Origin of the sequence: Phenylobacterium sp. SCN 70-31, assembly GCF_001724605.1 — a bacterium.
In the GTDB taxonomy this organism is placed as follows: Bacteria; Pseudomonadota; Alphaproteobacteria; order Caulobacterales; family Caulobacteraceae; genus Phenylobacterium.
Map to the genome: position 1 here is coordinate 1 of NZ_MEEX01000010.1, position 57,671 is coordinate 57,671.

Here is a 57,671-nt window from a genome sequence, read left to right on the forward strand (position 1 = left end):
TGATCTGCTCTTCCGTGAACCTTGATCGCTTCATTCGTCCGTCCTTTGGTCGGGCGGACTCTAGCTATTCCTGGCTGAGTTTCAGGGGGTCACGTCAGTGGAGCTGTCGTGGATCCATCTCAGTCACGCCAAGCTGGTCGGCGACTACAATCCAGGTGGCGGCAGACGTGGGCCTGCGCCTGACCTACCGATATGGGCTCGACCGCCAGCTACCGCTTTTCAGGCGGGAACTTGATGCCGAAGGGCTTCAGGATGAGCACGATATAGACGAGCACGGCCAGGACGATCAGGAACGAGATCAGCCCCTGCCCCTCGTTGCCGAACCAGTTGGCCACCGCGCACCCTACCGACGGCGGCAGATAGTGCAGGATCGTGTCCTGCGGCTCCCCCGGCTGCACCGAGCGATGCAGGAACAATACGACCAGGGCGCCGAAGATCGCCACGGTGATCCAATCGTAGACCGTCTCCACCAGCCCCCTCCGAGAAATCGTGTTCACTAACTAGCAGTCTGCCGCCGCTGTGCAATTGTCGGTCAGCCGATGAGTCCGGTCAAACGGACACAGCCCGTGGTGCAAGTCACATGCCGCTCCGCTCCGCCCGAGGGATATCACGCCTGCTTCCGCTCTTGGCCGCGATGGCCACCCTGGGGCTGGCCGCGGGCTGCGGGACAGGCTCGTTGGACGCCGCGGCGGCCGATGATCGGCCGGGAAAGATCGCCACCCTGCCGGATGGCCGGAGCCTCAACTTTCGATGCAGCGGCCGCGGCTCGCCCACCGTGATTCTCGAATCGGGATTCGGCGCGGGCGCCGGCGGGTGGGCCAAGGTTCAGCCCCTGGTCGCCAGGACCACCCATGTCTGCGCCTACGACCGGGCAGGTTACGGCTTCAGCAGCCCCGGCCCGGAGCCCCGGGACGGGGCGGCGATCGCCCGCGACCTCGACGCCGGTCTGGACGCCGCCGGCATAGACGGTCCCTACGTGCTGGTCGGCCACTCTGCAGGCGCCCTCTACGCGCGGCTCTTCGCGGCGCGACGCCCCCAGGAGACGAAGGGACTGGTCCTTGCCGACCCCACCGTCGAGCGACTTGCCCCTCCTGGGCGCGACGGCCTGACAGGCATCCGGAACCGACTCCAGCGCTGCCTGAACGCAGCCGAGGCGTCTCAGCAGCCTGGAAGCACCGACGTCACATGGGGCGACTGCCAGAGGGGCGGCGCACGCGCCGCGGAAGTCGCGCGAGTTCCCCAGACGTGGCGCAACCGGCTCTCCGAGCTGGACGCCATCTTCGCCTCGACCTCGGCTCAGGCGGCCCGGACGCGGTACGTCCTGGCCGAGGTCCCCACCTACGTCATCACCGCGTCCGATACGGCCGCGACCGCCCCTCAGGTCGGCTACGACAAGCCCCGCTCCCTATGGGAGCTGCAACACATGCAACTGGCGTCGAACGCCCGCTTCGGCTGGCAACGCACGGTGTTCTCGTCGCATCTGGTGCAGAACGACCGGCCCGACGTCATCGCCGACGCCGTGATCGCGATGGTGGAAGCAGCCCGCGCGGGAAAGCCGCCCGAGCCTCTGGCGCCCAGCGAAACGGACACGCCCGAGGATCCCGCGTTCGGAGAACCTGGCTTCGGCGAGCCCGCAACCGGAGGGCCCGCCCCTAACGGGCCGCCAGTTCCCTGAGGCGCGCGGCCTCCAGCGACGTCACGCACTTGGGCGCCGCCCAGGCCTGGCCGCGGGCGACGGCGTCCCGCGCCGTGACGAACTCGGTCCGGCCGAACTCACGAGCGAAGCCCCGGCGCGTCTCGGGTGTGGTGTCGCAGATGTAGACGGTGCGGGCCGACGCCGTACGCGCCGCCGCGTCGGTGGCCTTGGCGTCCGCCGAGGGGGCCTTTCCGGCCGCCGCCGCGCCCATCGAGAAGGCCGAGACCGCAAGGGCGCAGATCATGAGCCGCATCGCTTGTTCCTCCTTCGGCGGCTCCATGCCGCTCTTCAGAAGGGGAACGTTAGTGCGCCGGCGGCCCTGGCGAAAGCTCCGTGACGATTCTGCGACACTTCCGGATCACTCGTAGTATCCGGCCAGACGTCGAACGAGGACGGCCCGGCGCACGGGCGCCGGGCCGGTTGTTTCCGGGAAGGGACGACGCCTCAAAGTCGCGCGGAAAGGCTGATCGAAAGGCTGCGGCCCAGCTCGTAGTTGTTGAGGCGGATGATGTCGCCGCCGCGCTTCTGGAACTCGTCGAACTCCTCTCCCAGAAGGTTGCGAGCCTCGACGCCGGCCGAGAACGACTGACCCCAGAGTTCGAACTTGTGGCGGAAGGTGAAATCCAACATCACGCCCGGCTTCTGCTCGAAGTCGGGCGCACCCGCCTGACCGCGCGCGGTGCTCCGCTTGCTGGCGTAGTTGGCCAGCAGCGTCGCCTGGGTCATGCCGTCCAGGGTCTCGAAGCCGAGTTGCAGATTGCCCAGATGCTTCGATTGCCCCTGGAGCCGCGTGCCATCGATGACGAAGTTCCGCGCCGGAGCCGCTAGGCCCAGGTTGGTTCGCGGGAACACCACGTCGTCCGCCCCCACCTTCACCTCGGACTTGGTGTAGGTGTAGTTGGCCGCAACCAGCCAGCGGACATTGTCGACCCAGCCCTGGCCCGTCTCGAACTCGAAGAACTTCTTGAATTCGGCTTCTGCGCCGTAGACCACGGCGCGAGGCGCATTCAGGAAACTCTGCTGCAGGCCCGAGCCCGACTCGTTCACCACCGACTCGATGGGCCGGTCGATATCCTTGTAGAACAGACCGGCGGTGGCGTACTGCCCGCGATCGAAGTACCGCTCGTAGCGCGCGTCGAGATTGATGATCTCGCTGTCGAACAGGAACGGGTTGCCGATGAAGGTCCGGTCGCTCTCGGGATCCAGATAGAGCTGCGGCGCCTGCTCGCGGAACTGAGGCCGGGCGATCGTCTTGGACGCCCCGAAGCGAAGCTGCTGGTCCTCGGCGAAGTTCCACGTGACCGTGGCGGCTGGCAGCCAGTAGTCGTTCTTGAGGCTGCGCCCTTCCAGCGGAGTGGGCGAGAACAGGTCGATCGCCTGGACGTCCTGGGTTCCGGTCTCGAAGCGCACGCCAAGCGTGGCGCGGACGGCGGGCGCGATCTCACCCTCGCCCTGGATGTAGGCGCCGTGCGTGACCAGGCTGGCCGCGTAGGCCGCCGCACCGTCCGAGCCGGTGACTTCGCGCAGGATCAGGCCGTTGGGGCCGATGTTGAAGTCCGAGTAGAGGAAATCCACCCGCTGGCGCTGGAAGTTCAGGTCGGGCGTGAAGTTCATCGTGAAGCGGAAGACCCGCGAGTCCGAGATCCGCTCGTTGTCGTACCAGGCGTAGCCGCCCGAGAGCGTCAGGTCGGCGATCCAGGGATTCTCGAGCCGGTAGCGGACGTCGATCCCGGCGCCCGACGTCTTGTCCTCGAGTTCGCTGAACCGGATGAAGTTCGCATCGAGCTGCGGATTGTGCAGATATTCGCCCCCTACGAGGCGGTAGCGCAGCGACCGCTCATAGGGCACGTCGCGCTCGGTGCGAGCGTACGAGCCCCGCCACAGAATCTCCAGGTCGCCGAACGTGTGGCGGCCGGTGAGCTGCGTGTCGATCAGCTCACGCTGATACCAGGCGGTGGAGTCGTCCCGGATCGTATTGCTGGCCCGAGCGCTGTCGCCGGTGACCGAACGGGTCTCCTTGGTGACATTGCGGACGTAGAGGTTGGTCCACTTGAAACTGTGGTTGTCCAGCTCGAGGGCCACCTGAGTCAGCCCGTTGAGGACGATGTCGTTCTGGGTGGAGTTCGAGAACAGGTCTTCCTGGACCGACAGGCCGTCCAGGTTGACCACGCCCTCCTGTTGGGTCGCGCGGCGGGTGGACCAGCCATTGTCGTATCCGAAGATACCGACAACGCCGAGCCGTCCCCAATCGAAGTTCCAGGCCGTGCCGGCCGAGACATCGAAGCTGCCGTTGACCGGCACGTTGTCGGTCGACTGCAGCAGGTTGATGTTGGCGTTCTGGAAGCTGCGGCCCATGGCCGTCAGGGCGGTCGAATCGAAGTTCGACGAGTCGATCCGCTTCCCGGTCTCGATCCCACGCCGGATCAGCAGCGGAAGTTCGCGCGTGCCGTCGTCGACGCCGAACGAGTCGCTGTCGCCGCCGCCGAAATAGGTCAGGCCCCGCTTCAGCGTCGTCGAGGTGTTCATCCCCAGACTGACGCCCATGGCCACGAACGGCTGGTCGGGAACGCCCACCGTGTTCAGGTCGATCAGGCCACCGCCGAACTCGCCCGGGTAGTTGACCGAATACGTCTTCTGGACCGTGACCCCCGCCAGGATGTTCGAGGGGAACAGATCCAGCGGAACCACCCGCTGGAGCGGCTCGGGACTGGGCAGCGGAGAACCGTTCAGAAGGGCCGAGGAGTAACGTTCGCCCAGACCGCGCACATACACGAACCGGCCGCTGACCAGGCTCAGGCCGGCGAGACGCGTCAGCGCCGCCGCCGCCGTGTCGTCGCCCTGGCGCACCAGATCCTCGGCCGTGACGATCGAGGCCACCTCGGAGGTCTCGCGCATCACTTCGGGGATGTACTTGCCGCGGACCACCACCTCGTCGACTTCGGTCCCGGTGTCCTGGCCCCAGGCGAGGGCGGGCGCCATGAGCGCCGTCGTGCACAGCAGAAGCCCGGCGAGCGGGCGCTTGAAATGGGTCATGTGAGGATGGCCTCTGAGGTTCGACATCGCGCGAAGGCGGCGGGACCCAAAGGTCCCGCCTCGCCGGCTCAGCAGCTGCTTCCGGCCGACAGGCCGCAGGTCCAGCCCTGCCACCAGGTGTCGCTCGCGTCGCGAACGGCGCCGATGTAGGTCACGTTGTCGAAGAAGGCGTAGATCGCCTGCGGATTGGTCGCCACGCGGCCCATCTCGTTCGATCCGTTCACGAAGCCGGAGAGCGTCGAGGTGTGGGTCGACGAGTTGTTGGCGCCGGCGTTGAACAGGGTCGCCACCTGGGCCGCGGTGACGTTGGTGTCCTCGCGGAAGGCGATGGCGCAGGCGAACACGACCGAGTCCCAGCGCGGCGCAGCCGCGACAGTCGAGGTGTCGTCCACGTCCAGGCAGGCCGTGGTCGGGTTCGTGGAGACGTGGATGCCGTTGATGAAGCGGCCGCCCGTGCCCGTGTTCAGGATCTGGACGTCGCCGGCGCCCGTCCGGGTGGAGCCGATGGCCGTGTAGTTGGCGATCTTCGGCTGGGAGTTCAGCGACGCCTGGACGCCGGCCGAGCTCATCTCGAAGGCGCGGTCGCCCCCGTTCGCCCGCTGACGGACGATCAGGTACTGGATGCCGCCGCGCCAGCCTTCGTCGGTGTCGATGCTGTCGTCGTCGGCGCCGGTGATGACGACGCGCTTGGCGTTCACCGTGCCGCCGAAGAACTCGATCCCGTCGTCCGAGGAATTGTGGACCTGGACGTACTCGACCGTGGTGCCCGAGCCCACGCCGTTGAAGGTGATGCCGTTCAGTTCACGGTTGGGCTGCACCTCGAAGCCAGGGTAGCGGACCTGGATGTAGCGCAGGCGACCCGAGTTGTCGGTGGGGCTGTTGCCGCCGTAGAGCGACACGCCGCCTTCGAAGGTGGCCACGCAGTTGATGTTCGGAGGCGTCGTGCCGGCGGGGCAGCTCGCGATCGGCGCGCGGCCCGAGATCACGATGCCGCCCCACTGGCCGATGAGGTCGGCGCCCGAGGCGCCATCGATGTTCGAGCGGCTGGTGAAGATGATCGGGTTGGTCGCCGTGCCCTCGGCGAAGATCTGGGAGCCCCGAACGATGTTGAGATAGTCCAGGCCGCCCGAGCCGAAGAGCCGGACGCCGGGCTCGATGGTCAGGATTCCCTGCTGCGCGCCGGCGATGGGATTGTTCGGATCCGCCCCGCGATCCTGGCCCACATCGGTCCGGCCGCTGATCGCGTACACCGTGCCCGCGCGATTGGGGACCACCAGATTGCCCAGGATAAGGGTCGGAAGCTGGCAGGCGCGAAGCGTGCCGTTGGCCACGAGGCCCACATTGGAGAAGCCCGTCGGGCAGTCCGCGGCCGGCTGACCGGGCTGGGGCGTGCCGCCGCCGTTGCCAGGGGGCGTCGTGCCGCCACCGCTGGGCGGGAAAGCGCCTTCGCCGGGCGAGGCGACGTTGTCCGCCCCCCCGCAGCCCGCCAGCGCGAGCGCGCTCAGGGAGCCGACGAGGATGAGTTTGAGCTTGACGCCGGTCATGTTGATCTCCCGCAGGACGCTTGTGCGTGCAGGCGGGCGCTCCGTCCGAAGCCATCCCCCGGAGCCGTCTCCCCGCCGTCGGGGGCGTTCTTAGGGACCGGCGGTGACAGCGCGCGGACAGGACCGTGACACTTTGACTTCGCTTTCGTGGCGTCATCGTTGCGCCGCCGACGCGGGCCGGCGACGCCGCGACGCAATTCCACCGTGCTCGAGATGCGTACTGGCCCCGCCGAGGGCCGATGGGCTAACGTCGAGGCTCGGGATCGGGGCGGAAGATGGCGCTCAACGCTATGCAGTTCGGTGTTCTGGGATCGGCCGTCGCCCTGGCTTTGGCCTCCGCGTCAGGCGCCACGGCCCAGGTTCTGGAGATCGGCGAGGATGGCGCGGTGACCACATACGCCGGCCCGCAGGTGCACACCTCGTCCGGCGTCACGCCGATTCTCCCGCCCGAGCCCACGCCCCTCTTTCGGGCCCCGCCTGAAGAGGTCATCCGGCTTATTCGCGAATCCTCAGTGCGCCACGCCGTGCCGGCCGAGATCGTCGAGGCGGTGGCCTGGCAGGAGTCGCGTTTCAATCATGCGGCGGTTTCGTCAAAAGGCGCGCGCGGTGTCATGCAACTGTTACCAACAACCGCTAGCGACCTCGGCGTGGACCCCTCGGACCTGAAAGGCAACATCGACGGCGGCGCAGCCTACCTCGCCCAGCAGATCCGACGGTTCGGAGACCTGAGGCTGGCGCTCGCGGCCTACAATGCGGGACCCGGAGCGGTCGAACGGCATGGCGGCGTCCCGCCCTACGCCGAAACCCAAACCTATGTGCGCGCGATCCTCTCGCGCCTCGGGGCCGCCGCGGCTCTGGGCGCCCGCGCGGAGTGAGACGGATGAAGAGATTTCTAGTCCCCACGGTCCTTCTGGCGCTCGCCGCCGGGCCGGCGCACGCCCAGGCCCAGGCCGATCCGGCCGGCTCGTCACCCCTGCTGGCGGCGCTGAACTGGGTCCAGGGCACCCTCCTCGGCAATCTCGCCACGACCGCAGCGGTCATCGCCGTGGCGATCATCGGCTATCTCATGCTGGTGGGCCGCTTCGACTGGCGGCGCGGTGTCATCACCCTGGTCGGCATCTTCATCATCTTCGGCGCGGTCACCATCGTGGCCGGCATCCGGTCGCTGGCCGGGGGGCTCTGACCATGAGCCGGCTGGCCTCCGATCCCGTCTTCGCGGCGCTCACGCGGCCCCAGATGATCGGCGGCGTCACCTATCCCTACATGGTCCTCAACCTGGTCATCACGGCCGAGGCGTTCCTGGTCACCCGATCGTTCTGGGCGCTTCTGATAGCGGCCGTGATCCATGCGGTCGGTTATGTGGGATCGCTGCGCGAGCCGCGCTTCTTCGATCTCTGGGTCACCCGGCTCTCCACCTGCCCGCGGGTGAAGAACTTCGGCTTCTGGCGCGGGAACTCGTACCGCCCATGAGCGACACCTTCCTCAACACCGCCGCCGCCAGGATCCTGGCCCCGCGCGAGGCCGCGGTCGGCGATCGGCTGCCCTATCTCGCCCACGCCGACGACATGACGCTGCGCACCAAGGACGGCGTGCTGGTCCAGACGCTGCATCTGGCGGGCTTCCCCTTCGAGACCGCCCCAGACGAAGAACTCAACTATCGCAAGGCCGTCCGCGAGACGGTGCTGCGCGGCGCCGCCAGCTCGCGGCTGGCGCTCTGGCATCATGTCGTGCGCCGCCGTGTCACGCCGAGCTTTCCTCCGCCCCCGGAAGAACCCTTCTGCGCCACCCTGGACCAGCGGTGGCGCGACCAGCTCGCCAGCCGCCGCCTGTACGTCAACGACATCTTCCTGACCCTCGTGCTGCGCCCGACCCAGGGTTCGGCCGGTCTCCTCGAACGGCTGATGAAGGGCCCCCGCGCCCGCGACGGCGAGATCGCCCGCGACCTGCGAGAGCTGCACGCCACGCGCGAAGCCTTCGCTGCGGCCCTGGCCCCCTACGGCGCACGCACGCTCGCCCGCTACGATGGCCCTGGCGGCGCCCAGCGTTCCGAGCCCGCCGAGTTCCTCGGCCTGATCCTGAACGGCGAGCTTCGGCCGATGCTCGCGCCCGGCGGCGACTTCGCCCAGGCGTTGGGGACCCGTCGGCTGAGCTTCGGCCTCGACGCCATGGAGTTCGGCCCCGGCGCGTCCGAACCGTCGTTCGGCGCGATGGTGTCGGTGAAGGACTATCCGGCCCGCACCGCGCCAGGACTGCTGGATGGCGTCCTGCGCCTGCCGATGGAGATGGTGCTCACCGAGAGCTTCTCGTTCGTGGATCGTCAGGCGGCGCTGGATCGCATGGGCCTGGCGCTGCGCCGCCTCAAGGCGGCCGAGGACGACGCCTACAGCCTGCGCGGCGAGCTGGCCCAGGCCCGCGACGACGTGGGGGCCGGTCGTGCGGCCTATGGCGAGCATCACCTGACCATCCTGGCCAAGGCCGACAACCTGGACGAGCTGGACGCCGGCGTGGCCGACGTGCAGTCGGCCCTGGCCGAGACGGGCGCTGTCGCCGTGCGCGAGGACGTGAACCTCGAACCCGCCTTCTGGGCCCAGTTCCCCGGCAACTTCCGCTTCATTTCGCGCAAGGCGCTGATCTCGGCTGGAAATTTCGCGGGCCTGGCCAGCTTCCACAATCATCCCACCGGCCAGGCCGAGGGCGTCCACTGGGGGGGCGCCATCGCGGTGCTGGAGACCACGGCCTTCGGCCCCTACCACTTCAATTTCCACAACGGCGACCTCGGCAACTTCACGGTCATCGGTCCCTCCGGATCGGGAAAGACCGTGTTGCTGACCTTCCTCCTGGCCCAGGCCGAGCGTCTGAAGCCGAAGATTGCCTATTTCGACAAGGACCGGGGCGCCGAGCCCTTCATCCGCGCGATCGGCGGCCGATACGACGTGCTGTCGCCGGGAGAACCCACCGGCTTCAATCCGCTCGCGCTTCCCGATACGCCCGGCAACCGGGCTTTCCTCGCCGAATGGGTCGCCCAGCTTCTCACCTCCGAAGGCGAGACGCTGGACAGCGAGGACCGGCTCATGATCGCCGACGCGATCGACGCCAATTTCGCCCAGCCGGCCAGCCATCGCCGCCTCCGTTACCTGCGCGAACTGTTCCGCGGCGCGCGCCGGCCCCACGCCGGCGACCTCTCGGCGCGTCTCGCCGCCTGGTGCGATGGCGGCGACCACGCCTGGCTGTTCGACAACGAAGCCGACCTGCTGGACGTCGAAACCCGCATCCTGGGCTTCGACATGACCAAGCTGCTGGATTCCCCCACGATCCGCGTGCCGGCCATGATGTACCTGTTCCACCGGCTGGAGCAGCGGCTGGACGGCGACCCGGCTCTGATCGTCGTCGACGAGGGCTGGAAGGTACTCGACGATCCGGTCTTCGTCCGCCGGATCAAGGACTGGGAAAAGACCATCCGGAAGCGCAACGGAGTGGTCGGCTTCTGCACCCAGAGCGCCTCCGACGCGCTCGACAGCCGGATCGCCTCGGCGATCATCGAGCAGGCCGCCACACAGATTTTCTTCCCCAACGCCCGCGCCAAGGCGGCCGACTACGTGGACGGCTTCGGACTGACCGAGCACGAGTTCGAGCTGGTGCGATCCCTGCCCGACACGTCGCGCTGCTTCCTCATCAAGCGTGGCGACCACAGCGTCGTCGCCCGCCTGGACCTCACCGGCCTGTCCGGAGAACTGGCCGTGCTGGCGGGCACCGAGCGCGCCGTGCGCCGCCTCGACGCCCTGCGCGGCGAGGTGGGCGACGCCCCGGACGCCTGGCTGCCGCGCTTCATGGCCGCCGGCGAGCCCCGCGCGGGTCGGAACGCGGCATGAGCACCGCCTGCGCCGCCATGATCGACGATGGCGTGATCCGGGGCGTGCTCGCCACGGTGGAATGCCAGACCCGCGTCTACGCCGAGGGCGGCTACACGGCCCTGACCACCGGCTCGTCCGTCTTCCAGGGCGCCGTGACGGCCATCCTGACGATCTATGTGGCCCTGATCGGCTACCGGATGCTCTTCGCCCAGGGTTCGGCCCGGCTCTCGGACGCCCCCGGGATCGCATTGAAGGTGGGCCTGATCCTGGCGCTGGTGACGAGTTGGTCGACCTTCCAGTCGCTGGTGTTCGACCTAGCCGACCGCGCGCCGACCGAGATCGCGGCCATCGTCTCGGCCCCCTTCACCGAGGGCGGCGCCTCCCTGGCTTCACGTCCCGTCGACGGACTTCAGGCCGCCTACGACGAGTTCAGCGAGACCGGCGCAGCCTACGGCCAGCTCGCCGGACCGAACGCCAAGGGCTACTCCAGCCCGCAGGCCGCCGCCGCCGAGACGACCGCCGCGGCGTCGGGCGTCCTGTTCCTGGCCAGCGCAGGCGTCATCTCGGCCGCCACCCTGGCCATCGGAGTCCTGACGGCGATCGGTCCGCTCTTCATCGTCCTGGCGCTGATCCCGGCCACCCGGGGCCTGTTCGTGGGGTGGGTGCGCGCCCTGGCCGCCGCGGCGCTCACCCCGCTGGTCGCCTGGCTCCTGATCGTCCTGATGCTCTCGGTCATCGAGCCCTGGATCGTGACCCTGGCCGAACAGCGCATGGCCCAGCGCCTCAACGCCCAGACCGCCATGAGCGCCGCGGCGCTGGTCTTCGTCTTCGCCGCGGGCCAGGCCGCCCTGGTGGTCGGGGCCTGCGTCATGGCCTTCGCCTTCCGCCTGCCCTCCCCGCGCGTCGACCGCGGCCGGGCCGGCGCGGTCACCGCCGCCGCCGCCAGCGGGCCGGCCTCCGCGCCCCTCCCCTCGCGCGCCGAGCGGCTGGCCCTCGACCTCCAGCGCGATCAGGCCCAGGCCGCCGCTCGCAGCCGGGTGGCGGCCGTGGCCGCCGCCACTCACCCCACATCCTCGAGACAGGTATCCGTGACCCTCGACGACACGCGCCGCCTGGGCGACGCCTATCGCCGCAACAGCTTCACCGCCCGCCGCGCCGGAGTGGCCCGATGAGCCGTGTATTCTCCTTCGGCGGGCTGGCCGTCGCCCTGGCGCTCGCCGCCACGCCGGCCCTGGCCGTCGTTCCGCGCCCCGGTCCCGGCGACCCACGGATCCATGTGGTGGACTACGACCCCGAAGCGGTGGTCGAACTGCGCGTGGCCCTCGGCTACCAGCTCTCCGTCGAGTTCGACCCGGCCGAGCGGATCGAGAACGTGGCCATCGGCGACTCCCTTGGCTGGCAGGTGACACCGAACCGCCGGGCGAATCTTCTGTTTCTCAAGCCCATGTCGCAGCGTCCGGCCACCAACATGACGGTGGTCACCAACCTGCGCCGCTACAACTTCGAACTCGGCCTGCGCCCGCGCGCCACCGCAAAGACCGCGCCGTTCAGCGTGCGGTTCCTGTATCCGCCGCCGGTGATGGCGGTGATCGCGCCCCCGCCCCCACCGCCGCCTCCGGTCGAGCGCAACAGCGCCTACTCCTACGACGGCTCGTCGAAGACCTTGCCGGTCAAGGTCTTCGACGACGGTCTCGACACCTACTTCAGCTTCCGCGCGAGCGAGGACCTGCCGGCGATCTACGCGCTCGATCCCGACGGTGGGGAGGCGGTGGTCAACACCCGCCAGCGCGACGGCTACGTCGTGGTCGATCGTATCGCCCGCGGCTTCGTCCTGCGCCGCGGCAGCGAGGTGACCCGCATCTACAACGACGGCTTCCGCATCGAAGAGGCCAGCGCGCTGAGGCAGCGCAAGAAGGATCCGTGGTGGCGCCGATGAAACGCGAGGCGGGCAAGAAACGCGGCGTAGGACGCCCGGTGACCGAAGGCCCGGCGAGCGCCGTCTTCGAACGCAGCGTGTCCGCGCGTCCTCGCGTCCAGGCGCCGGATTCGCCGTGGACCGTCTGGGCTGGCGTCGGCGGCGCGGCCGTTCTGGGCCTGATGGTCTTCAACGGCCTCTCCAGCAGCCGCGAGGCCCAAGCCCAGACCCCGCCCCCGGCCGCCGAAGCGGCGCCGGTGGCGCAGCCGGCCCCCGCCGTCATCCCGCCCGCCCCCGTCGCTGCGCCGCCCCCCCCGGTGAGCGCACCAATGGCTCCACCCGTCGATCCGGAGACGGCCCACTGGCGCGCCCCCACCATGGTCGTCGACTTCAGCGCCGCGCCGGACGCGCAGTCCGCCGCGCAAGCGGCCCAGGCCACGGCGGCCGGCCAGGCGCCAGGATCGCCAGTGGGCGCGACCGGCGTCGATGGCCGCCAGTCGGCCGACGAACGCTTTTCCGTCCGCATGACGGGCAGCCTGGGCGACACCGCGCGCGCCAGCCAGATGCGCGACCTGGGTCGCACCGTCCCCCAGGGCACGGTCATCGCCGCCGTGCTGGAGACGGCGATCAACTCCGACCTGCCCGGCTCGGTTCGGGGCGTCGTCAGCCGCGATGTGCGCAGCTTCGACGGCAGCCGGGTGCTGATACCCCGCGGCTCCAAGCTGGTGGGCCAGTACAAGAGCGCCGCCGCCCAGGGTCAGACCCGCGCCTTCGTGGTGTGGGAGCGGATCATCAGCCCCACGGGCGTCACCATCGACATCGGCTCGCCCGCGGCCGACCGCCTGGGCCGAGGCGGCCTCGAGGGCGATGTGGACCGCCATTTCTTCCAACGCTTCGGCGCCGCCATCCTGCTCACGGTTCTCCAGGCCGGCACGACGGCGCTGGCCTCCGAGGGCAGCGGCTCCACCGTGATCATCGGCAACCCGGCCCAGGTCAGCAATGTAGGTGCGACCGCCCTCCAGTCGCAGGTGAACATCCCGGACACCATCAAGGTGCCCCAGGGCGTGCCCGTACAGGTGTTCGTGGCCCGCGACCTCGACTTCGGCGGCGTGGTCCGGTGAGGTCGCGATGAGCGCGAACGTCTACCTCAGCGCCTATCTCGCGCCGCTCTCGCCCTGGCTCTCGCGGCCAGACGTCACCGACGTGCTGATCAACCGGCCGGGCGAGGTCTGGGTCGAGACCACCGACGGGGCGATCACCCGCGAACCGGCCGACGAACTGACCGAGACCGCGCTTCTGCGCCTGGCCCGCCAGATCGCCGCCGCAAGCCATCAGGGGGTCAATCGCGAGCAGCCCCTGCTGTCGGCCACCCTGCCCGACGGCGCCCGTGTGCAGGTGGTGGCGCCGCCCGCCACCCGCGGCGGCCTGGCGCTGGCCGTCCGCAAGCACCTGATCTCCGACCTGTCGGTCACCGACCTGGCGCGCGACGGCCTCTTCGAGACCACCGCCCGCAGCGACCCGGCCCGCACGGCCCACGCCGACGCCGAACTGGAGGCGATGCTGGCCACCGGCGACATGGCCGCCTTCCTCAAGGCCGCCGTCCGCCGCCGCAAGACCATCGTCATCTCGGGTGGCACGGGCAGCGGCAAGACCACCCTCCTGAACGCCCTGGTGAAGGAGATCGACCGCAGCGAACGGCTGGTGGTGATCGAGGACGCGCCAGAGGTGCGGCTGGACCATCCCAACAGCGTGGGCCTGGTGGCCGTGCGCGGCGAGCTGGGCGAGGCTCGCGTCGACGCCGACACGCTGCTGGCGGCGTCGCTCCGCCTGCGGCCCGACCGCATCCTGCTGGGCGAACTGCGCGGCAAGGAGGCCTTCGCCTTCCTGCGGGCGGTCAACAGCGGCCACCCCGGCTCGCTCACAACCATCCACGCCGACAGCCCCGCCGGGGCGCTGGACCAGATCGCGCTCCTGGCCCTGACCTCGGGCGTCGATCTGGGCTGGGAAAAGGTGCAGACCTACGTGAGCCGGGTGATCGACGTCGTCGTCCAGCTCGACCGCCTCGACGGCGCCCGCAGGGTGAGCGAGGTCCTGTTCCAGCCGCGCCGCTGACCCCGGCCGGGACGGCGGCTGCAACAGGCAGGGGTCAAGCCCTGCGGCAGGCCGCCGCACCCCCGTCAGGCGAACGCCGGGAAAAAGGAACGACTTCTCAACCAGCCTGACAGTACGTGGAACGCATGACGTCCAAGCCCGCCCCGAACTACATGGAGCGTCGCGCCGAACCGCGTGTGTCGGTCAGCGCACCCGGCCGCGTCATGCATGGCGAAAAGATGGGCCTCTGGGCCGACTGCATCATCAAGGACCTCAGCCCCTCGGGCGCCAAGGTCGAGTTGTCGCATTTCTATCGCCTGCCGCCGCGCTTCATCCTCCTGCACTTCCAGGAGAACGTGGCCTACGAAGTGGTCCTGAAATGGCGCCGCGGCGACCTGGCCGGCATGGCCTTCGAACGCCGCCACGACCTGGCCGCCACCGACGACCCCCGCCTCACCCCCGTCGTCGAAGCCTGGCGCGCGCTCCAGCCAGGGCTGGCGAAGCGGGGGTGATCCACTCGGTTTTACTGGACTCCCATGCTCGCTTTGAGGGGCTGGAAAGGAGTGTCGCATGAGCGGTTCGCGCCGGTTGATTCCGGAGACGTTCAAGCGCGACGACCCGCGCAGAGACTTATCCCAATATAGTGAAGGTTCCACAATTCCCGCACTATACTAGGTCCCAGGGTACATTAGATCGCGACCGCTTCAGCATGAAGCGTAACCGCTGTTGACGAAGTAGTTGGCGCACTCGGTCGGTGTGAAGTGGTCGAGGAGTGTCCGATGCGTCGCCATGTGGCTTCGACGGTGCGCTCGGCGGCGTTGCGCAGGAGGGGCTTCAGCTTGGCGAAGACCTGTTCGATGGGGTTCAGGTCGGGGCTGTGGCGCGGCAGGAAGATGAGGTGGGCGCCGGCGCGCCGGATGGCCTTGCCCTTGTGGCTGCCGAGGTTGCCCATGACCACCACGTCGCCGGGCGACAGCGTGGGAACGAGCACTTGCTCGACGTGGCAGCGGCCTGAATCGCCCTCAAGGTCAGGTCCGGCTGCTCAGCGATCCGCGCCAGCAGCCACTCCCGCTCGCCCGCCAGCACCAGCGGCCGATGACCGCCCATCGGCCGCGCTGCAGGACTGCCTTCCCTCCGCAGTCGCTGCGACCAGCGCACCGCCGTCGTCCCCCCGAACCGCTCCGCCGCCTCACGGTACGTCCCCCCGCCACCACGAAGCGCGCCACGCGATCCCGTAGATCAAGCGAATAGGGGCGACCCATGCGAGCTAGCCTCCCATCCAGCCCACATCTTGGATCATGATCCAACAAATCCCGGAATCCCGATTCAGCTAAGCGGGGTCATGCTCTAGATCAGCCGAAGCCGAATTTAGAGCGACCTGAGCCGGTCCACTTTCTCGGGGGAGGATCACCGACTCAGTTCCTGTTTTCAGGAGCAGATGAAGCCGGTTGCTGTTGAGGACGCCCCAGAGCGCTTGCCAGCTTCGACAACCGACCATCGACTACGCGGACGACGCGCCCTCGTAGCGCGGCAGTCGGTTTCTCCACGTACTGTGATGAAAAATAGGCACAGATCGTTGTGAGAACAATCGTGCAGGCGATATTCGCGGCAGGGCTGTTCGTGATCTCATGATAATATAGGAGTTGCTGAATTGGAAAAGCATACAGAAATATCCCGTAAGATAGATCTGGACTTCCAATTTTCTTAAATTGGAGAAATCTAGTGACAGATTTCAGAGTTTTTGATTTGGCATAAGAAATTGAAATGAGAAGATAACCAAAGGCATAATATACAATATCATATACTTCGGTAAAATATCCCACAAATCCGGCCACAAGAACCGCCAAAACACCGACCCAGATCCCCACCAGGAGCTTCTCAGTGTAGAGAGCAAGCGTAGTTCCGAAGAAAAACAGGCTACAAAGCTTGATCCGGCCAGCTAAAACCTCGTTTGAAGCGCTCTCGGTCAGCACGATCAAGGCCACAACAAGGGCCACTGTCATCATCGCAACCAGCGCACGCCTGCGGACGAGACCGACGTAGGCCACGAGGGCCAGGGCGGCGTAGCAGAATACCTCCCAGCGCAGACTCCATATTGACCCGTTGACAGCAGTGTTGGCCAACCCAGCGAATACGCCGTCTATCTGATAGGTGACAAAGGCGATCGACATGTTCTCGATCAGATATCTCGCCGCCGACATCCAAGTGCCTTGGCTTCCCGAGGAAGCCAGCCACACCACCAGGGGCACCGTGACAAAGAGCATCACCCACAGCGCCGGCACGATTCTCAGAACACGAGCAGCGACATAGTCCGTCATAGTCCTGCTCGACAGCAGACTCTTCGCCACTAGGAAGCCGCTGACCACGAAGAAGCCGTTCACCCCGAGGGAGTTGTAGAGCCTGCCGAAACTCGCGCTGCCCGCCTCCAGCGCCACACCTCCCAACACGAACGCGTGGCCAAAAATCACCCGCGCGGCGAGGAGAAGGCGGACCGTGTAGAAATTGTTGTCGCGATCCGCCGCATCTATTGGGCTAAGGCCAAGGACTCGCGCCCATCTCGGCACAGTGCTCGAAGATGAAATGGGCTGGGCTTCCTGAACTTCCACTATACCCTCCCGGCCGGTCGAACTACCTCAGCGCACAGCCGCCGATCTTCATCGCTTCCGCATCAGCACTGCCACTACCCCAACGGCGCGCCAGAAGGAATACGCCGCCGTACACGTGAAGGACGCGTTAGTCCGCTTCCAAGTTGCTCCCCGGACCGACCGCGAGCTCGCCGCCCGCAGAGGTAATTTGGGTAGTTGCCGACCTATTCCCTCCCGGCCCATCGCCTTGGGAAGCCTGGCACGGAAAACCCAACTCAGATCGATCCGCCTTTTCCGAGGAGCGAAACAGCTAGGTCGCCGGGACGCCCGCCGCTCATAGAATGAAGTCAGCGCTCGTCAGCGTACCCACGCCGATCAGTTTGATGCTGAAGTCAGCCACGCCATCGCCGTCGATATCCCCTTGGACGATCGCATCCGCGCCGTCTCGCGAGTATCTTAGCTCCCCTGCGGCGCCGCCGAACGCCCGCTCGCCTATGAATGTGAAGGCTTCGTTGGCGCTGGTGTTGCTGTTTGCATCAATCGAATGGAGACGAATCTTGTCGCCTTGAGCGGTCGAGAAGTCGAGGATGGTATCGACACCGCCGGTGAAGGGATAGTCAGCGGCGAAGTTGAAAGTGTCGGCGCCCGCGCCACCTTCCAGGACGTCATCGCCCTGCCCCCCGTTGAAGAGGTCGTCACCCTCACCGCCGATCAGCGTATCGTTGCCATTTCGACCGGTCAGTGTGTCGGCGCCACGGCCGCCGACGACAACGCTGTCCTTACCCCAGGCGCCATTCACCTTGAGGTTCTCCAGCGTATCCAGCGGGATCGCCTGGAGTCCCCCCGCAGCCTTCGCATCTGCGGTCGTCGGCGTCGCGGTCACAGGCTCCTTGGCTAGCGCCTTCACGCCGATGAAGTCGGTTGACTGCAGATGGGTGACCCCCATCAGCTTGATGCTGAAATCGGCGACGCCATCGCCATTGACATCCCCTTCAACGATCGCATTGCCGTCAGAAACCGAGTAGCGAAGCTGTCCGGCGACCTTGGTGAATGCGCCCCCCCCGATGAAGTCGAAGGAATCGTTGGCCGTCGTATTGATGTTCGCGTCCAGCGAGTGGAGCCGGATCTTGTCGCCTTCGGCGCGCGAGAAATCGGCGATAATGTCGAAGCCGCCCGACGTGGCGTAGTCCGCGCCGAAGTTGAAGGTGTCGGCGCCGGCTCCGCCCTGGAGCACGTCGTGGCCGCCCCCGCCACTGAGCATGTCATTGCCGTCACCGCCATAGAGCGTGTCGTTGCCGTTTCGCCCCGTCAGCGTATCCGCGCCGCGCCCGCCGACGACGAGACTGTCCACGTCCCACGTGCCGTTCAGCTTCAGCGGAGTATCTGTATTCACCGACTCGTAGTGGCCCTTCGACACGATCCGCGTCGCCAGATCCAGCGGCGTCCACCCCCCCACGACTTCCTGAATATATGCGCGGGCTTCCGACGCACCGAGCCCCAGGATATGATCGACATCAGTGTCAACGTAATATCCGGGATTATACTCACTGTTCTTTTGGACAATTATGTTATCTATCTGAGATATATTCTTTACTTCACTTCCAATGGACACGAAGGCGGTTATATTTCCGGAAACTACATTTCCGCTCGACTCTTTAGCGAACACAATTCCAGGTCCGGATTTTGAATTTCCCGACGTCTGAACAAGCGTGTTATCGGAGATGCTTGAGTTGAAGACATTTTCCAGGCGGATTCCCTGGTGATTTCCATTGGCAATCAGATTGTTGGAGATATCGACGTTTTCGAATCCAAGGCGATTGTTGTTGTCATCGAGATATATGCCCAGCAGGGCCGTCCCATCACCTTGTTGTATGACATTATTAGTGATCGTAATGTTCTTGCTTTGGCCGACTGCGGTCGATGTCCAGATGTGAATGTAGTCGCCATGATCCACGCTCCCCCAGCGGAAGGGCGTGGAGTTCGACAGCTTGTTGCCGTCGATAACGATGTCGTTCAACCCTCCGCCCACGATCGGGCTGGTGCGAAGGTCGTGAATCTCGTTGTCGAGGATGCTGATCTTGCTCGCCTTCGCGAGAACGATCCCTTTGTGGAACTGGTGAATCTCGACGTTCGAGATCGTCACCTCGCTGGAATTCTCAATCGTGACGCCGCGCGCGGCGGGCAGGCCGATGACGTTGCCCGTGCTGTCCAGCTTCTCTGCATCGGCCGCGACGCCGTTCACTGCGGGACCGCCCTTGAACTCGCCTCCGACAAATGAAATCCGGCTGGAGCCCGTAATATCGACCGCCGAGGAGAACGAGAGCGTGCTGGCCGTGGGCGTGAAGTTGACCTTGATGTCGGAAAATTCGATCCCGGCGCTCTTGTATATAGCTATTGAGCCGAAAACAGGGGGATTTCCGGAATCCAAGGCCACTATGTTCACAGGAACATCAAAGTTCTTGGATTTTATGCTTAGGTTTCCATAGTCTCCGCCGGCGAGAACGATGGTATCGCCACTCTTGGCCGACGCAATTGCGGCTTCGAGCCCAGCAAGGTTGGAAACAACAATCTTGGCCATGTATAACACCCACCATCAGATCTTCTGTTGTGGGTTTCCCCCACATTCATCGACTGATGTACCGCAGTCGGACATCAAAAAGATTAATGTGGTTAGCTAACTACGGGTTAACTCTGCGCAGCCCGGCCCGGCAACAAGCTTGACAGATCATTTACGCACAAGTGTGAAAGACCGCACAATACAAAGTCGCACGCCGCGATGGCGAGCGAAGTAACAGGATTTTCCGCGGTGACGGACCTTGAGTAAGGGAGTCTCGACTCCGTCCCTGACCCGGCGGCGGGGCGCCGGCGTGTATCTCGCTGGCTCGCTTGTCGGACAGGCTTGCGCCCTGCTGCGCTACACAGTCCTGGCTCGATTGCTCGGCCCGGAACAACTCGGCCTCGTGGCGACACTGACCCTGGTGTCGAACTTCTTCGAGATGATCAGCGACACTGGAAGCGACCGCTTCCTCGTGCAGGATCGGGAAGGCGATAACCCCGAAGTCCAAAAGCTTGTGCAGTTGGTTGTGGTGGCCCGGGGCGCCTTCATGGCCATCGGGCTGGCGCTCGTGGCCTGGCCTGTCGCCCTCCACTTCGATCAACCTCCCCTGCTGATCGGTCTTGCCGTCCTCGGCTTCGCACCGCTGATCGCCGGATTCATGCATTTGGATGTCCGCCGCTTTCAGCGTTCCAACGACTTCCGCGCCGAGGGCGTCGGGATGATCGCCTCTGAGCTTCTTGCGCTCATCGCCACCTTGGTGGCTGCTCTTGTGGTGCGCGACTTCACGGCCATTCTGTACGGCCTGATCGTAAGGTCGGTGGTTCTGGTCGCAGCCTCCCACATTACCGCCGAACGTCGTTACGAGCTGGGGCTGAGCCCGAAGCACGCCGCGCGGCTCAGCGTCTTTGCCGCACCGCTGATCGCCAACGGCGTTCTGCTTTTCTTCGCAAGCCAGAGCGACCGGCTGCTGGTCTCGGGTCTCGTCGGCCTGGAGGCGCTCGGATACTACTCTGCGGTCCTCCTTCTCGTGCTCTATCCAAGCGTGGCGCTGTCTCGCTTCATGCAGGGCATCCACTTGCCGCTCGTCGCGAAAGACCCGTCAAATTTGTCTCAAGGCGCCGCGGCCGACCTTCTGGGGGGGCGCTGCCTTCTTCTGTCGCTGGCCATGGCCGCCGGCTTCGCGGCGGTTGGGCCAATGGCGATCCTCATCCTATACGGACCGAAGTTTAGCCAACCAATCTTCATAGTTGCGTTGGTCGGCGTATTGCAGGGCGCGCGCTTCCTCAGGGTCTGGACCGTCACCCTGGCTATCGGGGTAGGCCGCAGCGGCATCGTCATGGCGAATTCACTTGCCCGGTTGTCCGGAATTCCAGCGGCTATCCTGGGATTCGTAACTATTGGAGGCGTAGGAGGCGTGGCGGCTGGCTTTGTTGCCGGCGAGCTCATCGCCCTGGCTACGGGAGTCTTGCTCTTGAACCGCGCGCGCAGCTCCCCATGGACGCAAGATCTCGACCGGGTCCTGGCTTTCGTCGCAGGTTCGGCGATCGTGCTCGCTTTGGCCTGGTCGATCCAAGAAGCTCTGATACCCACTGGACTGGCCGCGGGAGGGCCGGGCGTTGGTCTTGTGATCTGGTTGCTGCGGCGAGAGAAAGCCACGATGCAACACAGTTTGGGACTGGTCACTCGCCTACTGGGGCTCGGCCGATGAAACTGCCATGGCGAGCAGGCGCGAGCGCAGCGGTGCAGACGACATCGCCAGCCGCTCCCAGGCTGCTGCAGCGGATCGTCGAAGCCATACGCTCGGATTCCGAGATGCGGGCGCAGGTGATCCTGCCCCAATACGCTCGTCCAGGACGCCGCACGACGGTCTTCTGGTTCTGCCTAGGGCTTGCCGCCTGCTGCTTCGCGTATGGGTTCGGCTTTGGCCTCATGGCCCCGGCCCGCATCGTTCAGTTCGGCTTTCCACTTCTGGGCCTCGCCGCCCTCACCGTGTGGGCGCTGCCCGAACTCGGGACGGCGCCCACACGGACGATGGAGAAGTTCTTCTACGTCTTCTTCCTGTCGATACCGCTCTGGCCGAACTATCTGGCGATCGCGCTGCCTGGGTTGCCCTGGATCACCATGCTGCGCCTTGTGGGCTTCCCACTCGTCTTCATGCTGGTGGTGTCCGTCTCGATATCGCGATCCTTCCGAAAGGAAATGGGCGAGGCTCTGGGCGGCGCCCCGATGTTGTGGCGCTTCGTGACTGCATTCGCCATTCTGCAAGTGCTGTCAGTCGGTCTATCGAACGCGCCCCAGATCTCGATACAGCGGCTACTCGTGGCTCAGGTGAACTGGATCGCGATGTTCTTCATCGCCGCCTATGTGCTGCGCAAGCCCGGCCGCGCCGAACTCTGGGCCGCGCTCCTGGTCGCCGCCGCCGTAGTCGTCACTGCAATCGCGATCCGCGAGTTCCAGCTTCAGAAGGTGCTTTGGGCGGGCCACATCCCAAGCTTCCTCGCCGTTGAAGACGAATCTGTACAACGTGTGCTCAACATCGGCTTCCGTGCGGGAACCCTCCGCTACCGGAGCCAGGCGACCTACTCGACGGCCTTAGGGCTGGGCGAGTTCCTGGCTGTCGCTACGCCTTTCATCCTGCACTTCATCGCCGGTCCTTACCGGCTTTGGGTCCGGCTTCTGGCGCTTCCCCTGTTACCCTTCATCTTCCTGGGGATCTATCTGACTGACACGCGGCTGAGCGTGGTCGGCTTCATCATGTCGATCGGCATCTACATCTTTTTCTGGGGCGCGCTCAGATGGCAGCAGGATCGAAAGGGATTGCTTGGCCCAGCGATTGTCCTGTCGTACCCGGCCACGGCTGTTGCGTTCATAGCCGCCGTCTTGATCGTTCCACGCCTCCGCATGATGACCCTCGGCGGCGGCCAGCATCAGGCAAGCACCGAGGCCAGATACGCTCAATGGGCCGAGGGCATCCCACTGGTCCTGAGCCACCCCTGGGGGTTCGGAATCGCCCGCGGGGCCCCGGCTCTCGGCTACACCAATCCAGGCGGCGTGATGACTATCGACACATATTGGCTTCTCACCGCACTGGACTACGGGCTTGTGGGCTTCTTCCTCTTCTACGGCGCCTACCTGATTGCGATGTGGAAGGGCTTCTGGACCATCGCGCGGGGCGTCAAGGCGCGAGAAGTCCTGCTGCTTATCCCCCTCACGATCTCCTTGTTCGTCTACGTCGTCATCAAGTCGATCTATGCGGGCGTCGAAAACCAGTCGATCACGTTCATTATGCTGGGCGCCGTCGCCGCGCTTGTATACCGGGCGAACGCCGAGAAGACGGCCGACGGCGTTCCTATCACATCCAGGATACGGCGGCGGCGCATGTAGTTTTTGTGGCGCAGGGCTTGCATCTCTGGCGGCGAAGCAGGACGCAACACACATATGACGTCGCCACCTGCGGCGGTGACCTATCCGGGTAGATTCGATATCGACATGTTCCAGTTCGAAGACGCCAAACCCCGACGTCCACCAACAGACGCCCGTTCAGCCGTCGCGGAGTGTGGACACGAAACCGAGATCACGCACAAAGCGCTCCTTGCCTGGGCCGAACACTGTGTCGAGTGCGCAGCTCCGGCCTGCTACGCGAGTTGCGACCTCTACGACGCCACCCCAGCCGGGAAATGCCGACGCTTTGAAGACGGCGTTGTCCCGAATAGAAGCGCGGGCGGTCCGGATGGCCCGGCTGCGGAGGTTCGGTTCCGCCGGTGGGGCAAGCTTGAGGCCCAGGGCAACGCCGTCATGCAGCGCCTGGACGATGTACGCCGCACCGAGCACATGCTGACAGGCGTCACGCCGTACGTCGCGCGCGCCGGTCGAGCCATAGCGCGCGTCACGGGCCAGGGCCGCTGGGCTACGGCGATGGAAGCGCTCCACAAGCGCATCAATGACCGTCTACAGACGCGCTTGACGACGGAGGTCCAGCCCGACGCTTTCCTCGCCGAGATCGTCAACCCGGGTCAGAAGGTGACGCAACTGACATTGACGGCGACGGTGGATAGGGCGCGTCTTTCCCGCGCCATGCGGCCCGACCAGCTGCCGCGTCCCATGAGCGTCGCAATCGAAGCCACGCCGGGCTTCTCGCGTCACGTTGTCCCACTCGACGACATGCGGGACATCCTAGGGTCGGGATTGCCCTTCAACCTTCTCATAACGCCGGCGGATGGCGACGACGCGCACCTCATCTTTCGCCGCCTGGATCTCGTCACCCTCGCGAAGTCTGTCGCCTCCTCGATGGACCCGTCGGCCAAACCAGCGCCTGCAAAGGCCGCCAAGCTGGTGGTCTTCGATCTCGACAACACCTTGTGGGAAGGGGTTCTTCTCGAGGGCGATGTCAGGTTGCGCGACGGCATCCACGATCTCTTCCGCACTCTGGACGAACGCGGCGTGCTCATCTCCATCGCAAGCAAGAATGCGCGCGACGACGCCATGTCCAAACTCGAAGCCCTCGGCTTGGCCGAGTACGTGCTGCACGAGAGCATCGGCTGGGGCCCCAAGTCCGAAGGCATCCGAAAGACCGTCGACGCCATAGACATTGGCTTGGATACGGTCATCTTCGTGGATGACAATCCCTTTGAGCGTGCGGAGGTGTCGGGAGCCGTTGAAGGCGTTGAAGTGTTGCCGGAAACGGCGATCTCGACGCTCGCCGATCATCCCAGACTTCAAGGTGCTGTGACACCGGAGTCGCGCACCCGGCGTCAAATGTACCGGGAGGCGATTGTTCGCGATCAGGCCGCCGAGACGTACGGAGACGACTACATCACCTTTCTACGGGAGTGCGCGATCGAACTTGAGATCCGCCGCGATCTACCCGAAGACTTCGAGCGGGTCGTGGAGCTCGTTCAGCGCACAAATCAACTCAACTTCTCAGGCCGCAAGTATGGCCGAGATGAAATCGTTGAGATTCTCCGTGATCCGCAACAGGAGCGGCATGTCGTCATCTGCCGCGACAGGTTCGGCAGCTACGGCACGGTCGGTTTCTGCCTCTCGCGCCGCGAACCCTCGGAAACCGGCGGTGAGGTCGTTGTTGTCGAGGACTTCATGCTGTCCTGCAGAGTGCAGGGCAAGTTCGTCGAGCAGGCGCTGTTCTGGCGACTGGCTGAGGACGGCGTACGGCCGCCAGCCGAAGCGGTGGTCGTCAACTTCAAGCGGACGGATCGGAACCGGGCGGCCGAGATGGTCCTGGAGAAGCTGGGCTTCGCCACGAACGCCGATGGACCGCTTCGTCGCAACATTGCGCCGGGCGATCTGGCCGTCGACTTCATGACCCTAGTCTGACCGGCCTCTCAATCGCCGCTTGAGACGGTAAAAATAGGGCATCACCGCGTAGGCTCCGCGGCTCTTCAACGCGAAGAGCCCCAGAGAATCCGACGGATCGGCGGCTGTTCTCCCCCTGCTGATCGCCCGGTCACCTGCGGATATGGCCTGAGGTTCAACGGTATAGACATACCGATAGCCCGCGGCGGCGGCGCGTTGCACCACGCTGGAATCGTGATCGCCATATGGGAAGGCCAGCGTGTCTATGGTCCGGCCGAGAAGAGCCTCCAGGCTTTGTCGGGATTCCTGGAGTTGGGCGTCGATATCGCCCGGCGCCAGACGGGATAGATGCGGATGCGTCACCGTATGGGAGCCCAAGGTTATGATATCCGTCGGCAGTCCGGCAATCTCGTCCGCGCTCATGACCTCCTCATCGCGGTCTCCGCTGGTTTCCATGGTCCAACCAGGCCGCCGCCCGAGCCAGCCGGTCGGAACGAAGATCGTAGCGGGCACGCCATGTCGAATCAGCGCCGGAAGCGCATTCTCGCGCACCGACCGGAAAGCGTCGTCGAAGGTCACCGCGACGTTCGGCTTCACGGGATCCAGAGGACCGGAATGGTCAGCCTGCACAATATTGGCGCATCGACGCAGAAACGCCATCTGCGCATCAAAGTCCCCGGCCAGGTCGGCTGCCACGGCATGATAATATAGAATCGTAAGTCTCGGCGCGCTCGGCGTGATGCGGGCCTTCAGATCCCAGGCGGTGGCTATCCCCCGCTTCGCGAACTTGGTCAGGCTCATCGTGCAGCCCGCATCTCGTAGCCTGCCAGCCACTCCTTGCGGCGCTTCCACACCAGTGACCACTTCTCTCGCGCCGCGCCGGGGGCATCCCTGCGGCCGCTTGCGAAACGCGAACCCACAAGCCTTAGACCAGACCATGTCAGGAGCAGCGCCCGACCGATCGCCACAGCAGCCGGTGTCCAATGCTTGCGCATCAACGTCACCCGCCCCCTGGTTGTCTTCACGATCTTGTCGGCTCCAGCCTCGGACGTTGCGCCCATGTGGACGATCTCGGCTTCGGGCGAGATACCCGGCCGCGCGCCCCGCACCTTGGCGCGCAGGCACAAGTCGGCCTCCTCGGCATACATAAAGAAGGCCGGATCAAATCCACCCAGTTCGCGCCAAAGCGCCGTGTCGATCAGGAGGAAGCAGCCGGTCACGATATCCACGTCGCGAATGCTGTCGCGGGGCCATTCTGGCATGGCTTCCGGGTTGAACAACGAACTACCGTGACCCAGGTGCGTCAGGCCGAATGCGGAACAGGTCAGGCTCCAGAGGGTCATCCGCCTCCAGCAACTTGTCGGGTTCAGGGTCATGTCGGGGAAGAGCGTACGCCCCCCCCAAATGCGCCGGTTGGGCTCGCGCTCCGCGAACGCCCAGAGCCCTGAAAGGCTGTGCTCCAGCGTGATCGTGTCTGGATTCAGGAGCAGGATACGCCGGCCGCGGGCATTCCTCGCAGCGACGTTGTTCCCGGCCGCGAACCCGATATTCTCAGGGTGAGCAATCGCCTCGATCCGAGGAAACTCGGACGCTATCGCCTCGAAGCTGCCATCGGGCGAAGCATTGTCGATGACGATCACTTCGAAGTCGACAGGTGGGGGATGCCGGAACAGGCTTTCCAGCGCCTGAAGCGTGAGAAGCTTGGTGTTGTAGCTCACGACAATGACGGACAAATCGACCGGCCTGTCCTCACCCGGTGCAACGAAAGCCATTCTACCGCCTTGGTTCCCTATTCAGTTTAGATCTCCGCGAGGCGGGGCCCGCTTGCGGTTGCGATCGCAGAATTTGACGTGTGATACGTTTCCGATCTCCTGCTGTCGTGCGCCATTTCCATCTTGTTGAGGGAGTCCGGGCGAAGGAAGCGCCGGAGCAAGGCGAGGTGTGTTGATTGAGATGGGGCGGGGCGATGAGCGCGAAGCGTAGGTCGGATGAAATCGTCGTCGGCCTACTTTGGCATTCCGTGAACTCCGGCAATCTCGGAGTCGGCGCGCTGACGGTGGGAAATCTCGAACTCGCCCGCCAAGCCGCTGCCGCCGTGGGACTGAGGCCAAGATTCCGAGTCCTCGGCTTCTTGGATCCAGGCGTTGCGCCATATGTAACAGATCCCGACGTGGAAATCGTACCGCTGAACGCGAGAGCGATGCTGCCGGGAGGTAGGTATTGGTCCGCGCTGTCGGACCTGGATTGCGTGCTGGACATCGGCGGCGGCGACAGCTTCACCGATATCTACGGGGCGAAGCGCTTCGGCTTCCTTTGGCTCAGCAAGGCGATGGCGATCGCCCGGCGCAAACCGCTGGTTCTCAGTCCTCAGACGATCGGGCCCTTCAGTCGGCAACCGCAGTCGATTCTGGCCAGCCTCGTGATGAACCGGGCTGAACTCGTAGTCGCGCGAGACCCGCTATCGTTCAATGTAGCGAAGGAAATGGCGTCCGGAGCCCGCCTCCTTCAGGCTGTCGATGTGGCCTTCGCACTTCCTTTCGAACGCAGGGAACGTCCGGCCGGCCCAGCCCCCGTGGAAGTAGGCCTCAACGTCTCCGGGCTACTCTTCAACGGCGGGTACAGCGGAGCCAATGAGTTTGGCATGGAGATCGACTACGCTGCCTACACGCGGGGCCTCATCGAGGCTCTCGTCCAGAGATCGGACGTGACCGTGCGTCTGGTTTCCCACGTGAACAGCGACACCCTCCCGCAGGATGACGACGGTCGTATCGCAGAACGGTTGGCCAAAGAGTACCCGCAAGCCACGTTGATCCCCAGGTTCGCCGACCCCTCCGCCGCGAAATCATACATCTCGGGCCTAGACTTCCTCGTCGCCGGACGCATGCATGCCTGCATCGCGGCGTTCTCGAGTGGCGTGCCCGTAGTGCCCGTAGCCTATAGTCGCAAGTTCGCCGGCCTGTTCGAGGGCGTGCTCAACTATCCCCACATCGTGCCCGTGACAGGCCTCGACACCCAGGCCGCCATCGCCTTCACCCTGGAGAAACTTGAAGCCCGGACATCCCTCAGGGACGATATACGTGAAGGCACGGCGGGCGTTGAGGGGCTTCTGAACGGCTATCGTGACGCACTGTCGGCCCTGTTCGATCGGAGCGTCGCAGCATGAGCGGGACTGCGGACCCGTTCTTCGGCAATCGATTCATCGCGGCGTCATGGCGTCCTGGCGCGCCGGGTCCGCTCCTGGATCGCCTCCGTGCGACTGTATCGACCTGGAGCGTCGCGGCGGGAGACGGCTGGCTGCTGGCGTCCGAACGCGCCGATGCGTTCAGTCGCGAGGGTGGTGTCGCCGTCGCGCTATCTCGCTCCGCAGCTTTCGATCGGAACTTGGCTCGTTTCCGACCTCCACGCGACATCGCCGCCGGACTCGAAGGCAGCGGCCTAACGACCCTCGATGGTATGGCGCCGCCATTCCGGACTATCTGGGCCGAAACATCTCGCAGCGTCGTGCACTGCGCGACAGATGTCTTTGGTCTGGGCCAAGTCTTTGTGAGTGTAGACCAGAACGCCGCGTTCGCTTCGTCGAGTGCAACGCTTCTGGCGGACATACTTGGTTCAGGGTTGTCGGCCGAACGTCTGACTGGCCACGCCCTGTTCGGGGGCTTCATCGGAACGGAAACCCCCTTCGCCGGCATCGACAAATTGCCTGCCGGGACGATCGCCACGCTCCTGGGCGGGCGGATCGAGTTCACCCAACGCTGGCGCATGCCCACCGCCACCACGACTGTGCCCACCGCGTTTCGCGAGGCGATGGCGGCGATGCTTTCAGCCGCGCCCAACGTCGAACTCGAGCTGTCCGGCGGCCTGGACAGTCGCATCATCCTGGCGGCTATCCCGCCCGAGGCACGGAAGGACCGGCGAGCCATAACCATCGGCCTGGCCGGCGAACCGTCGGAGGACGTCACAGTCGCTCGTGATCTGGCGCAGTCATCCGAGCTGGACTGGAGGCTGCTGGACGCCAGCGAGGTTTCGGAACTGGATGCGTCCGGCCTGGAGACGATGCTGCTGAGTGCTGCGGCAGCCTACGACCACATGGCCAACCCGCTCGACAAGATCACGCTGATACTTGCGGGTCGCAACCGACGGGTCGATGCCCGCCTGGGGGGGCAAAATGGAGAAATTCTGCGCGGCTTCTACTATCCGGCTCAACCGCTATCCTCGCCGCCGTCAGAAAACCTGGCACGTGGACTGATCTCTATGCGACTCCAGGCCAATGACAGGGTCGAGGATGTCGTGCTGTCGTCCGCTCTGCGACGAGAACTCCGGGCGGACGCGGAGGCCAGGATGACGAAGACGCTTCTGAGCTTCGAAGGGACCTGGGGACAGGCTCTCGATCAGTTCTACCTCTACCAGCGCATGCAGAACTGGGTCGGCAACGCCACGGGACATCGGTTGATGGATCATGCGCCGCTGTATCCGTTTTTCGACCCGGCCTTCGTGGCCGCGGCGCTGTCGCTGGCGCCGGAAGAGAAGTTGAACTCCCGGGCGGCCTATCAGCTGCTGTGCGATCTCGATATGGACCTCGCCCAGCGTCCATTGGCCGGCGGGATCGTTCCAGCCCGCGCCCGGCACGGCGGCCGCGGAAGCGACCTCGTTCTGGACGGTCAGCGCATTCTGGGCCGTCTGGGACGCCTGTTGAAGGGGCGCGGACGTGCGACCCTGGGCTCCCGAACCATCACGGATCATTGGCGCCGACTGAACCTGCACGCACGCCTCCCCGTCGACGCCCTGGCGCGCACGGGTCTGTTCGACCTGGACGGCCTCGCCCGGATTGGTTCCGGCGAGTTCGCGCCTAGCCGACCGACGCTGGGGTTCGTATTGCTCATCGCGAGCCTGGAGAAGCGCTCATGAAGCGAGCGACCGTCATGCTGGCGTCCGGACTGGCGATTGCGGTGGTCGTAGCAATCGCCGCTACAACCGGCCTCTGGGGGCGGGCGGAAGCTTCCACGTTTCACATCGACTTCGACAAGGGGCGCGACGAACATGACGGCCTGACGCCCGCCACGGCGTGGAAGCATGCGCCGGGGGATCCGAACGCCTCCGGCCAACCGGCCCGGACACGACTTCGCCCGGGTGACACGGTCCTCTTCTCCGCCGACGTCAGGTATCGGGGCAGCATCGTCGTGAAGGACAGCGGTCGCCCGGGCCAGCCGATCACCTTCCGCGGCGCGACTCCCCGCAGCGCGGTGATCGATGGTAGCGAGCTGGTGGAGGCGGCGCCGTGTCGCAATGCCGAGGAATGTGGCTCTGCAACGAACTGGCGATCGCTCGTCCGCGTGACTATGAACAAGCCAACTGACGAGACGTTGGCGCTCTTCGGTTCGCAAGGGCCGCTGCGCCCCGCACAGGAGCCCGACCCCTCGGAAGACTTTTATCGCAACGAAACCGACGACCTCTTGCCGGCGGATGGAAAAGCCATGAGCGAAGGCAGGGTCGAGCTACCCGCCGAAGTCGCGGCGGGTCTCAAGGACGGGAGAGCGAGGCTCGCGTTGTGGGTCAAACCCAACCGGGTGGTCTATCGGCCGATCATTCGTCTGGAAGGCGCGACAGCGCACTTCGACCCGCAGGGCCTGCAATTCTATACTGATCGTCCCACAAAGGCCGGCGTGATCGATCACTCGTCCCTGCTGGACAGCCCGGGGGAGTACGCCCTCATCGCTGACGGCCAAACCGCCGTCATTCTTCCCCAGACCGCGAATGAAACGGTGGCGGTCGGAACAGGTCGGGGAGGTTTTCGCATCGACGGCGCCTCTCACATCGTCATCCGCGATCTCGCGTTCGAGAACATGTCCGACGCCGGCCGCCTTGCACCGTCCGGTGTCGCGATCTTCACCGCCAAGGGCGCCTCCTCCGACATCACGATCCAGAACAACGTCTTTCGGAATTTCGTGATGACGCGTGGGCAGGGCCCCGTGATCCAAAGGGAAGTGACCGGCCTGAGTATTGTCAGCAACACCTTCGACACGATCGTTTTGGGATCAGGTATGCGCCTGACGGGAACGGATATCCGGATCTCCGACAACGACTTCCGACGACTGGGGCGAACGGGGATCATGCTGATCGGGACGTCGAAGGTCACCGTAGAAGGCAATCGAATGGACGACATTCGCGGAGTCCACGGAAACGGCATCTCCGTCTACCTGGACAATCGGGATATCCGCATCATCCGCAATACGATCCTCAATGCGAAGCAGCCGGCGACCTTTCATGGAGATCGTGGCGAACGCAGCGAACCGAACAGCATCCTCTTCGCAAACAACCTCTTCATCGCAACACCCGACGCGTTGGGAGCTCTGATCAGTTGGGGCGCCAAGACCCGTGGCGTCACGATCCGAAACAACGTGCTCCTGGGCGGTCGTAGCGGTCTCCGGCTCAACGGTGGCGATTCCGATGTCGTCATCACCGACAACGTAGCGTCCGGCATAGTCGTCTCGAAAGGTGAGCGCCGAAACTGGCAAGAGGCCGGAAATGTGTGGACCGAACGCACGTTCCAGCAGAAGCGCGAGACCTCTCGGCAGAACTCACCAGGGTGGGCTGCGGGCATTTCAGAGGCCCTTTCATCAGGCCGCCTTCCGGATGGCCTTTGCGAGGTCGTGACTCGCCATAGCCTGCCTGGATCTTCGACACCCTCCGACGCTCACGGCGCGATCGGCGCCGACCTTCGCTGCCCCTAAGGAATACGACCGCATGGCGGATATGACCAACAAAACGAACAGCTTCCGTCGGCGACGAACGGAAATGTTCCTGAAAATCGTCGATCGCATCCTGTCTGAAAAAGGCGAGGCCAGAGTTCTCGACGTCGGCGGTACAATCGACTACTGGCGGACACTTGAACCATTGCTGGGTGATCGCAACGTAAGATTCACACTCGTCAACCTCGGCGCATCTTCTCACGACGAGGGACGGTACGCTCTTCGCCCGGGCAATGCCTGTGCGATGCCGGAGTACGCAGACGATAGCTTCGATATCGTCCATTCCAACAGCGTCATCGAGCATGTCGGCCATTGGCGCGAGATGCGCGCCATGGCGGGCGAGGTCCGCAGGCTCGCTCCCGCCTACTTCCTGCAGACACCTAATATCGGCTTCCCGATGGAAGCCCACTTTGGGCTCCCGTTCATCCATTGGCTCCCCGAACCTCTCAGGGCGGCTATCCTTTACGCGCCCAAAGGAAAGTTTGTGCCGAGAGACGCACCGTACGACGCGGCCATCGAAATGGCGCAGAGGGTTGTGTTGCTGTCACGCAGGCAGATGACAGAGCTTTTCCCGGACGCCGATCTGGTCGCCGAACGCGTGGCCGGTCTCGCAAAATCCTGGATCGCGATCAGGACAGCCCGGGCCAACTCCGACTATTGAGATCAGGCTGTTCGCTGTCTGGCGAATTCACGGGCCAACTCGGTTCCAATCAGCGCGGGCCGGGAATTCTTGCGGACTGCGGACAGGAGTTCAGGAATGAACCGGCTCATGATCCGGAAAGATTCCTCACTCTCGCCTACCACGGAGCACCGGACCAGGATGCCATCTGGAACGAAGCCTCGAACGGCGTTCTCCAGGCGGGCGCTACGCTGTTCTCCGCCGGTTCGCGGAAGGGCTTCGCCCATCCGGGTCCAGTAGACAATATTCTCAACGCGCCCCTCCAGGGTAGCGACAACCTCGCGTGCGGGCAGGACCGCTCCACTGATCGGCAACTCGACCGATCGCGCGGACTGAAGGGTGAAGCCGACTGCAGGATAGCAGCTCTCAGGCCGGTGAAGCTGCAACAGGTCGCTCTGGGTGTCGCCATACGCGGCCAGCAACATCACCGCACGACCAGTCGTTCGATCGACATAAGTCCGGCTGACGATCTCACTGTAAAGCGTGCGCGCCAACCGACCAGCCTGCTCGGGACTCACGAGTTCGTCGGCATGAGCCTCCCAGGACCCAAAGGAGTCCGGAATTGCCTGTGCGACAGTCTCACCCTTTAGGAGGACGAGCTTGCGACGGGGGCGCAACGCCTCGGCCGCACCGAGCGCGCTGACGGCGAGGCCCGCGAAGATAAGATCCCGACGCCGCATCAGGCCGCCTGTTGAGGCTTGAAGAAGCGGGAAGCCACGCTGTCGATCATGAACATCAGAACCAACGAAACGGCGAACAGGAAGAGGCCGGCCGTCACGTGCAGGAAGCCCTGCCCGACAGCATCGCCAAAATAGTAGGTGAGCAGGATGAGGGTCACGATCCGCAGGACATTCGCGGCTATGGCCACCGGAATAATGAGACACACCAGGAACAAGGAGTAACGCCAGCCAGCGTTCCTTAGCAGATAAATATAGAACAGCGTGATCGCAATGAGGCCGATCAGCGAGTTCAATCCCGAACACGCGTCTTCAACCAGAAGTTGGTAGGGGCCGACCGTCATCGTCACGCCCTCCCGCAGGATCGGCACGCCAAGAGGCTCGACGATCGATGCGGACATCGCCGAGACGAGGAGCTTAAGCGGCGCGGTGCCTTGATCCAGAAGCCATCCGGGAACGGGCAGCAGAAGACCCAGATAAAAGAGAGGAAACCAGTTCTTCAGCATCTGCCGCAGGCCTACGCGGTCATGCAGCACCGCAAGGCCGAATCCGTAAAGACCCGCAGCCTCGAGACTGATGAGATCATAGGCTCGGCCGACGACATAAAGCGGTAGGGCGGCCGCAACCGCCAGAATGGTCAGCGCCAGATGGCCACGAGTTCCCTCGCTGAGCATCGACGGCATCTGACGCCAGAGAATCCAGACGCCCGTGGCCAGAACGATAGGACCGTGCGCACCGATCTCCATCGACCAGACTTGCTGTCCAAGTCTGATGAACGTCGGCACTGCCAGCGCTAGGCCCGCCACGACCAGGGGGAGAACTCCCACAAGGCGAACAGCTATGCTTCTCGGCGCATCCGCAACGCTGGCAGTCATCTCGACCTCAGTCCTCGTTCAGGACAGTGCCCACTACCCGGGTGCCATCCTCCTGCAATCGCTGCGCCAAGGTGGAGACATCGTTCAGGAGCGTGACATTAGCTCTGGCGACAATAAGCATGTAGCCGATGATCGAGCCTATACGCCGGGCGTCCGCGCATGCGTTCGTTGGCGGCGTATCGATGATCGTGAACTCATAGTCACGCAGACATCGGTCGATGAGCTGGCGAAACCTCTCAGCGGCGAGAAGTTCCTGAGCGTTATCTGACGCCCCGCCCGCGTAGAGAATCGAGAGGTTCGGCAGAACCTCGCTGTGGATGCAGTCGCTGGCCGACATATCTTCCGATGCAATGTAGTCGCTCAGTCCAGTCGATGCAGTTCGGGGACGAATGAAGCGCTCCACCGATGGGGAACGCATGTCACAGTCGATCAGAAGCGTCGCCGTCCCGACCTGCGAGAGTGCGACCGCCAGGTTCACGGCCGTGAAAGTGCACCCGGACTCCGCGGACGGCGCACAAACCGCAATCCCTCGTCTACCATCCTTGATGTGTCGAGCGGTGATGTGGGTGCGGATCGTCCGTATGGCCTCGGCCTCGGACAGACGGACATCAGTCAGGGTGACGAGATCGCCTGATAGCTCATACTGGGATGGGGTGGCGTCAGGCGTTGCCTGAGCGGTGGCCGAAGCCGGCATTTCCCTCTGAAGCTCACTCACGCGCGTGCCGCCTCAGAGCGAGCTCGACGGAGCTCCAACCGCGGCAGGGACCACCGTGACTTCACCTTATTGACGCGGGGCGGACGGATCACGGCGAGAACCGGCGCATCAACCGCCGAGTACAGATCCTCGATGCTGCGAATCCTGCGACCAAAGAGTTCGAGCAACAACGCCAGAACGATCCCGGCCAGCAACCCGCCGCCCAGGGTGGCGCCGAGAACCAGGGGCTTGTTCGGAAATACCGGCGATCGCGGCGTGATCGCGCTGGCCAATGGTGTCGCACCAGCCGACGCCACATCGGCCTCCTGGCGCAACTGCGCCGAACGCGTGACGGCGTTGTTATACTGATCCCGCCGCAGATCTATGTCGTCCTGCATCAGGCGAAGCCGCTCGACCTTGTCGCGTTGCCCCAGCACCTTGGCCTTCTGAGCCTCGAGCAAGTCGCTCGTCGCACGCGCCGCATTCAGCGCCGAAGCCGCCGCAGAGCCCGCAGCGCCGCGTTCCGCTTCCGCCTGTTGCGCCAAGAGCTCGCGCTGACGGCGAGCCTGCTGAAGCTGCGGGTGGTTGGGGCCGAGGGTCTTCGACATCTCGAGAAGTTCGGCGTCGATCCTGGCGAGCTGCATCGTAAGGGGCGAAACGGTCGATGCGCTCGGCGTAATGAAGGATCCGCCTCCGCTCATGGCGAGCGAGTTCAGGCGCGCGCTGTCGATATCGACCTTGTTGTCGGCGAGGATGATCCCAGTTTCACGCTCGTAATCGGACTTGGCCTTTTCAGCCTGGAAAAGGATCGACTTGGCCTTTTCAGCCTGGTCTTCATACCACTCCGCGTTCTTTCGTGCGGCTTCCCGACGCGACTGCAACGTCGTGTCGAGGTAGGCCGTCCTCAGTCCGTCGGCCACCGTCTTGGCGCGCTGCGGCGAAGCCGATGCATAGGTGATCTCAAGGATATTGCTGCCCTCAATAAGGCGCGCGCTGGCGTTCTGGGAGATCTCTTCGGCCGCCCAACGCTCAAAATCGACGTCGTCGCCACGGTTGCTCTGGCGATACTGGCGGCGGATTTCAGGGTCTTTCGCCCACCCCAAATCTTCAACCACCAGTTTGGCCGTCTCAGAATCCTTCACCAGTTCGATCTGCGTCTTCGTATAGGCCCGGAGGAAGGAGGTCGCCATTATCTGACCCGTCACCGGATCGGGCTTGATGATGTCGAGCATCACCCGAGACTGCGCTTCGTATCTGGGCGGCACCAACTGGACTACGATCAGACCGACCACGAAACAGGCGGCCGCCAAGCCAGCAACCAGCAGGCGGTACGCCCAGAGGATCCGAAGGAACTGAAGGATGCTCATCGCTCTTGCTCCGCGCAGCCGGCTTAGAACAGCCGCTCGCCGACCACCAGGACATCGCCGGGCTGTATCTGATCCGAGAGCTGGAGTTTCACCTTTTGGCCGTTCCTGGTCGCTTCTATCTTCTTGTCAGAACCAGACGCCGTCAGTCCCGCGCCCCTCGCTAGAGCCATGCGGACTGTCATGCCGCTTTGAATCGGATAGACGCCGGGCGAGTTGATCTGACCGTAGATGTAGAACGTCTCCGCCATCGGCGCATATATCTTGTCGCCCGCCGCGACGTACGGATCCTGGGCTGCTCCACCCGTCGCAAGTTCGCGAACCAGGAATCGTCGTTCCTCGCCGGTTTCGGACCGCACGATCACGTGCTCGGCGGCCGACTCACGGACGCCACCGACGCGAGCGAGCAATTCTGACAGTCGATAGGGTCGATTCATCGGGATAAGACCTGGAGACCCCACAGCCCCCAATACTGTCACGTAGCGGCTGGCGTATCCCACCACCTCCACGGTGACGACCGGATCGGCGAAATAGCCACCCGCCTTCAGCGCGTTGCGAATCTCGTCCGCCATCTCGGCGGTGGTCTTGTCCGCGGCGGGAATCTTGCCGACGAAAGGCAACTGAATCGTGCCGTCGGCCTGCACACGAACGCGGCCGCCGAAGTCGCTTCGCCCGAGGAGACCCACCTGAACGGCGTCGTCCCGGCCCAGGATATAGTCCGAGGAGGCGGGTTCAGCGGCCGCGATCGCGGGGGGAGCAGAGGGTGGCGCCGTCTGTTCCTGCGCGCCAGCCACACCAGCCACCGCCGCAACCGCAAGAGAAAGGGACAAGGTCCTGATGATCATAGAATTCTCATCCACTCAGAAGCCCACCTGCGCCGTTATGGCGACCCGGGTCGAACTATAATTGAAATCTGGAATATTTGTGTTCCTGTCGATGTATCGAACGTCCAGGATCAATGCAGTTCTATCGTTCTGTTGGTAGCGGACCGATCCAAATCCGGTATGCGTGCGAGAGCTGGTGATGATCGGTCGAAGCGCGATCGTATCTACGTTGGACTTCACGTCCTGGACGCCATACCCGAGCGACACCGTGTATCGGGACCCCAAGCTGTATTGACCGCTGATCTGTCCCGCAGTGGCGATATCGTAGAGCTTCCCGGGACGCATGGTTGGACGAACGGCGCGCTCTCCGTTCAGATTCAGACTAAGCCGGCTTCCAATGCGATAAGTCACATCGCCAGCATAGGTCGTGCTCGTGAACTTCTGGTTTAGACCAGGCGGAGCGAACTCCCGCTTGACCCGCGTTCGCGCAGCCTGGGCGTCCACGGTCAGCCGGGAACCGATGTCCCGGCCGACTGACAGGCCATAGGACTCCGTCCAGAAGCCGTCCCCGACAGGTCGTCCCGGAATAATGCGGTTCGGTAGTTCACTATCTGCGTAACTATAGACGAGGCCGATCCGTCCAATGTTCTCGTTGGCATAGCCCAACTGAACCGAGAGATTCTCCAAGGTGGAGTCCGCCGGTCGCTGAACGAAGGCAGAATTCTTTGTGTCGATACGGGATACTGCCGCCGAAACCCCCAGCCCTGTCGGCCTACCGCAGGCGGCGGTGACCGTCGTACCAATGGCCCGGACCTCATTCTTCGCCTCAAGAAGGTCCAGGTCCGCTAGGTCGCTCTGCGCGGCCCGAAAAGTCTCGACAACCGCCGCCTGGCACATCCCCAGCGACGCCATGTATCCACCCTGGACGTCGTACCGTCGACGGTCCAGCCTCGGGTTTTCACGGTGAAAGTCGTACCCTCCGCTACCCGACAGGAACAGTACCTGACGCCCGAAAGGCTGGACGACGTTCAGGTTGGCCTGGGGGCGGAGAGTATACTCTTTCGGCTTTATTCCCCTAAGGGCGGCCCGGACAGAAGACGAGCGCGCAAAGTTGGAGTCGTAGATGGCAGAGACGCTCAGATCTCCGCTGAACTGCCGCTCCGAGTCCACCTTGGGCATCTGCTGAGCAGTCGCCACGCCACCGATGCATATCCAGGCGAACGCGCCTAGCGTCAGCGGCCTCAATCGCATGTCGAACGGCTCCGAAATCGGCGGTGAAATTGCCCGAACCATCAGCTACCTAGCAGCTAAGAGGGTGAAAACATAGTTGCACAGGCGGCGCTCAGAGCCGGCTACGGGTGCCCCTCAAGGTCCTGCGCAGCGTGCCCAGGAAGTTCCGGACGGCTTCGCCGAAGCTGGCCCGCCGCGCGGCCTCCACAATCCTGAGACCGGCCATCTTGGGTTGCGGCTGCAACGACACGGGAAGAGCTGCCGTTCGCGAGAAGATCACACGCTTGCGCCGAGCCTGGGAGGGCTGCATGCGCTCGATTTCGCCAACCTCCAACGGCTCCACGTCCAGTTCGCTCGCCCCGACGGCGGATTTGAGCAGCGATTCACCGGCGGGCGTCCGGCAGATGATCAGGCTGCGCCCCTCCTGCTCATCAAAGCTCGGGTACCCGTCGTCATCGCCGTACCAGGCGTCGGCGCAGGCGATATCCGCAACGCCGCCTACGGCGTCTGGACAGATCTTGCATCGGAACTGGACCTCCTTGGAAAGGTGTCCTCCCCAGCTTTCCGCATAACTCATCTCAGCCACGCCAGTCGGTGTGACGGCCGTACAGTTGCCAGGCCATCCGCGGCCACGAAATCTGAACTCCGTGACGTCCGCCCGCTTTACGTCCAGCGCTGCGAGAATGCGTTCCACTCCAGCGAAACTGGGAATCCCACCGCAGAAGAACGAGATCATCAACGGGATCTTTTCGGAGATGCTCGGCTCCAGTTGGGCGAGATTGCGTAACGCCGAGATATCACACGGCTTTCCCACGAAGGCTGTCCGACCCGGCTCGGCAAGGACATCCCGGATGCTCTCCAACGGGGAGGACGCCGCGTATCGTGAGCCGGCTCGCGCCAGGATTTCCTCCGCTGTGCGCGATATTACTGTCGCATTACGGGTCGGATCCGCCGGGTCAGGACCGACGTGCAGGACGCGATCGACACGCCCTGTCGAGAGGGCATGGATCAGAAGCGCCGAGATCGCCCCGCCGGACGATCCCTCGAACCGGACGGCCGGGGACTTCGCCGCGCCGGTATGGATGCTCCGCCAGGGGCCCCAGTAAGGATGGACGCGCGCGCCACCCGGCCATGGCGCTACCGTCGCCCCCGGACAGGCTGCGGCGATCTTCGCCTCGACCGGACGCGGGATCGGCGCGACCTGACGAGGTCGTGCATATCCCGGCGGTTCAGGCGTCATGGTGATTGAGCCGGAAGAAATCCCAGCGCAGAGGCCGCAGCCCACACACAGTTCCCCGCTCAGAACGCGCCTTACCGTGGCGGATTTGACAGCTGAACTTCCCATTGGACCCCAACTCGTCGCCCCCCGATGGGGGCCTGTCCTCAATTAGGCGACGACGAGTTCATCACTCCTTTACGACGAACAGGCCGAAAGGTAGGCGGCACCCGAAGGAGGCAACGCCATGGCTGCTCCTTGCAGCGAAACAGCGGCCCAAGCGGCGTCCGCAAACGTTCCACAGAAGATGCTCCGCATCGGCCTCGCCGCCTCCGGGGGGGGACACGTCCGCCAGTTGTTGGATCTCGAGCTTCTGTGGGGGTCGCTCGACCACTTCTTCATCACCGAGGACACGGCCCTGGGGCGGACCCTGGCTGAGAAACACCGGACGCATTTCGTCCCCCATTTTGCGTGGGGACAGGCCAAACTTGGAACACCGTTCCGGATGCTGGCCAGAGCCGTGCGCAGCTTCTTTATATCGTTGCAGATCATCGCGCGCGAGAAGCCCGACCTCATACTATCTACCGGCGCTGGAGCGGTGATCTTCCCCGTCCTGTGGGCCCGGCTGCTCGGGGCCCATGTGGTCGTAATCGAGTCGTTCGCTCGCTTCGAGCAGCCTTCCCTTTTTGGCCGGATCGCAGCCCCACTGGCGCACGACCTCATTGTCCAGTCTCCCAGACTCGCATCCCGCTACCCTCGCGCCAAGGTCTTCGACCCGTTCAGGATGCTCGATGCGAAGGCTCCTCCGAAGCGGGATCTGCTCTTCATGACCGTCGGGGCCACCCTGCCGTTTGATCGCATGGTGGAAATGGTGGCGACCCTGAAGTCGGAAGGCTCGATCCCAGAGCATGTCATCGCCCAGACCGGGGTCAAAGGACGCCAGGCAGAGGGGTTGGAAAGTGTGGAGACCCTTTCCTTCGACGAGGTTCAGAAGATCTTGACCGATGCTCGCATCGTCGTCTGCCACGGCGGTACTGGCTCGCTCATAACCGCGCTCCGCCACGGATGCCATGTTATTGCGGTGCCTCGTCTGTCCAAGCTCGGCGAGCACTACGACGACCATCAAGCCGAAATCACCGAAGCGTTCGAACGTCGCGGACTGATCGTCGTAGCGAATACACCGGATGAGATGCGGGCGGCCCTGGCGACCATACGAAGCCGGGATCCCGTTCTGGCGACGACAGACCCCAGCGAGTTGATGGACTTCCTGGGGAAGCTGGTCTCACGCCTTTCCGCGCGCAAGCGTAGCTAGGCAGGCTTCGCCGCGGGCCATCGATTTAGCTCTGATCACGGCTTGCAGGGCGACAAGGGCTCCCATCGCTGCGGCGCGTCATCTGCGCCTCTCATGTCACCGGCAATAGCCACACACGTCGCTCTCCCGCCCCCCGTCCTGCCGGCCGATACGGCAAGCCCGATTCAGGTGCGCCACCCTGAGGGTATGGTGAAAACGGGGCGACCTTCGCCGAAAAGTCCTTCAGGTGGCGTTCAGGACAGTCCCGACAACATCGACGCCGTCCTCCCCGAACTCCCGCACCAGCGTCGTAATATCTTCGGCAAAGGTTTGGTTCTTTCTCGCCACGACCACCGCGTACCTGAGAACGCTCGCGACCCGTCGCGCCTCCGCCGAAAGGTTCGCGGCCGGCGTGTCCACCAAGGTCAGGTCGTGATCGCGCATCGCGGCTTCCAAGGTCTTGCGCAGCATCTCGCTCCCGAGCATCTCGCGCCCTTCCACGGCTAATCCCGCATAGACCAGCGACAAGTTGGGCAGCACATCTGCATGGATGACATCATTGAGCGAAAGTTGCGAATTGCTCAGCAGATCGGCAAGACCGAGGGATGGCTTCGCAGGCTCGATAAGCGATTGAAGGCCGGAATTACGCTGATTTGCATCGATGATCAGGACGGAGAGGCCTTGCTGAGCTAGCGCGATCCCGATGTTCACCGTCATGAATGTGACACCGACGGCGCGCGATACCCCGCAGACTGCTAGCCCTCTATGTCCCCGAGCAAAGTGGCGGGCGTCGAGTTCGGCCGCTATGGAGCGGATGGCGCTGGCCTGCGGGCCATGCGGATCGCTCAGGACCACGACCGGATCGTTGAAACGATAGGGAACGATGGGACTGGAGATCGCTCTGTCAGATTCATAACCGGAGTTGCTCCGGATAGTCCGAGGACGCTTCACGCCGGTACAGGCTCAGCTCTAGCTGGGCGCAGCTTGGCGGACTGGGCGCGGAGGCGCAACCGCCGACCTCCAAACGGGACTTCACCCAGCATCGGAGAAGAGGCCGCCAGCCTGAGGTCGTGGGCGCTGCGGACACGTCGATGCACAAGTTCAGCCAGCAATCCCAGAAAACATCCTAGGAGAAATCCCAACCCCCCAGATCCCCCCAGAACAAGCGCAGGCTTCGGAAACACGGGCTCGGGATCCGCCTCAGGCGCTCCGATCGGAGACACGCCGGCCGCCGTCGATGTCCCAAGCTGGCGAAGTGCGGCGATGGCGCTCTGCCTCTCGCTCAACGCCTTTCGGTACCGGTCGATTTCGTCGTGATACAGGCGAAGCTGGAGAACCTTGTCGCTCTGATCGAGAACCTTCGCCTTCTGAAGGTCCATCCTCTGGTCGCGCGCCCTCCCCTCAGCAGCCAAAGCTCCGGCCGATGAGGAGGCCGCGGCGCGCTCCGCCTCGACCCGAACACGGATGAGATCACGTTGCGCCTGCATCTGCTGAAGGCGCGGATTGTTCGGTCCCAGAACGCGCGCCTCCGCCGCGATCTCGGCCTCTATCACGGCCAACTCCATCGCAGCCTCGTTTGCGCGCGGACCGTCCGCGAGCACGACGGCATCGTCCCCGGAAACCATACGCTGCAGCCGAAGATCATCCAAATCCTTGGCATTCCGAGTAAGAATTACGCCCGTTTCCTTTGAATATTCATTCGACTGCTTTTCAAGATCAGCCAATTTTTCCTGGAGCTTTGGTATTTGATTCGCAATCGCATCAGCCTGTTCCATAGCCGACGATCTTCGCTCCGTGACAGCCGATTCTATATACGCCTGCCTAAGTACATCAGCGACAATCCTGGATTGCTCGGGACTATCAGATCGGTAACCAATGCTCATGATATTGCTGCCCGGCAGCATACGAACGCTCATGGTCGCCAGGATTCGGTCAGCGACCCAGATCTGATAGGGGCGACGGTCCCCAGGGGAACGGCCCGCGTAGGCCGCGAGCATGTCAGGGTTGTCTAACCAGCCCAGGGCCTCGGCCGCCGGCACTGCGACCTGGTAGTCCATGGTGCGCTGCAACTGACTCTGGACATAGGTCTGCGCCTGCGCATTCGAGAGATACCGTCCCGTAATGGGATCCGGCTTCACAAACTCCAGTACAACTCGGGCCGTCGCCAAGTATCGGGGCGGAGCAACCACCATCACCGCCAAACCCCCAAGGAGCGACGCGACCGTGGCCGTCAGTACGATTAGCTTCCTGGCCCAAAGTAGGCTGACTAGCCAGGCGACGCTCATGAACGCTCCAGGACCGGCGATATCGTCATACAGAGGATATAGCCATGGCTCAAAATTCTGAACAGCACGTCAGCGCAACGGCGGTTCTTGACCGCACCAGCAACAAAAAACCGCCGCCCCGAAGGGCGGCGGTTCTGTATTCCAAAAACGTGGTTGCGACTAGGCCAGCGCAGCAACCTGACGCTTGCGGCGCAGCATGGCGCCAGCGCCCATGAAGCCGCCGATCATCAGGGCCCAGGTGCCGGGCTCGGGAACGGCCGCCATGAAGGTGCCGCTGCCGTCCCACTGCGCGTTGGCGCCGCCGACGCCCTTCACGACCAGAACCATCGGAGACCCCGCCGACACGGCGAAAGGCGTCGCCGAGAAGAAGTTGGCGATGTTGCCGCCCGACCCGACCGGAGCGTCGCTGCGGGTCAGTTCGACGCCGTTGAACGTCACGCTGGTGAACGACAGCGACGAGAGCGAAGTGAAGCCGATCGAAATCCCGGCGAAGCCGACGAAGCCGTCCGGCAGCTCGAACGAGAAGGTGTCCTCGAACTCGCCGGTCGCGGAGTTCCACGTGTGGGTGGACGTGCCGTCCGCGGCGGTGGCGCCACCGTAGTAAACGCCAGCGCCCGACGCATCACCGATGCGGTCGTCGCCGAAGTTCAGACCGATCGAAGACGGCGGCGCGCCGGTCCACGGCGCGATGTAGGTGATCGCATTGGCCGGAGCGGCGATCGCCCCCACCGCGAGAGCAACGGCCGAAGCCGCAAAAATCTTGGAAAGAGCTTTCATAATCAGGCACCCCTATTAACTTAGCGTTCACCGTAAAGGGGCCGCTAACCCCTGTCACCCGGCTTCCCCTATTGAGCGAGTACGAAAAGTCGCACTGCCCAAATTGTCGTGGATCTGCCGGATGGCGCCGTTTGGCGCCGTGGCTTTCGCGACGATCAAGGCCTCTGCAAGGTTGGCGCCAGACCTAGCATCCTTCCACCCGGAACGCGAGCCGCGAGGCCCGCAAGGCCCGCTCAGCGCCGCCAAAGATTCGTCTCTTCCCGGTGGTTAAGCAAACGGAAGGCAACGTGCGCAATATATGGCACGCGTCCGAGAGCGCATCCTGCGCGTAGGCGCTGTATGATCTCGCACGCGCGAACGATGGAGAGCGATTTGGCCGGCTGGAACCCGTTCAAGCGGAAGAAAACCGGGGCGAAGGCGGCCGGCGACACGGCCGGGCGCACCGATTCGGCGCATTCCGCCGTCGTGAAGCCCCTGATCCGCGAAGCGCACCGCCGCACGCCCGAGGCCGGCGGCCTCCCGCGCTTCAACACCACCGCGGGCGACCAGATGAGCGGCCGGGGCTCCGACCGCTTCGCCGTCGTGCGAGCCAAGCTCCGCCACGCCTTTACCCCTTCGCAGCCGGTGGCCGACCGGCGGCTCTTCGCCGGGCGCGACGAGGTGCTGAAGACCATCATCCGTTCGATCGAGGATCAGCGCCTGCACGTGGTGCTCTACGGCGAGCGCGGCATCGGCAAGACCTCGCTGATGCACATCCTGACCCAGGCCGCCACCGAGGCGCGGTACATCGTGGTCTATACGTCGTGCGGCGCGAACTCGAACTTCGACGAGACGTTCCGCGCGGCCGCAGCCGAGATCCCGCTCCTGTTCCATTCCGGCTTCTCGCCGACCGCGGCCGAGGCCGAGAAGGGCGCATCGCTCGCCGACCTGCTGCCCAACGAGCCGCTGACGCCGCGCAAGTTCGGCGACTTGTGCGCGCGGCTGACAGGTACGCGCGTGCTCATCATCCTGGACGAGTTCGACCGGGCCGAGTCGGGCGCCTTCCGGCGTGACGTGGCCGAGGTGATCAAGAACCTCTCCGACCGCCTGGGCCGCGTTCAGCTGGTGCTCGCCGGCGTCGCCGCCGATCTCACCGAGCTCGTCGAGCATATCCCCTCGATCCGCCGCAACATCTTCGCCCTGCGGGTGCCGAAGATGACCGAGGCCGAGGTGCTGCAGATCGTCGCCAACGGCGAGCGTGAGGCGGACCTGAAGTTCGACCCCCAGGCCAGCGCCTTCGTGGTCGAGGTGGCGCGAGGTTCGCCGTACATCGCCAACCTGGTCTGCCACCACGCCGGCCACGCCGCCCTCGACGCGGGCCGCAGCATGGTCCAGCCGGCCGACGTGGCGAGCGCGGTGGACCGCACCATCCTCGAATTCCAGGGTCGGATCGGCACACCGATCCAGCAGCACGTACGTCGCCTGTTCGACCAGGGCCGACAGGACGTGCTGGCCATGACCTCCCGCGCTGCGCTCGCGGCCGACGGTGTCTTCGACGCCTCGGATGTCGAGGCCTCGAACCGCATCTCGGCCCGCAAGGCCCAGGACGCCATCGAGATCCTGGTCGCCGAGCGGCTTCTAAGGTCGTTGCATTCGGAGGAGGCCGGCCAGCGCTACAGCTTTGTCGAGGAAGGCATGCCGACGCTCATATGGATGATGTGGGCGCAGCGGAACCTGAATGGCGGTAGCGCCGCGGCTCCTACGCCCCGCGCTGCGGCGGGCTCATAGGCTCCACCAGCGAGGTCATCAATTGCGACTGGAGGCTGGCGCACTTGCGGCGCCAGCCTCTTTTCTTGCCTTCAAAGCGCCGCCTGAGGCCTGGCCTCAGGCGGCGACATGCACGCTGTCACTTTACGTCCGGCGCCGGAACGGGTGGGGCAGGCGCAGCGCCGGAGGCGGCCTCATTCGGCGTCGCTGCGCCAGAGCCCGGAGGCGTCTTCTTCTTAGGAGGTTCGGGCTTGTAGGCGTCATTGTAGACGATCTTCGTCTCGGCCGCCTTGCGAAGCGCCTCGACCTGCTTGGCGACCGTCTCCTGGCCCTTCTGCTGTCTCAACGCGTTCGTCGCATATGCAACGGCCATATCACCCGTGAACGGGACCGACCGAGTCGCCTCGACATGGTTGAAGAGCAGCGCCCCACCTTGCGGAATGACGAAGATTTCCCCGGGGGGAAGCTTGCTCACGCCTTCGACCAGTTGCGGGTTCGCCGACAGCGTATCCAGCACGACCGCATTCGACTGGTACTGAACGCCTTCCGCATCCAGCAGCGCCTTGACCTGGGCCAAGGTCGTCAAAGGCTGCAATCGCTCAGGAGCGATCTTGTTGGGCGCAGCGATGACCTGATCCACGAACATGACCTTGCGGTCGGCAAAGCGCGCCGGATTGGCCGCGACAAAAGCCTCGGCTTCCTGCTTGGTCGGCTGTGTGATCTTGGTGGCCAGCTTTCTCTGGTAGAGCTGAGCCAGCAGGGTCTCCTGCCCTCGCTCGACCTGAATCGTATAGTCCGGCGACTTGTCGAGCTTCTCCTCACGCGCCTGGTGAGCCAGGAGCTTTCGGAGAATGATGCGCTGCAACGCCTGCTGCTGTGCGGCCTTCATCACGGCCGGATCTCGAGAGCCGAAGTTCCCGAGTTCGGCACGAAGTTCCATACTTGTAATTTCTTCGCCGTCGACGGTCGCCACGACCTGTCCGCTCGGCGCGCCACCGCCGCCGGCAAGCTTCTTTATCTGGTCGCAGCCAGACAACATGAGGCCCGCACCGACCGCCACAACGACGATAAGTGATCTGCTCTTCAAGCGCCCCTCCTGATCAGAGCTCGCCGTTCCAACGGGAGCCCAAGGCAAACTAGATGAAATCTTGACTGCAACTCTTGGGCCATCCGTCCCGCTCGAGACCTTGGCGGAGCGAGCGCAACGGACCACTTGATATGATGCGTATCAGTGTCTTGAAGTTCTGACGAGAGGCCTCGCTAGGACACCGCCTCCGCCAGCCCCCGCAGGTACCGCCCGTACTCGCTCTTGCCCTGCGTCTCGGCCGACTTCATCAGTTCGGCGCGGTCGATCCAGCCGTTCTCGAAGGCGATCTCCTCGAGACAGCCGATGCGCAGGCCCTGGCGCTGTTCGAACACCCGGATCAGTTCGCCGGCGCCGATCAGGCTGTCATGGGTGCCCGCGTCCTCCCAGGCGAAGCCGCGCCCCAGCAGCTCGACATGGAGACGGCCTTCCTGGAGATAGACGTCGTTGAGCGCCGTGATCTCGAGTTCGCCACGCGCCGAGCGCGTCAGCGTCTTGGCGATCTCGCTGGCCCGCCCATCGTAGAAATAGAGCCCGGTCACGGCATAGTTCGACTTCGGCTTCGTGGGTTTCTCTTCGATCGACAGCGCCCGGCCATCCTGGGACAGTTCGACGACGCCATACCGTTCGGGATCATGCACGGGATAGCCGAACACCGTAGCCCCTTCGGCGCGCTTGTCGGCGCTCTTCAGCATCTGCACGAAGTTCTGGCCGAAGAAGATGTTGTCGCCGAGGATCAGAGTGGAGGGCTGGCCGCCGACGAACTCCTCCCCCAGCAGGTAGGCTTCGGCCAGGCCGCCGGGATGCGGCTGGATCACGTATTCGAACCGCACGCCGAACCGCGATCCGTCGCCAAGGAGGCGCTGGAATCCCGCCTGGTCCTCGGCGGTGGTGATGATCAGGATCTCGCGGATGCCGGCCAGGAAGAGGACCGACAGCGGATAGTAGATCATCGGCTTGTCGTAGACGGGCAGGAGCTGCTTCGACACCGCCATGGTCAGCGGGTGCAGGCGCGTCCCGGCGCCGCCGGCCAGAACCAGGCCTTTTCTCGCCACGGGAGACATCACGCCTTCACCAGGCCCAGACGGTCGGAGTGAAATCCGCGCTCACGGATACGCTCGACCCAGCCATAGTTGTCCACATACCAGCGCACCGTATCCTCCAGGCCGGCCTCGAGGGGCATGCGCGCCTTCCAGCCCAGCTCGGCTTCAACCTTCGAGGAGTCGATGGAATAGCGGAAGTCGTGCCCCGGCCGATCGGTCACGAAGCTGATCTTGTCGGCATGCGGCGTATTGGCCGGCGCCATCTTGTCGAGATGGGCGCAGATCAGCTTCACGACCTCGAGGTTCCGCTTCGAGGCGTCGCCGCCGATGCAGTAGGTCTCGCCCAGCCGTCCCTTGTGCAGGACGAGCAGCAGCGCCTCGGCGTGGTCGTCCACGTGCAACCAGTCGCGCACCTGCCGGCCATCACCGTAGACGGGGATGGTCTTGCCCTCGAGGGCCCGGGTGATCACCGTCGGGATCAGCTTCTCGGGGAACTGGTGGGGGCCGTAGTTGTTCGAGCAGTTCGTGATCACCACCGGAAAGCCGTAGGTGTGGCCCCAGGCGCGCACCAGATGATCCGACGCCGCCTTCGACGCGGAATACGGTGACCGCGGATCGTAGGGCGTTTCCTCGGTGAAGTCGCCGTCTTCGCCCAGAGCGCCGAACACCTCGTCGGTCGAGACATGATGAAAGCGGAAGGCCGCCTTCCGCGTCTCATCCAGGCCATTCCAGTAGTTGCGCGCGACCTCCAGCAGGATGGCCGTGCCCATCACGTTCGAGCGCACGAAGTCCAGCGGCCCCTCGATGGCGCGGTCGTTGTGGCTCTCGGCGGCCAGATGCATCACCGCGTCGGGCGCGTGGCGGGCGAACACATCCTCGAGCTTGGGCCGGTCGCACACGTCGACGTGCTCAAAGGCGTACCCGGCGTCCGAAGCGACATCCTCGACGTTGTCGAGGTTGGCCGAGTAGGTCAGCGCGTCCAGGTTCACCACCTGATGGCCGTCGGCGATGGCGCGGCGGACGACGGCGGACCCGATGAACCCGGCTCCGCCCGTAATCAGGATCTTCAACGAAATCTCCCGGGGATGCGAGGCGACGGCCTCCCTTACTATGAAAGGCGACCTCTTCAAGGCGATACCTCTCCCGCGCGAAGCCAGGCTACGGTCAAAAGCCTAACGCGCCGTCACCTCCACATTCTCTCCCGCAAAGCGGCCTCGGGCCGACCGTGGCGACGTTCAATATCGCGCTTCAGCGCCCCCGCTGCAAAGGCGTGACCGGTGAAGAGAGTGTCGACAGCCCATCCCAGAACGGGAACGCCCGAACTCAAGCTGTCCAATCCGAGATAGGTCGCCATCCTTAGGAGCGTGGGCCGGGATGCGCCCGCCTGTATCGCCTCATAGAGGAGGAGCCCGGCGGCCCCGACGGAATAGATCGTCCCCGCCACCGGAACCCAGGCGAGAACGCCATCGATTCCGAGGCCCCATGGCCCGACGCCCACGACGCGATCCGACAATTTTCGCAGGCGTTCTGCGCGCCGCCATGCCAGGTGCGCACGATCACGTTCAGAACTCATTCCGCGCCAACGCTGATGTCGCCCGGGAGGGTTCCCTTCCGAGAGTTATGAGGGGGTGGCCTCGGCCGTCGCGTCCAGAAGAAGGAACAACTTCCCTCCCGGCGTATCCAGCAGTCCCATCACGGCCTCGTCGTCACCCCGCGCCACCGCCTCATCGACAAGCGTGGTGTACGCGCGGGTGAACAGTTCGGCGCGGCCCTTCACAGCCTCATCCGTCTGCAGCCGACGACCGATCCGCCGGGTGGCCGCCGGAGCGGCCTTACGCACCGCCAGCCGGGCGGCCTCCCATGCTCCGCCGGCCAGTTGCACCGCGCACTCGGCCACACGCCCGCTCGGTAACAGGCGCACAGGATCAACTCCCATGTCGCCGAGATCCGAGAGAATCTGATCCTCCAATCCCCCGCCAGGTTCGTTCCCGCCGTCCAGCGATGCGAGAAGGTCCTTCCACGTCCAGGGATCACGTTCACCGGGCGTCTCATCCTCCGGGGGCGGCGCTACCGGCGCGGCGACGCCCGACGCAGCCTCGAATACGGCCGAAAACTCGCGATCTGTCGCGGTCGGCGTGAACCGGATGCGATTGCGTAAGCCGATGCCGTCGGCCAGTTCGGCGCCCGGAACCTGCGTCTCGTCGACCCCCGCAGACCGTCGCCGCACAGGCGTCGGCGCGGGCTCGGCCAGCGCGGGGGATGGATGTGAGGCTCGCGCTTTCAAGGCGGGCGCCTCGGGGGACAGAACCTCCCTGGACACAGGGGCCGCGGGAGCCGCCGCCGCGCCCATCAGCCGCACCGCCTCGGACAGCATCTCGAAATTGCGTCGCACGCGATCCTGGAACGCGGCGTCGATGGCCTGGGCCTGGTCGGCCGTGCGTCGCGCCTGATCCATGAGTTCGTCCAGACTGTCGGCGATGGCGGCGCGCACCCGGCCGGCCTGATCCACGGCGAGATCAGGCAGGCGGGCGGTCTTGTGCTCGATCTCCACCAGCATGTTCGAGAGGTCGTTCATGACCGCACGCGCGGCCTCCGCCCCGTCGGCCAACTTGCGGGCCGTGGCCGCGCCCGCGTCCTCCACCATGCGGGAAGACGTCTCGATGAGAGCGCGTGCCTCCTCGAGCCTCGCCTCGAACACCTGATTCGCCTTCTGGCCCGCGCCAAACGCGGCTTCCGACAAGGTGTCCACCTGCTCACGCGCCGCCGCCGCATGCCGTGCGGCGGCATCCCGCGTCTCCTCCGCCGCACGGGCCAGCGCGTCGATGGCCGCCCGAGCCTGGCTCTCCAGTTCGGCGCGTTGCCCCGCGGCGGCGGTCGAAACGGCTTCCAGGGACTGCAAAGTGGACTGGCTGAACTCTTCACGCTCAGCCCGCGCCGTCTCGGCCAGGTCGCGAAACTGCACAGCTGCGTCCGACATCATCTGTCGCAGGTGCTCTCCGCCGGCCGTGGCCCGCTCGCTCATCTCCCCGGCGGCGGCGCGCGCCTCCTCGATGAAGCCGCCAAGGCGAACCGCATGGGTCTCGGCCTCGGCCGCGAAAGCCGCCTGGTCGCCCTTCAGGGCCTGCGTCAATGCGACCAGGGCGCTCCGCTGGCCGGAGAGGCCCGCCTCCAGGCTCAGAATTTGTTCGGCGACGCCGGTCCCCGCCGTCTCCAGTCGGGCGATGTGACGGGTCAGATCCTCGCCGGCCGTGCGCGCGGCGCCGCTCGCCTCGCCGGCGGCGGCGGCCAGTTCGGCGGCCCGGGCTCCCAGCGCGATCTCGGCCTCCCGGATTTGCGTTTCGGCCAGACCCGTGGCCTCGGCCACCATGCGAGCCTGCTGGGTCACTGTGTCGGAAAGGCGCATCGCCTGGGTATCGAGCGTCTGGGCCAACGCCCCCATTTCCGCGCGCTCCCGGCCAAGGGTGGACGCCAGTTCTCCCGCGGTTCGAACCGACTGCGCCGTGGCGCCCGTCAGCTTGTCGGTCTCGAAGGCCAGCGAGTCACGCAGAGCGATCAGCGTGTCGCGCGCCTCGTCCGCCGCCGCGCCTGCCCGCGAGATCTCCTCGCGGACAATGTGCGTCACATCCCCGGCCCGGGCCGCGGCGATCAGCGTCGGCGCCAGCAGGTCCTCCGCCGCCGCGCGTTCGCGACGCGCCTCGTGCGCCAGCAGTTGGGCCTGCCGCGCCAGCCAGGCCGCGAACAGCACCAGGGCCGCCGGCCCCAGCGCCATCAGCGCGAAGACAGCCAGCGCGAAGGGCTCGTACCCGAAGGGGGCCAGCCCACTGCGATACCCGAGAGCGAAGGCGATCGGCGCCAGCGCCCACAGGCCCGCCACCACGGCGGCCGCAAGCCATATGGGCCAACCAGCCGGTCGAGCGTCGCCGCCCGGCGACACTGAATGTTCCACGTCATCGGACAGCGCCTGTCGCGTCGCAAGTAACGCCGGCGGAAGATCGAGGCTGTCCGTCTCGATCGGCCGAAAGCCGACACCACCGGGTTCGGGCGCGAGCGCCTCGGGCTCGGTGTCGGCGCTCGCGAAGTCCATGGGCCGCGATCGCCTGGAGACCTTCATGCCTGACCTCGACTGCTACACCTGACGCCGGACTTCCCTCTCGGGCGCGCCAGGGCCACGCCTGACGGCCATGGAGGTCCGCCTAGCGTTCCGCATGCCGAACTTACCTTCTGGCGACGACAACGGAAAGCGCCCGGCGGATGTCGGTGAATGTCGAAGGGGCCGCGATACGGTCGCCGACGATCAGGCTTGAGCGCCTGAACCCTTTTGAGTTGGTTCGCGGGGGGACGATCTGCCCGCCCTGTCGCCGAGCTTACGTGGCGTGCGCGCGACGATCCGCTGCTCGACCGAGGGCGGCGGCGCCTGCCGTTCCAGCCGCGGCGTATCCAGCGCAACGCCGAAATGCGACAGCGCGGCGACGGACGAATGCACGACGACCGCGGCCACCATCTCCGTCAATGTCGCCATGGCGCGCCCCCCACGGACTTCTCCCGCTGGGCCTGAATACGCCGGGTCAGCCGGTTTCGGCAGGGGCAGGAACATGAATTGTTTGTCATGTGGCTGGCCGCGCGGCCGAGGCCCGCGTGATGACGGCCGGATGGAGATCAGCCCCGAACCCGGGCCATACCGGGCTTCTCCATTGCGTTCTCAACGCAGGGCGAACGGCGAAGGATCTCGCTCTTCTCGCCGACTTGCCCGCTCGTGCTCCAGCAACCAACGCTTCCGCTCCAGGCCGCCGCCGTATCCGGTCAGCGAACCGTTCGACCCGATCACCCGGTGACAGGGCACCACCAGCGAAACAGGATTCGCGCCGTTGGCGAGGCCGACAGCCCGCACCGCGGTGGGACGACCGATGCGCGCCGCGAGGCCGGCGTAGCTCAACGTCTCGCCGACCGGGATGGTGCAGAGTGCGGCCCAGACCGATTGCTGAAACCCGGTGCCGGCGCCCTGCCAGGGAATGGCGTCCAGCCCCCCGATATCGCCTGAGAAGTAGGCTTCGATCTTCATGCGTAACGGTCCGCGCCCCTCCGCGACAGGCACAGAAGCGTAGCGGCGGGACAGCCAGCGGCGCATGGCCGGCTCATAATCATGCCAGTTGAAGGCGCGCAGCACGCCGGCCTCGTCGGTGACGACGAGAGCTTCGCCGATGGGCGTCGGCACGCGCTCGAGGGTCAGGGCTTCAGGCGGCGGCTTGTCGGTCATCGGTCGCTTTCGGAGGGACTGTCTTGCGAGACGCCGGGCCAGGATCCCCGGCCCAGAGGTGTTGTGCGGCATAGGCGCGCCAGGGACGCCAGGCTTCGCTTCGCGCCAGGAGTTCAGCCGCGGAGGGCCGTGTCCCCCGCTCATCGGCCAGCGCCCGCATGAGGCCCACATCGGCCTGTGGGAAGGCGTCGGGCTCGCGAAGCTCCCGGAGCGCGATGTATTGCGCGGTCCATTCGCCCACGCCCGGAAGCGCGGTCAGAGCCGCGATGGCGCTCGCAAGGTCGGCGCGCGGGGTGAAGATCGTTGGATCTGCCGCGACGGTGCGGGCCAGGCCCTCCAGGGCCGCGCCACGGGCGCGAGGCATGCCCAGCCCCGCGACGTCCCGGCCCACCAGGCGTTGCGGCGACGGGAAAACTCGGTTCAGTCCCAGCGCCCCTGCGGCGGGATCGTCGACAGCATCGCCATAAGCCTCCACCAGCTTGGCGGCGAGATTGCGCGCCGCGGCTACGGTGATCTGTTGTCCCAGGATAGCCCGTACGGCGAGTTCGAACCCGTCCCAAGCCCCGGGCGCCCTGAGTCCCGGCCGCGCCGCCACCAGCGGCGCCAGTGCGGCGTCCTGCGAAAGGTGCGCGCCGATCAGGGCGGGATCCGCCGAGAGGTCGAACACCCGCCGGATGCGGGCGATCACCGCCGGAAGGGCCTGGAGTCGCGGGAAGCGAATCTCGGCTGAGAGGGCGTCGTCGTCCCGCGGCGTGACGATCACCAGGCCGCAGACGCCGTCGATCGACAGCGTCCGCGCATACCGGCCGGGCTCCACGCGCTCCACGCCCGGGATCGCGCGATCGGCCAGGAAGCCGATTATCGCGTCCCAGTCGTACGGGGACTTGTAGGGCAGACGCACGGTGACGCCATCGGCGGCCGGGGTCTCGGCCTGACGCGAGCGGCGGAGCGCGCTCGGCGGGCGATGGAAGAGCTGCTGAAAGGTCTCGTTGAACCGACGCACGCTGCCGAAGCCGGACGCGAGCGCCACCTCGGCCATAGGCAGACGCGTCTCCTGGATGAGTTGCTTGGCCAGCAGCACCCGTCGTGTCTGGGCGACCGAGACAGGAGAAGCGCCGAGATGCTGGCGGAACAGCCGGCGAAGCTGGCGTTCACCCACCCCGAGGCGGGTCGCCAGAACCTCCAGGTCGTCGCCGTCCAACGCCCCCCCTTCGATCAGCGCAAGCGCCCGCGAGACCGTATTGGACGTGCCTCGCCACGCGCCCAGGTCGGGCGAGGCCTCGGGCCGGCAACGGAGACAGGGCCGGAACCCCGCTTCCTGAGCCGCCGCCGCCGTGGGATAGAAAGCCATATTCTCGGCCTTGGGCGTCCGCGCCGGGCAGATCGGCCGACAGTAGACGCCCGTGGATTTCACCCCGGCGAAGATGCGGCCGTCGAACCGCGGGTCGCGGGTGACGAAGGCGCGCCGACAGGCTTCGAAGTCCATCTCCATACCGAGAACGATGCCCCCCGCCGCCGTCGAAGTCTCGCGGTTTTCGGACTTCAATGACAACGCGCGGCGTGCGGGAACGGCAGGTCATTTACTCCTGGCGCGGGGTTTGCTCCAAGGAGTCCGTCCGGTGGGCGAGCAGGCCAGAAGGGGAACCCATGACGTCGGAATCCGCGGGCGACCTTCCGTTCGTCAGCGTCATCATGCCCCATTACCAGGACCTGGGGGGCCTGGAGATCGGGCTCGCCGCTCTGGAAGCCCAGACCTATCCCAAAGACCGCTTCGAGATCGTCATCGGCGACAACAACTCGCCGGTGGGACTGGCGGCTGTGGAGGCGGTGGTCCGGGGTCGGGCCCAGGTGGTCGTGATCACGCAGAAGGGCGCGGGTCCGGCGCGCAACGGCGCGGTCGCCGCTTCGCGCGGCGACGTGCTGGCGTTCATCGATTCCGATTGCGTGGCCGAACCTCAGTGGCTGGAGGAAGGCGTGAAGGCCCTGAGCCGCTTCGACCTGGTCGGAGGGCGCGTTCGGGTGCTCGTCTCGGACCCCGCGCGCATGACGCCCGCCGAGGCGTTCGAGCGCGTCTTCGCCTTCGATTTCAAGACCTACATCGAGAAGAAGGGATTCACCGGCGCCGGAAACATGTTCTGTCGTCGGCCTCTCTTCGACAGGGTCGGCGCGTTCGGCGTCGGCCTCTCGGAGGATGTCGACTGGTCACGCCGCGCGGTCGCCAGCGGGGCGCGCCTGGGCTATGTGCCGGCGGCCGCCATCGGCCATCCGGCCCGCGTCACCTGGGAGCAGCTTTCGGGCAAGTGGCGGCGGATCAACGCCGAAACCTTCGGCCTGATGACGGGCCAGAGAGGTCAGCGCTCGCGCTGGCTGGCCCGCAACCTCCTCATGCCGCTGTCGGCGGTGGCGCACACGCCCAAGGTTCTGACCAGCCCCGAGTTGAACACCCTCGGCCAGCGGCTGTCGGCGATCGGCATGCTCTACCGTCTCCGTTTCTGGCGTCTGTGGGACGCCCTCACCCTGCTGCGCACCACGCGCGCCGGCTGACGCCCTACGCTCGGAGAGCCGCCAGCTTGCGGTCCCGCCCGATCGACCAGGCGGCGGTCAGGTGCGCGCCGATGGTCAGGAATACGATGGGGATCAGCCACAGGAAGCCGATGGCCAGGGACTGGTCGCCGTACTCCGCCTTGGCCGCGTCCGAGATGCGGCCGACATAGACGGGGCCGATGCCCAGACCGATGAGATTGAGCACGAAGAGCAGGACCGCGCCCGATATCGTACGGCGGTTGGCTGGAACGGAATTCTGCACCACCGCCAGGGCCGGCGCGAGATAGCAGTTGTTCAGAAGGGCCGGGATGGCCACGCAGATCAGGGCGATCTGCCACGTCGGCGCATAGATGAGTCCGAACCAGAACGGCACGGTCAGAACGAAGGCGATCGCCGGCAGCCACGCGAACCAGCGCGCGTCGCGCCGGCTCAGCCGGTCCACCAGCCAGCCGGCGCCGAAGGTGCCGATCATCCCCGTGATCCCGAGGACGAGGCTGTAGTAGGCGGCCACCTGCGCCAGATTCATGCCCTTCACGCGGATGAGGAACGGCGGGTTCCAGGTCAGCGCGGCGTACCCCACGAAGGCCGAGAGGCCCGCGGCGAGCGCCGTGAGCAGCAGCGTCCGGTTGCCGAAGAAGCCGGCGAAGGCCTGGGCGATGGACGGCGGCTTCTCCTGCGCCACCTGGCCCGCGGGCAGGATGTCCAGGGCGCCGCGCTTGGGTTCCCGAACGACCAGCATCACGAGCGCCGCCAGGACGATGCCCGGCACGCCCATGACGAAGAAGGCGATCCGCCAGCCGTGTTCGACCGCGATCCAACCCCCGAGCGCCGATCCCAGCATCGATCCGACCGGCACGCCCAGGGAGTAGATCGCCAGGGCCGTGCCGCGCTCCTCGGGCTTGAAATAGTCCGAGATCAGCGAATAGGACGGCGGCGAACCGCCCGCCTCGCCAATCCCGACCCCCATGCGGAAGAGCGCGAGTTGGACGAAGTTGGTGGCCGTGCCGCAGAGGGCGGTGAACAGGCTCCAGAGGGCGCAGGCGCCCGAGATGATCCAGACCCGGTTCGCCCGATCGGCCAGCCATCCGATCGGGATCCCAAAGCCGGTGTAGAAGAGCGCAAAGACAATCCCGCTCAACATGCCGAGCTGGGTGTCGGTGAGACCGAGATCGGTCCGGATCGGCTCCGCCAGGATCGAGACGATCTGTCGATCCAGGAAGTTGAGGGTGTAGACGACGGCCAGCAGCCAGACGACGAGATACCTGTAGCCGCCGGAGACCTTCGCCGGCACCGCCGCGTCTGAAGTCATGAGACCCTTTTCCCCTGCCGCCCCCGGCCGGCGTTCCGGCTCGAAAGGCGGGTACGCGCTTCCGTCGAACGCGGTTGTGGCGCCATTCCGCCGGGCCGCCAAGCGACATCGCGCGTCCGGTTGCAGGGTGAGACGCACCCAGCCTACCTGCCAGCCCGCCGAGAATTCCTGGCAGGCCCTCGCCTTGCGCCTGCGGGGCCTGGCGGCTAACTCCGCCGCCGGGCCGGACGCCTGTGCGATCGCTCAGGCGGATATCGAGGTTTGCTGTAAGGTCGCCGATGGACGCCGAGGTCCGAACCCACACCCCCGCACCCCTTTCTCGATCTGTGGAGCTGCAGTTGTCGCCCCAGACCCTGACGCATCTTCAGAGGCTGGAGGCCGAGAGCATCCACATCCTGCGGGAGGTGGTGTCGGAGTGCGAGCGTCCGGTGATGCTGTACTCGATCGGCAAGGACAGCGCGGTGATGCTGCACCTGGCGGCGAAGGCGTTCTATCCGTCGAAGCCGCCCTTCCCGCTGCTGCATGTGGACACGACCTGGAAGTTCCGGGCGATGTACGAGATGCGCGAGCGGATGGCGCGGGAACTGGGCTTCGAGTTGCTCGTGCACCGCAATCCCGATGCAGTGGCGCAGAACATCAACCCGTTCGACCACGGCTCGGCGAAGCACACCGACATCTGGAAGACCGAGGGCCTGAAGCAGGCGCTGGACAAGTACGGTTTCGACGCGGCCTTCGGCGGCGCGCGGCGGGACGAGGAGAAGAGCCGGGCCAAGGAGCGGATCTTCTCGTTCCGCTCGGCCGGCCACCGGTGGGACCCCAAGAACCAGCGGCCCGAGCTCTGGCGGATGTACAATGCGAAAAAGAACCCGGGCGAGAGCATCCGGGTGTTCCCGATCTCCAACTGGACCGAGCTGGACATCTGGCAATACATCCACCTTGAGAACATCCCGATCGTGCCGCTGTACTTCTCCGACGTGCGCCCGGTGGTGGAGCGCGACGGGACGCTGATCATGGTCGATGACGACCGGATGCCCCTGCGTCCCGGCGAGACCCCGATGATGAAGTCGGTGCGGTTCCGCACCCTGGGCTGCTACCCGCTGACGGGGGCGGTGGAGAGCACCGCGGCGACGCTGCCCGAGATCATCCAGGAGATGCTGCTGACGACGACCTCGGAGCGCCAGGGCCGGATGATCGACCACGACCAGGCCGCCTCGATGGAGAAGAAGAAGCAGGAGGGCTACTTCTGATGCGGCGGACCGCCAGCCCAGCAGGCCCCCTCCACCCCTCGCTTCGCGAGCGGTCCCCCTCCCCCGCTTCGCAGGGGAGGATGTGATGGCCCACCAGTCCGCGCTCATCGCCGAGGACATCGAAGCGTACCTCCACCAGCACGAGCACAAGTCTCTTCTGCGGTTCCTGACCTGTGGCTCGGTGGACGACGGCAAGTCGACCCT

At 65.1% G+C, this 57,671-nt stretch carries 49 protein-coding genes and 1 pseudogene (1 of these 50 running past the window's edge); 22 read left to right on the forward strand and 28 right to left on the reverse strand.

The genetic code is table 11. The features are described from left to right. Positions 1–209: 209 nt before the first annotated feature. Positions 210–470, reverse strand: coding sequence for an XrtV sorting system accessory protein (locus tag ABS78_RS09740; protein WP_293377813.1), 261 nt, complete (start codon positions 468–470; stop codon positions 210–212). 110 nt (positions 471–580) lie between these two features. On the opposite strand from ABS78_RS09740, the gene ABS78_RS09745 reads away from it, so the two are divergent. Next, positions 581–1,675 carry an alpha/beta hydrolase gene (locus ABS78_RS09745; RefSeq protein ID WP_293377816.1) on the forward strand — a complete coding sequence of 365 codons (1,095 nt, stop codon included), beginning with the start codon at positions 581–583 and terminating at the stop codon, positions 1,673–1,675. On the opposite strand, the gene ABS78_RS09750 is transcribed toward ABS78_RS09745, so the two are convergent. The 3 genes from ABS78_RS09750 to ABS78_RS09760 form a co-directional block, all read right to left on the reverse strand. Then, entirely contained in the window at positions 1,653–1,949 is a 297-nt protein-coding gene (locus tag ABS78_RS09750) for a hypothetical protein (RefSeq protein ID WP_293377819.1), read from the reverse strand. The two genes, ABS78_RS09745 and ABS78_RS09750, sit on opposite strands and share 23 nt — an antisense overlap. A 191-nt stretch (positions 1,950–2,140) precedes the next feature. After that, positions 2,141–4,729: a TonB-dependent receptor gene (locus ABS78_RS09755; RefSeq protein ID WP_293377822.1), complete on the reverse strand. Its 2,589-nt coding sequence runs from the start codon at positions 4,727–4,729 to the stop codon at positions 2,141–2,143. Positions 4,730–4,797: 68 nt separating this feature from the next. Next, entirely contained in the window at positions 4,798–6,273 is a 1,476-nt protein-coding gene (locus ABS78_RS09760) for a hypothetical protein (RefSeq protein WP_293377825.1), read from the reverse strand. A gap of 275 nt (positions 6,274–6,548) precedes the next feature. Here ABS78_RS09760 and ABS78_RS09765 point away from each other — a divergent pair, with 275 nt between their 5' ends. The 9 genes from ABS78_RS09765 (at position 6,549) to ABS78_RS09805 (ending at position 14,642) form a co-directional block, all read left to right on the forward strand. After that, complete coding sequence (locus ABS78_RS09765) at positions 6,549–7,148, forward strand: lytic transglycosylase domain-containing protein (protein WP_293377828.1); 600 nt, start codon at positions 6,549–6,551, stop codon at positions 7,146–7,148. A 5-nt stretch (positions 7,149–7,153) separates the two neighbouring features. Next, positions 7,154–7,456: a TrbC/VirB2 family protein gene (locus ABS78_RS09770; protein WP_293377831.1), complete on the forward strand. Its 303-nt coding sequence runs from the start codon at positions 7,154–7,156 to the stop codon at positions 7,454–7,456. Between the two features lie 2 nt (positions 7,457–7,458). Beyond that, positions 7,459–7,743: a type IV secretion system protein VirB3 gene (locus ABS78_RS09775; RefSeq protein ID WP_293377834.1), complete on the forward strand. Its 285-nt coding sequence runs from the start codon at positions 7,459–7,461 to the stop codon at positions 7,741–7,743. Next, positions 7,740–10,142, forward strand: a complete 2,403-nt coding sequence (locus tag ABS78_RS09780) for a VirB4 family type IV secretion system protein (protein ID WP_293377837.1) — start codon at positions 7,740–7,742, stop codon at positions 10,140–10,142. Before ABS78_RS09775 ends, ABS78_RS09780 begins: the two co-directional genes overlap by 4 nt. Beyond that, positions 10,139–11,296, forward strand: a complete 1,158-nt coding sequence (locus ABS78_RS09785) for a type IV secretion system protein (protein WP_293377840.1) — start codon at positions 10,139–10,141, stop codon at positions 11,294–11,296. Before ABS78_RS09780 ends, ABS78_RS09785 begins: the two co-directional genes overlap by 4 nt. Beyond that, on the forward strand, positions 11,293–12,060 hold the full coding sequence (locus tag ABS78_RS09790; RefSeq protein ID WP_293377843.1) for a TrbG/VirB9 family P-type conjugative transfer protein: 768 nt from the start codon (positions 11,293–11,295) through the stop codon (positions 12,058–12,060). The genes ABS78_RS09785 and ABS78_RS09790 overlap by 4 nt, the downstream gene beginning before the upstream one ends. Next, positions 12,057–13,160 carry a type IV secretion system protein VirB10 gene (virB10, locus tag ABS78_RS09795; protein ID WP_293378098.1) on the forward strand — a complete coding sequence of 368 codons (1,104 nt, stop codon included), beginning with the start codon at positions 12,057–12,059 and terminating at the stop codon, positions 13,158–13,160. Before ABS78_RS09790 ends, virB10 begins: the two co-directional genes overlap by 4 nt. 7 nt (positions 13,161–13,167) lie before the next feature. Beyond that, a complete protein-coding gene (gene virB11 / locus ABS78_RS09800; protein WP_293377846.1) occupies positions 13,168–14,151 on the forward strand; it encodes a P-type DNA transfer ATPase VirB11 in 984 nt (327 codons plus the stop codon). Between the two features lie 125 nt (positions 14,152–14,276). Further along, complete coding sequence (locus tag ABS78_RS09805) at positions 14,277–14,642, forward strand: PilZ domain-containing protein (protein WP_293377850.1); 366 nt, start codon at positions 14,277–14,279, stop codon at positions 14,640–14,642. Between the two features lie 192 nt (positions 14,643–14,834). On the opposite strand, the pseudogene ABS78_RS09810 reads toward ABS78_RS09805, so the two are convergent. The 3 genes and pseudogenes from ABS78_RS09810 to ABS78_RS09820 all read right to left on the reverse strand — a co-directional run bounded on the left by ABS78_RS09810 (position 14,835) and on the right by ABS78_RS09820 (position 19,293). After that, positions 14,835–15,392 (reverse strand): annotated as a pseudogene (locus ABS78_RS09810) (transposase). Positions 15,393–15,545: 153 nt separating this feature from the next. Continuing rightward, entirely contained in the window at positions 15,546–16,736 is a 1,191-nt protein-coding gene (locus ABS78_RS09815) for an acyltransferase (protein WP_293377853.1), read from the reverse strand. Between the two features lie 313 nt (positions 16,737–17,049). Beyond that, entirely contained in the window at positions 17,050–19,293 is a 2,244-nt protein-coding gene (locus tag ABS78_RS09820) for a right-handed parallel beta-helix repeat-containing protein (RefSeq protein ID WP_293377856.1), read from the reverse strand. Between the two features lie 289 nt (positions 19,294–19,582). Between ABS78_RS09820 and ABS78_RS09825 the strand changes: the two genes are divergently transcribed. The 3 genes from ABS78_RS09825 to ABS78_RS09835 all read left to right on the forward strand — a co-directional run bounded on the left by ABS78_RS09825 (position 19,583) and on the right by ABS78_RS09835 (position 24,603). Beyond that, a complete protein-coding gene (locus ABS78_RS09825) occupies positions 19,583–20,980 on the forward strand; it encodes an oligosaccharide flippase family protein (protein WP_293377859.1) in 1,398 nt (465 codons plus the stop codon). Further along, positions 20,977–22,656, forward strand: a complete 1,680-nt coding sequence (locus ABS78_RS09830; RefSeq protein WP_293377862.1) for an O-antigen ligase family protein — start codon at positions 20,977–20,979, stop codon at positions 22,654–22,656. The genes ABS78_RS09825 and ABS78_RS09830 overlap by 4 nt, the downstream gene beginning before the upstream one ends. Positions 22,657–22,761: 105 nt before the next feature. Then, entirely contained in the window at positions 22,762–24,603 is a 1,842-nt protein-coding gene (locus ABS78_RS09835; RefSeq protein ID WP_293377865.1) for an HAD-IIIC family phosphatase, read from the forward strand. On the opposite strand, the gene ABS78_RS09840 is transcribed toward ABS78_RS09835, so the two are convergent. Further along, entirely contained in the window at positions 24,595–25,383 is a 789-nt protein-coding gene (locus ABS78_RS09840; protein WP_293377868.1) for a polysaccharide deacetylase family protein, read from the reverse strand. The genes ABS78_RS09835 and ABS78_RS09840 overlap by 9 nt on opposite strands. Continuing rightward, positions 25,380–26,354, reverse strand: a complete 975-nt coding sequence (locus ABS78_RS09845) for a glycosyltransferase family 2 protein (protein WP_293377871.1) — start codon at positions 26,352–26,354, stop codon at positions 25,380–25,382. Before ABS78_RS09845 ends, ABS78_RS09840 begins: the two co-directional genes overlap by 4 nt. Before the next feature lie 194 nt (positions 26,355–26,548). Between ABS78_RS09845 and ABS78_RS09850 the strand changes: the two genes are divergently transcribed. From ABS78_RS09850 to ABS78_RS09865, 4 genes are read left to right on the forward strand one after another with little or no spacing between them, the layout of a single operon-like run. Beyond that, positions 26,549–27,745, forward strand: a complete 1,197-nt coding sequence (locus tag ABS78_RS09850) for a polysaccharide pyruvyl transferase family protein (protein ID WP_293377874.1) — start codon at positions 26,549–26,551, stop codon at positions 27,743–27,745. Continuing rightward, positions 27,742–29,487: an asparagine synthase-related protein gene (locus ABS78_RS09855; RefSeq protein WP_293377877.1), complete on the forward strand. Its 1,746-nt coding sequence runs from the start codon at positions 27,742–27,744 to the stop codon at positions 29,485–29,487. The genes ABS78_RS09850 and ABS78_RS09855 overlap by 4 nt, the downstream gene beginning before the upstream one ends. After that, a complete protein-coding gene (locus tag ABS78_RS09860) occupies positions 29,484–31,310 on the forward strand; it encodes a right-handed parallel beta-helix repeat-containing protein (protein WP_293377880.1) in 1,827 nt (608 codons plus the stop codon). Before ABS78_RS09855 ends, ABS78_RS09860 begins: the two co-directional genes overlap by 4 nt. A gap of 13 nt (positions 31,311–31,323) precedes the next feature. After that, positions 31,324–31,989, forward strand: a complete 666-nt coding sequence (locus ABS78_RS09865) for a methyltransferase domain-containing protein (RefSeq protein WP_293377883.1) — start codon at positions 31,324–31,326, stop codon at positions 31,987–31,989. A 2-nt stretch (positions 31,990–31,991) separates the two neighbouring features. Here ABS78_RS09865 and epsI read toward each other — a convergent pair whose 3' ends face one another. From epsI to ABS78_RS09900, 7 genes are all read right to left on the reverse strand, one after another. Further along, positions 31,992–32,687 carry an exosortase-associated protein EpsI, V-type gene (epsI, locus tag ABS78_RS09870; RefSeq protein ID WP_293377885.1) on the reverse strand — a complete coding sequence of 232 codons (696 nt, stop codon included), beginning with the start codon at positions 32,685–32,687 and terminating at the stop codon, positions 31,992–31,994. Next, a complete protein-coding gene (gene xrtV, locus ABS78_RS09875; protein ID WP_293377887.1) occupies positions 32,687–33,559 on the reverse strand; it encodes an exosortase V in 873 nt (290 codons plus the stop codon). Before xrtV ends, epsI begins: the two co-directional genes overlap by 1 nt. 7 nt (positions 33,560–33,566) lie before the next feature. Continuing rightward, complete coding sequence (locus ABS78_RS09880) at positions 33,567–34,274, reverse strand: CpsD/CapB family tyrosine-protein kinase (RefSeq protein ID WP_293377890.1); 708 nt, start codon at positions 34,272–34,274, stop codon at positions 33,567–33,569. Continuing rightward, on the reverse strand, positions 34,271–35,620 hold the full coding sequence (locus ABS78_RS09885; RefSeq protein ID WP_293377893.1) for a hypothetical protein: 1,350 nt from the start codon (positions 35,618–35,620) through the stop codon (positions 34,271–34,273). The genes ABS78_RS09880 and ABS78_RS09885 overlap by 4 nt, the downstream gene beginning before the upstream one ends. A 23-nt stretch (positions 35,621–35,643) precedes the next feature. Beyond that, positions 35,644–36,462 carry a polysaccharide biosynthesis/export family protein gene (locus ABS78_RS09890; RefSeq protein WP_293377897.1) on the reverse strand — a complete coding sequence of 273 codons (819 nt, stop codon included), beginning with the start codon at positions 36,460–36,462 and terminating at the stop codon, positions 35,644–35,646. Positions 36,463–36,477: 15 nt separating this feature from the next. Further along, on the reverse strand, positions 36,478–37,620 hold the full coding sequence (locus ABS78_RS09895) for a hypothetical protein (RefSeq protein WP_293377900.1): 1,143 nt from the start codon (positions 37,618–37,620) through the stop codon (positions 36,478–36,480). A 163-nt stretch (positions 37,621–37,783) separates the two neighbouring features. Next, a complete protein-coding gene (locus ABS78_RS09900) occupies positions 37,784–38,911 on the reverse strand; it encodes a Coenzyme F420 hydrogenase/dehydrogenase, beta subunit C-terminal domain (protein WP_293377903.1) in 1,128 nt (375 codons plus the stop codon). A gap of 223 nt (positions 38,912–39,134) precedes the next feature. Here ABS78_RS09900 and welK point away from each other — a divergent pair, with 223 nt between their 5' ends. Further along, complete coding sequence (gene welK, locus ABS78_RS09905; protein WP_293377906.1) at positions 39,135–40,199, forward strand: beta-1,4-glucuronosyltransferase WelK; 1,065 nt, start codon at positions 39,135–39,137, stop codon at positions 40,197–40,199. A gap of 222 nt (positions 40,200–40,421) precedes the next feature. Here welK and ABS78_RS09910 read toward each other — a convergent pair whose 3' ends face one another. The 3 genes from ABS78_RS09910 to ABS78_RS09920 all read right to left on the reverse strand — a co-directional run bounded on the left by ABS78_RS09910 (position 40,422) and on the right by ABS78_RS09920 (position 43,240). Continuing rightward, a complete protein-coding gene (locus tag ABS78_RS09910; RefSeq protein WP_293377909.1) occupies positions 40,422–41,033 on the reverse strand; it encodes a CpsD/CapB family tyrosine-protein kinase in 612 nt (203 codons plus the stop codon). Between the two features lie 92 nt (positions 41,034–41,125). After that, positions 41,126–42,463 (reverse strand): Wzz/FepE/Etk N-terminal domain-containing protein, encoded by a 1,338-nt coding sequence (locus tag ABS78_RS09915; RefSeq protein ID WP_293377912.1) that lies wholly within the window; start codon positions 42,461–42,463, stop codon positions 41,126–41,128. Between the two features lie 159 nt (positions 42,464–42,622). After that, positions 42,623–43,240, reverse strand: coding sequence for an FxDxF family PEP-CTERM protein (locus tag ABS78_RS09920; RefSeq protein WP_293377915.1), 618 nt, complete (start codon positions 43,238–43,240; stop codon positions 42,623–42,625). Positions 43,241–43,600: 360 nt separating this feature from the next. Here ABS78_RS09920 and ABS78_RS09925 point away from each other — a divergent pair, with 360 nt between their 5' ends. Beyond that, positions 43,601–45,007 carry an ATP-binding protein gene (locus ABS78_RS09925; RefSeq protein WP_293377918.1) on the forward strand — a complete coding sequence of 469 codons (1,407 nt, stop codon included), beginning with the start codon at positions 43,601–43,603 and terminating at the stop codon, positions 45,005–45,007. Between the two features lie 118 nt (positions 45,008–45,125). Here the strand turns inward: ABS78_RS09925 and ABS78_RS09930 are convergent, their stop codons facing one another. The 8 genes from ABS78_RS09930 to ABS78_RS09965 form a co-directional block, all read right to left on the reverse strand. Beyond that, on the reverse strand, positions 45,126–46,073 hold the full coding sequence (locus tag ABS78_RS09930) for a hypothetical protein (protein WP_293377920.1): 948 nt from the start codon (positions 46,071–46,073) through the stop codon (positions 45,126–45,128). Between the two features lie 173 nt (positions 46,074–46,246). After that, positions 46,247–47,125, reverse strand: a complete 879-nt coding sequence (rfbA, locus tag ABS78_RS09935) for a glucose-1-phosphate thymidylyltransferase RfbA (RefSeq protein WP_293377924.1) — start codon at positions 47,123–47,125, stop codon at positions 46,247–46,249. An 8-nt stretch (positions 47,126–47,133) separates the two neighbouring features. Next, positions 47,134–48,183 carry a dTDP-glucose 4,6-dehydratase gene (rfbB, locus tag ABS78_RS09940; RefSeq protein WP_293377927.1) on the reverse strand — a complete coding sequence of 350 codons (1,050 nt, stop codon included), beginning with the start codon at positions 48,181–48,183 and terminating at the stop codon, positions 47,134–47,136. Between the two features lie 113 nt (positions 48,184–48,296). Beyond that, positions 48,297–48,686: a DUF4112 domain-containing protein gene (locus ABS78_RS09945; protein ID WP_293377930.1), complete on the reverse strand. Its 390-nt coding sequence runs from the start codon at positions 48,684–48,686 to the stop codon at positions 48,297–48,299. A gap of 45 nt (positions 48,687–48,731) precedes the next feature. Next, a complete protein-coding gene (locus ABS78_RS09950) occupies positions 48,732–51,197 on the reverse strand; it encodes a polar localization protein TipN (protein ID WP_293377933.1) in 2,466 nt (821 codons plus the stop codon). Positions 51,198–51,407: 210 nt separating this feature from the next. After that, positions 51,408–51,632, reverse strand: a complete 225-nt coding sequence (locus ABS78_RS09955; RefSeq protein WP_293377936.1) for a hypothetical protein — start codon at positions 51,630–51,632, stop codon at positions 51,408–51,410. A 180-nt stretch (positions 51,633–51,812) separates the two neighbouring features. Beyond that, positions 51,813–52,367, reverse strand: a complete 555-nt coding sequence (locus ABS78_RS09960) for a methylated-DNA--[protein]-cysteine S-methyltransferase (RefSeq protein ID WP_293377939.1) — start codon at positions 52,365–52,367, stop codon at positions 51,813–51,815. Next, positions 52,345–53,913, reverse strand: a complete 1,569-nt coding sequence (locus ABS78_RS09965) for an AlkA N-terminal domain-containing protein (protein WP_293377942.1) — start codon at positions 53,911–53,913, stop codon at positions 52,345–52,347. Before ABS78_RS09965 ends, ABS78_RS09960 begins: the two co-directional genes overlap by 23 nt. Before the next feature lie 101 nt (positions 53,914–54,014). On the opposite strand from ABS78_RS09965, the gene ABS78_RS09970 reads away from it, so the two are divergent. After that, positions 54,015–54,911 carry a glycosyltransferase gene (locus ABS78_RS09970; RefSeq protein ID WP_293377945.1) on the forward strand — a complete coding sequence of 299 codons (897 nt, stop codon included), beginning with the start codon at positions 54,015–54,017 and terminating at the stop codon, positions 54,909–54,911. Positions 54,912–54,915: 4 nt separating this feature from the next. Here ABS78_RS09970 and ABS78_RS09975 read toward each other — a convergent pair whose 3' ends face one another. After that, on the reverse strand, positions 54,916–56,220 hold the full coding sequence (locus ABS78_RS09975; protein ID WP_293377948.1) for an MFS transporter: 1,305 nt from the start codon (positions 56,218–56,220) through the stop codon (positions 54,916–54,918). A 278-nt stretch (positions 56,221–56,498) separates the two neighbouring features. On the opposite strand from ABS78_RS09975, the gene cysD reads away from it, so the two are divergent. Both cysD and cysN read left to right on the forward strand, forming a co-directional pair. Beyond that, positions 56,499–57,467, forward strand: coding sequence for a sulfate adenylyltransferase subunit CysD (gene cysD / locus ABS78_RS09980; RefSeq protein WP_293377951.1), 969 nt, complete (start codon positions 56,499–56,501; stop codon positions 57,465–57,467). 85 nt (positions 57,468–57,552) lie between these two features. Then, positions 57,553–57,671 carry the start of a sulfate adenylyltransferase subunit CysN gene (cysN, locus tag ABS78_RS09985; protein ID WP_293377954.1) on the forward strand. It continues 1,786 nt past the right edge of the window, so the window shows 119 of its 1,905 coding nt (coding positions 1–119); the start codon lies at positions 57,553–57,555; its stop codon lies beyond the right edge, outside the window.

Coding starts and splice junctions, on each gene's coding strand:
- ABS78_RS09745 (WP_293377816.1), top strand. CDS start 581: ATGCCGCTCCGCTCCGCCCGAGGGATATCACGCCTGCTTCCGCTCTTG.
- ABS78_RS09750 (WP_293377819.1), bottom strand. CDS start 1,949: ATGCGGCTCATGATCTGCGCCCTTGCGGTCTCGGCCTTCTCGATGGGC.
- ABS78_RS09755 (WP_293377822.1), bottom strand. CDS start 4,729: ATGACCCATTTCAAGCGCCCGCTCGCCGGGCTTCTGCTGTGCACGACG.
- ABS78_RS09760 (WP_293377825.1), bottom strand. CDS start 6,273: ATGACCGGCGTCAAGCTCAAACTCATCCTCGTCGGCTCCCTGAGCGCG.
- ABS78_RS09765 (WP_293377828.1), top strand. CDS start 6,549: ATGGCGCTCAACGCTATGCAGTTCGGTGTTCTGGGATCGGCCGTCGCC.
- ABS78_RS09770 (WP_293377831.1), top strand. CDS start 7,154: ATGAAGAGATTTCTAGTCCCCACGGTCCTTCTGGCGCTCGCCGCCGGG.
- ABS78_RS09775 (WP_293377834.1), top strand. CDS start 7,459: ATGAGCCGGCTGGCCTCCGATCCCGTCTTCGCGGCGCTCACGCGGCCC.
- ABS78_RS09780 (WP_293377837.1), top strand. CDS start 7,740: ATGAGCGACACCTTCCTCAACACCGCCGCCGCCAGGATCCTGGCCCCG.
- ABS78_RS09785 (WP_293377840.1), top strand. CDS start 10,139: ATGAGCACCGCCTGCGCCGCCATGATCGACGATGGCGTGATCCGGGGC.
- ABS78_RS09790 (WP_293377843.1), top strand. CDS start 11,293: ATGAGCCGTGTATTCTCCTTCGGCGGGCTGGCCGTCGCCCTGGCGCTC.
- virB10 (WP_293378098.1), top strand. CDS start 12,057: ATGAAACGCGAGGCGGGCAAGAAACGCGGCGTAGGACGCCCGGTGACC.
- virB11 (WP_293377846.1), top strand. CDS start 13,168: ATGAGCGCGAACGTCTACCTCAGCGCCTATCTCGCGCCGCTCTCGCCC.
- ABS78_RS09805 (WP_293377850.1), top strand. CDS start 14,277: ATGACGTCCAAGCCCGCCCCGAACTACATGGAGCGTCGCGCCGAACCG.
- ABS78_RS09820 (WP_293377856.1), bottom strand. CDS start 19,293: ATGGCCAAGATTGTTGTTTCCAACCTTGCTGGGCTCGAAGCCGCAATT.
- ABS78_RS09830 (WP_293377862.1), top strand. CDS start 20,977: ATGAAACTGCCATGGCGAGCAGGCGCGAGCGCAGCGGTGCAGACGACA.
- ABS78_RS09835 (WP_293377865.1), top strand. CDS start 22,762: ATGTTCCAGTTCGAAGACGCCAAACCCCGACGTCCACCAACAGACGCC.
- ABS78_RS09840 (WP_293377868.1), bottom strand. CDS start 25,383: ATGAGCCTGACCAAGTTCGCGAAGCGGGGGATAGCCACCGCCTGGGAT.
- ABS78_RS09845 (WP_293377871.1), bottom strand. CDS start 26,354: ATGGCTTTCGTTGCACCGGGTGAGGACAGGCCGGTCGATTTGTCCGTC.
- ABS78_RS09850 (WP_293377874.1), top strand. CDS start 26,549: ATGAGCGCGAAGCGTAGGTCGGATGAAATCGTCGTCGGCCTACTTTGG.
- ABS78_RS09855 (WP_293377877.1), top strand. CDS start 27,742: ATGAGCGGGACTGCGGACCCGTTCTTCGGCAATCGATTCATCGCGGCG.
- ABS78_RS09860 (WP_293377880.1), top strand. CDS start 29,484: ATGAAGCGAGCGACCGTCATGCTGGCGTCCGGACTGGCGATTGCGGTG.
- ABS78_RS09865 (WP_293377883.1), top strand. CDS start 31,324: ATGGCGGATATGACCAACAAAACGAACAGCTTCCGTCGGCGACGAACG.
- epsI (WP_293377885.1), bottom strand. CDS start 32,687: ATGCGGCGTCGGGATCTTATCTTCGCGGGCCTCGCCGTCAGCGCGCTC.
- xrtV (WP_293377887.1), bottom strand. CDS start 33,559: ATGACTGCCAGCGTTGCGGATGCGCCGAGAAGCATAGCTGTTCGCCTT.
- ABS78_RS09885 (WP_293377893.1), bottom strand. CDS start 35,620: ATGAGCATCCTTCAGTTCCTTCGGATCCTCTGGGCGTACCGCCTGCTG.
- ABS78_RS09890 (WP_293377897.1), bottom strand. CDS start 36,462: ATGATCATCAGGACCTTGTCCCTTTCTCTTGCGGTTGCGGCGGTGGCT.
- ABS78_RS09895 (WP_293377900.1), bottom strand. CDS start 37,620: ATGCCCAAGGTGGACTCGGAGCGGCAGTTCAGCGGAGATCTGAGCGTC.
- ABS78_RS09900 (WP_293377903.1), bottom strand. CDS start 38,911: ATGACGCCTGAACCGCCGGGATATGCACGACCTCGTCAGGTCGCGCCG.
- welK (WP_293377906.1), top strand. CDS start 39,135: ATGGCTGCTCCTTGCAGCGAAACAGCGGCCCAAGCGGCGTCCGCAAAC.
- ABS78_RS09915 (WP_293377912.1), bottom strand. CDS start 42,463: ATGAGCGTCGCCTGGCTAGTCAGCCTACTTTGGGCCAGGAAGCTAATC.
- ABS78_RS09920 (WP_293377915.1), bottom strand. CDS start 43,240: ATGAAAGCTCTTTCCAAGATTTTTGCGGCTTCGGCCGTTGCTCTCGCG.
- ABS78_RS09925 (WP_293377918.1), top strand. CDS start 43,601: ATGGAGAGCGATTTGGCCGGCTGGAACCCGTTCAAGCGGAAGAAAACC.
- ABS78_RS09945 (WP_293377930.1), bottom strand. CDS start 48,686: ATGAGTTCTGAACGTGATCGTGCGCACCTGGCATGGCGGCGCGCAGAA.
- ABS78_RS09950 (WP_293377933.1), bottom strand. CDS start 51,197: ATGGACTTCGCGAGCGCCGACACCGAGCCCGAGGCGCTCGCGCCCGAA.
- ABS78_RS09955 (WP_293377936.1), bottom strand. CDS start 51,632: ATGGCGACATTGACGGAGATGGTGGCCGCGGTCGTCGTGCATTCGTCC.
- ABS78_RS09960 (WP_293377939.1), bottom strand. CDS start 52,367: ATGACCGACAAGCCGCCGCCTGAAGCCCTGACCCTCGAGCGCGTGCCG.
- ABS78_RS09970 (WP_293377945.1), top strand. CDS start 54,015: ATGACGTCGGAATCCGCGGGCGACCTTCCGTTCGTCAGCGTCATCATG.
- ABS78_RS09975 (WP_293377948.1), bottom strand. CDS start 56,220: ATGACTTCAGACGCGGCGGTGCCGGCGAAGGTCTCCGGCGGCTACAGG.
- cysD (WP_293377951.1), top strand. CDS start 56,499: ATGGACGCCGAGGTCCGAACCCACACCCCCGCACCCCTTTCTCGATCT.